Origin of the sequence: Candidatus Poriferisodalis sp. (genome assembly GCF_965204125.1) — a bacterium.
In the GTDB taxonomy this organism is placed as follows: Bacteria; Actinomycetota; Acidimicrobiia; order Acidimicrobiales; family Poriferisodalaceae; genus Poriferisodalis.
Genome location: NZ_OZ241968.1, coordinates 1,825,929 through 1,883,599, shown reverse-complemented (window position 1 = coordinate 1,883,599; position 57,671 = coordinate 1,825,929). Strand labels below are relative to the sequence as shown.

Here is a 57,671-nt window from a genome sequence, read left to right as displayed (position 1 = left end):
CGCTGTGCCGGCCCGTCGCCAAGACTGTTGGCGGGCCGGGTGAATCTTGCCCCATCGGGCGTCCATAGGCTGCGGCGTTGTGCGGCATCGGCCTGATCGGCTCTTTCTGCTGACGGGGGGCGTGCAGGGCTTGGCCTTCTCGTGGGGCCTGCCGGCGATGGTGTGGTGGGTGGTCGACTTGCGGCTGTCGCCGTTCCGGCTTGCGGTGCTGGGCACTGCGCTGGTGCTGTCGATTCTGGTCACCGAGACGCCGACCGGCGTGGTCGCCGACCTGTACAGCCGCAAGTACTCGGTGGTGGCCGCGTACGTCGTGATGGGCTTGGCGATGGCGTTGACCCCGGTGACAGAGCTGTTCGGCGTTCTCGTCATCTGGCAGGTGCTGTGGGGTGTCGGCTGGACGCTGCAGAGCGGCGCTGCCACGGCGTGGATGACCGACGAGATCGCCTACCACGCGTCGCATTCGCATCGCAGTGCCGCGGTGATGCCGGTCGAGCCTTCGACCGCGGGCGACGACTCCGGTGCTGAAGCCGGCGGCGCGGCCGGCAGCGATCCCAGCCGCCAGGTGGACGGGCTCATCGTGCGCCATGCCGTCTTCCGGTCGGTGGGTGTCATGGTGGGCCTGGTCGCCGCCACCGCAATGGGTGCGTGGTCGGTTCGGGGCTCAATGGCCGTGATGGGGCTGCTCGCCATCGCGGCGGCTGGATACCTCGCCGTCACGATGCCCGAAGCCGGCTTCGAGTCACCCCGCCGCCGGGCCGGCAGCGCACCCCGGCCGGCGCGCACGAGCGCGTGGAAGGACGCGATCACCCTCTGGAAGCGAGGCGCTCGGCTCGTCCGCCGCAATCCGTCGCTGCTGGCAGTGACCCTCTCGGCCGCCATTGCCGCCGGAGCGTGGGAAGCCAATGATCGACTCTCCGTATTGCGGCTGTTCGAACTCGGTCTCACCGAGCTGGACGGGCGGGAGGCCGTGCTCTTCTTCGGCGCAACGTGGTTCGTGATGTCCGCCCTGGCGATCCCGATGATGACGTGGCTGCGCCGTCACCTCGAGCGCTCCCAGGCTGACCAGCGAAGCGCTCGGCGAGATGCCTTCCTGCTGGCGCGATTCCTGACGGTCGCCGCAGCAGGCGCTCTGGCGTTGGCGCTGAGCCCCTGGTTCACGGTGGCGCTCATCGGCTGGGCGGTCCTCGACGTGGCGGGCGAGACGGCGTACTCGCTCACCGAAGCGATGGCGAATCGGCATGCCGACTCGTCAGTTCGCGCCACCGTGGTCTCGTTCGTCGGGCAATCCCAGGCAGTGGGAGAGGTGTCGATCGGTCTGGCGCTGGGAACGGTGGCGCAGATCGTCTCGGTGCCGTTCGCGCTCGCCATAGCGGCGGCGCTGTTCGCCGTCTCCGCGGCGCCCGCGGCAGTCGTCGGGTGGCGCACAGGCGGCGCCGTGCAGTGATCCGCGGCGCCGGACTCAGCCGAGAATCAGTATTCGCGGGGTTCTGTCAGCCGTCGGCCATCTCGGCCATGGCGGCTTCCGAGCGGCGCGCCATCTCCTCGGGATCGATGTCTTCGATGTGGGTGGTGAGGTTCCAGCGGTGGCCCCACAGGTCCTCGATCATGCCCGAGCGGTCGCCGTAGAACTGGTCCACGACGGGCCGCACCTCGGTGGCTCCCGCTGCGAGCGCCGCCGCAAACGTGGCGTCGACGTCCTCCACGTACACGCTCATCTGCACCGGTGACCCGCCGTAGTGCTTGGGCGAATGGAACTCCATCTCGGGGAACTCGTCGGCCACCATGATGAGCGAATCGCCGAGTTCCAGCTCGGAATGGCCGATCCTGCCGCCCATGTCGATGCGCATCCGCTCCGTCATCCCGAGAATCTCGGTGTAGAACGCGATGGCGTCTGCCGCGCCGTCGATGCTCATCGAGGCCGAGATGCGCGGGTAGTCGTCGGGAATGGGATTCACCATCGCGATGTGCTCCTGAGTTGAGAATGCGCGTAGTCCGAGCGTTCGTCGGTGCGATCCGCCGTTCCGCGGGCGCAGCCAGAAGCTAGTGCGCCACCAGCACCCTGACGGCCTGCTCTACCGCCGTTTCGGCTCGGGCTTCGAGCCCTGCTGCATCAGCGCTGGCGATGGGGTGCTCGATCACGGTGAACGGGTGCTCGGGCACGCCCTGGACACGGGCCATCAGCTCGGCGGCGTCGATGAACGCGCTGGTCATCACGCTGATCGCAGGCACGCCCACCCGTTCGGCGGCGACGGCGTCGTGCAGACTGCACGACGAGCAGCTGCCTCAGTCGCCGACGCCGGCCAGCACCGCATCCCAACCCATCGCTTCGGCCAACAACGCGTGCTGCGCGGGCGCGCTGTAGTTGGCCTTGATCCGCCGGATCACCTTGGCAACGCCATGACTGTCGCGCAGCAGGCGCTCGACGTGGTCGAAGAACGGCTTGGTGTTCTCCTTGCCGTTGGAGATCACGCCGATGGTGGCGCCCTTCAGGGTGGCGAGGCGCTTCGGGGCTGCGAACCCTGCGGGATCCTGCTCGTGTGTCGGGTCCAGCAGTTCCACGCTGACCTCCTAGCGGTTCTCGACAACTTGTCTCGGCGAGCGCCGGTCGGCTACATGCTGCCACGGGTCTGAGCCAGCGGCACAGCCCTTGATCTCTCAGCCGTTGATGTTGTCGAAGCCGGCGTACACGAACTCAAACACGGCGCTGGCGGGGTCTGCCGCGGCAATGATCTCCGCATACGGCAGCGACGCCCCGCCGAAGGCATCGTCGTTCCAGTACGGATCGCTGCGATCCACGTCGGCCCACGGCCCCACGTAGGCATACGGGAACGGGTGAGCAGTGTCGCCCGGCGACAGGCCGTAGGTGGCTCGAGTCCCGTCGTCGGCATCACCGATGGCCGTAGCAATGTCGAAGTGCCCTGGCCACAGCTGGATCTCATCGGGCTCCACCGCACCGGGCAGTTGGCGCAACTGTCCGAGTGCATGCTTGCCGAGTCGGAACCACGCCACCAGATGCGAACCCATCTCCGGGCTCACCCGCAGCCAGCGATCCACGTCGCCGAGTTCCGGACTGTCGTGTTCGCGCGCATCCGTTCCCGGCGAAACCCCGGCGAAGTCGGCGGCTGCAGACAGCGTCGTGATGTGGGCGCTGCGCTGACTGCCGCCTTCGGTGGCGAACAGCTCATCGCCGTCGACCCACACCTGGCACTCCATCTCGCCGGCGCGGCCCATCGTCACCTCAAACACCGGCGTGCCGAAACCTTCGTCCAGGCTGCGCAGGCCGAACCGCCCCGTCGCGACCCGGCGCGCCTCGCCCACCACGGCGTACGCAAGCCGGTGATAGTCCTCGACCGAGGCCAGGTAGTCATCGGGCAGCTCCGCCAGCAGGCCATTGTGCACAGTCTGCGGCTGGTGCGAACTGTGGTTCTTGTCCATATTCGGAGTCTTGCGCGACCAGGCGTGCGGTGGCGTTCACCCGCGGCTGAGCACAGCAGGCTCCAAGCACGACGCACACGCCGAGGGCGTCGAGCCTCGGCCTCGCCACCGACGGTTGATCGCGCTAGCTGATCTCGCAATCCACGCAGGCGCCCACGGCCACCGTGGCCGCGTGGCTGCGCGTGCCGAGCCACGGCGGGATGACGGCTGCGAAGCCGCCTGCCGGCCCGCCTGCAGCAACGATCAGCAGGTCCTCCGGTGATTCCAGCGCGGGATAGGTGCGTTCGGCCCGGTCCTTGACGACGGCTCCCTTGCCGACGGCGGCCCAGTCGCCCCGGCGCACCCGGGCCCGCTCGTACACGCAGGCGGCAATGTCGTCCTTGGTCCAACCGGCCGCATCGAAGTGGGTCCGCAGCTGCGGCGGCAGCACCACGGTGTAGTTGCCGGGCCAGATGGAGTAGTTGAGCTGGTTGGCACGAATCTCGGCGGCGAGCGTCTCGCACAGCTCGGTGGGGTCGGTCGTCCACTCATTCATGACCTGCCGGGGCGCCATCGAGGCCACCGCTGTCACCGATGACAGCTGGCCCCGCTCGGCGGGCGCGGTGCCGAGCCGCTGGTCGCCGAGCGAGACCCAGCCCGTGGCCTCCTCGTCCTCGGCGATGCAGTAGCCGAGCTTGCCGGGGTGACCGAGCGTGGAGCGGTCGATGCCGCCGGGCTTCACGTCGAGCACGTTGGCGAGCACCAACCGCACTGCCCGTGCGATGACCGCGCGCGACCGGTCGGCTCCCCCGAGCACGCTGAAGGTGGCGTCCATCGCCAGCTCGTGCCGGATGGGGCCATTCACGATCAGCAGCAGCGCACAACCACCGGTTGAAGCCGTGGGCCCGTGCAGTCCGAATTCGGGTTGAAGCAGGGCCGTGAGCGCGGTCACGACAACCGGGAAGTGCGGCGGCAGGCAGCCCGCCATGACGGCATTGACGGCTGCCTTCTCCGCAGTGATGGCCCGCGCCCGCACCGGCTCGATGCCGATGAGATGATCGGGCGGCAGCATCGCCCACTCCAGACACGCCGCTACGGCGTCGTCGGTGGGTGGCACCACCGGCAGGCCATCGGTCCAACCACGCGAGTGGAACGCTTCTTGGGCTTCCGCGAAATTCTCGACGTTGATGTGGCTCGATGTCAACTGCATGGTCACGTCCGCCAGTCTGGCCGGAGCGGACGCCGCTCGGCTAGGTCCGGGCGACGCGTCGTGCGACCGCGCCCTCGGTCGGTGCCGCGGCCGTCAGCTGCGCTCGAGCAGTCCCGAGAGCAGGCCGCGGGAGTCGTCGGACATGGGTCCGGCGGCGTTGGCCAGCACCCGCGACGACAGCCGCTCGAACGGCAACGACTGCAGCCACACCCAGCCGGTGCCCGACACGGTCGCCAGGAACAGTCCCTCCCCCCCGAAGAACATCGACTTGAGGTTGCCTGCGCGCTCGATCGAGTACTGCAGCGAGGGCTGCAGTGCCACGAGGCAGCCGGTGTCGAGCCTCACCGTCTGGTTATTCAACTGCACGGCCTTGATCGAGCCGCCGGCGTGCAGGAATGCCATCCCGTCTCCCGACAGGCGCTGAAGGATGAAGCCCTCCCCGCCGAAAAGGCCCGTGCCAATGCCGCGCTGCCAGGCGATGTCGAGCTTGGTGCCGAGCGCCGCGCACAGGAAGGCGTCTCGCTGGGCGATGATCTCGCCCCCCATCTGCGCCAGGTCGACCGGGATGATCTTGCCCGGATATCCCGCAGCGAATCCGACTTTCGCCTTGCCGCCAGCTTCGGTGTTGGTGAAGTGGGTGAGGAACAGCGACTCACCGGATATGACCCGCTTGCCGGCGCCCTTGAGCTTGCCCCACATGCCTGAGTCTGGTTGGGAGCCATCGCCCATGACCGATTCGAACGTGATGCCGTCTTCGATGAACATCATCGTGCCGGCCTCGCCGACAACGGTCTCGCCCGGATCCAGCTCGACCTCGACGAACTGCATGTCGTCGCCGAAGATCTCGTAGTCGACCTCGTGGCTCTGCATAGGTGGTGGCTCCTCGCTGGTACGCCGCTAGCGAGCGCTCGCGGCGCTCATGGCCCACGGTACCTGTCGGGTTCATGCGCTTATGCACAGGTTCGGCGGCGAGGCTGAACGCCCCGGTACCGGCTGAGAGCGAGGCTCAGCCGGCTGTGCGTCCGGGCCGAAGCACCCGCCCAGACGGTTGTCGACGAGGTGCTGGCCGCTTTGCCCTCAGGCTGCGCTGGCGGCCAGTCGATCGCCGCCGACAGGCAGCTTCGATAGGTCGATGTCGTACAGCTCGGCCGAGTTGTTGCAGAGGATGTCCTGCTGCTGCTCGGGCGTCAGATTCGCCGAGTGCTCGTCGAGCAGCTCCTGGCTCCAGGGCCAGGTGCTGTCGGAGTGCGGGAAGTCGTTCGCCCACAGCAGCCGCTTGTGATTGACGTCGTTCACCATCTTGAACGCCACCCAGTCGTCCTGGAACGTCGTGTAGATGTGCTCGCTGAAGTACTCGCTGGGCAGCTTGGACAGCTCCTGGCCCGGCGGCAGCCAGTACCGGTGACGCTTGTAGGCGTGGTCCATCCGGTACATGAAGTGCGGCACCCAGCCGGCGTCGGCTTCGACGCAGACCACCCGCAAGCCGGGGTTGCGCTCGAACACGCCGCCGAACACCAGCGTGCCCATGATGTCCTGGTTCGCCCGGATGATGGTCATGAAGGCGTTCGCCTTCGGCCCCCGGGGCCGGCCTTGGCCGCGGCTGGTGAGGATGTGCCACGACACGGGCAAGTTGAGGTCGACGGCGGCCTGCCAGAAGGGGTCCCATTGGGGGTCGTCGAAGTCGAATTCGGTATGAGGGTTGCCCGACATCATCACGCCGCGCATGCCCGCCTCGGCCATGGCCTCGATGTCGCTGATGGCCTCTTCCACCGAGCGGAGTGCCGTCTGCCCTACTGCCAGCAGCCGGTCGGTGTCCACCGAGCAGTAGTCGGCGATCCACCGGTTGTAGGCGTCCATGGTCGCCTTCTTGTAGTCGGGGTCGGAGTGGTTGCACAGCACCATGCCCACCGACGGGTAGATCACCTCAGCAGAAACGCCGTCTCGGTCCTGGTCGGCGGTCCGCGTGGCCGGGTCGTAGCTGCTGATCGGCAGTTCCTCGTACGCCGCGCTGCGCTTGAGCTCCTCAGGCTTCTGACCTGCGGCAGCGATGAGACCCATGTCGATCGTGCGCTTCATGCCGTCGATGACGTAGACATCGCCGCGCTCTTCGGTCCACTCGACCCGTGGCGCCACATCGCGCCACTTGGGGTCGATGTAGTCGACGTAGGTGTTGCGTGCCTCCGCAATGTGCGAGTCGGCCGAGATGATCGGATAGTCGACTTCCACGTTCCCCTCCCAGGTCGGTCCCCGCAGCGGATCGTACTGTCCAGCCTCCAAGCACCGCCCGGTTCACACGGTCGCCGCTACCTCAGCCGCAAGCACCGGGGCCTGGCTCACTGCGAGCGGCGTCGCATCCCCTCCTCGGCTTCGCGTACGCCTCCGAAGAAGTCGTCGTTGTCGGGCGTCAGGCCCACGGTGGAGTGCCTCGTCCGACGCTCGCTGTACGCCCGGCTCACCGACGCGAACGCCTCGCCGACGCCCTCGTCAGATGCCTCGTAGTTCTGCACGTTCCCCGGTTCGACGCCCAGCCGGGCGCCCTCGAAGTACGAGTCTTGGTTGGCACCCATGAACACGAAGGCCCATCCCTGCTCGCGCCGGCTGCTGACGAGCCGGTGGATATCGGCCCACGTGAAGTCGGTGCTGGCGTTTTCCAGGCCATCGGAAACGATCAGAACGGTCTGATCCTCGGGCTCCTTGCCAGCCTTGCGGCGCCGCTTCGCTCGCTCGTCGGCCCGCCCGATCAGCGAGCCGATCGCGTCCAGAAGAGGCGTCGCGGCACGCGGGCAGTACTGCTCGACTGACAGCGCGCTCGCCTTCTTGACGGGCACAGCGTCAGCGAGGACCTCGAACGGTTCCTCGGAGTCGAACTGGACGAGCGTGACCTTGCACTTGTCCGGCAGGGCCGCCTGTTCGGCCATGAACCCGTTGACGCCGTGTACGACTGCTACCTCAAGCCCCGACATCGAGCCAGACCGGTCGAGCAGCATCCACGCCTTCGACCGGTCAGATGTCGAGCCCTTGCCGCTCTTCTTGCCGCCCTTGGCCTTCTTGGAGCTCTTCGCTTGCTGTGCGTCGCTTGCCAATGCGTCGTCGTCACCGCGCTCCCACGGTGCCCTGCTGCTCCGCTTGAGCTGCCCGTTCCCAGTCCCATTTGTTGACGTTGCGCCCACTGTCTTTCCCTTTCTGCAGACCCCGACTCATCCGGCGTGACCGCCCGACGTGCCGGTTGCGGAGCCGCTGATCGGCCTCCGCCTCACTGATGTCCAACGTAGAGAGGGGGTGTGACAACTAGGGGTGGCGCGCACCTACGAATTGACGCGCGAGTGCCGGTCGAGAGCACTGCCGAGGCCGAGTCACACCTGTCTCGGCCGACAGCCCGTTGGCGCGGTCATGAAGGCAGACGAGCCCGAGTCAGTAGATCTTGGAGTCGGCTCCGGTGGCGGCTTCGGCTACGCCGGACTCGCGGGCGGTGCGGAGGTCGCGGGCCATGCCGCGGCCGAGCGCCATGGCGTCGCCTGCCACCGTTTGCATGCGGAAGCCTTTGCCGCGGCGGTCCGCCGAGAGTGATGCCGTGGAGTGGATGCCCGCCACCACGCCGTGTGCGGCGCACCGTTCGGCGATGTGCTCCAGCGCTGCCTTGTAGTCGGCGTGATCGTCGGTGTAGCCGGGGCCGTAGCCGTAGCTGATCGACAGGTCGGCCGGGCCGACGTAGATGGCATCGACGCCCTCGATCGCCAGGATCTCATCCAGCGCCTCGACCGCTTGGCGGGTCTCGATCATGGGAATGCATGCCGTGGTGTCGTTCGCCACCTCGAAGTAGTTCTCCCCCGCCGCCGCCCGAGCAGCCACCAGCACCGGGCCGAAGCTGCGGGCACCCAGCGGCGGGTACTTGCAGGCAGACACGGCGGCCTGCGCCTCGGCGACCGAGTTCACCATGGGCACAACGACGCCCCGCGCCCCCGCATCGAGCACCCGCCCGATGATGCCGGGCTCGTTCCACGGCACCCGCACGATGGGCGTACCGCCACCCATCTCGATGGCCTGCATCATCTCCACGGCAACCTGGTAATCGGCCACGCCGTGCTGCATGTCGACGCACACATAGTCGAAGCCGGCACGCCCAGCGATCTCGGCCGAATGGCTCGACGCCATCGACAGCCAGGTGCCCAGCGTCTCGTCGCCAGCGGCCCAAGTGTCCATCATCGTGTTCGGCATAGGTGTGCGCTCCAGCTCAGCTCTCGAAGATGTCGCGCAGCATCACGTTCTCCTGAATCTCCACCAAGGGCGCGATCTCCCTGACGAACTCCAGCCACTGCGGATCCTCGAACAGCGCCTTGCGCTTCTGGGCACGCTCCTCGAGCGTGTCGTAACGCCACAGGTGGTAGATCTCGTTGATGCCGCCGAACTCGGTGGTGTAGTAGCCCACCGGCTCGCCCAGGTACTTGCGCTGCGCTTCGTAGCCCTTCTCGAAGTACTCCTTCACCCAGCGTTCAGGGGCACCCACCTTCAGCCGGTAGTGCCGCATCTCCACAAAGCTCATGACTGTCTCCTTCGGCGGTGCCCAAGCCATGCCCCGGCCTGGCTCGACCGCCGCACCGTAGCGCGCCGCCCATGTGCTCAGCCTCGGAGGTCGCGGACGCGCTGCGCCTTTCCTTCTGAGCGCGGGATGCCCTCAGGTTCGACGGTGCGGACGTCGACAGCGATGCCGATGCGCTGGCGCACCGTGCTGGTGAAGTCTGCGGCGATCGCATCGTGGTCGCCGCCGTCGGGCTTGGGCTCCAGCACGGCGGTGATGCCCTCCATGCGGCCCCGCGAATGCACTTCGAGAAAGAAATGACCGGTCAGCCTCGGATCGGCCGACACCAGCTCCTCGAACTGGCTCGGGAACACGTTGACGCCACGGATGATGAGCATGTCGTCGCTGCGCGCCGCAACCCGTCCCATGCGACGCATCGAGCGAGCCGTGCCGGGCTGCAATGAGCAGATGTCGCGGGTGCGGTACCGGATCACCGGCATCGCCACCTTGGTCAGCGAGGTGAACACCAGCTCGCCCGTCTCGCCTTCGGGCAGCACCTCGCCCGAATCAGGGTCGATGACCTCCGGATAGAAGTGGTCCTCCCAGATCGTCGGCCCGTCCTTGGTTTCCACGCACTCGTTGGCGACACCCCCGCCGATGACCTCCGAGAGGCCGTAGATGTCGACGGCGTCGATGCCGAAGGCCTCCTCGAGTTCGGCCCGCATCGCCTCCGACCACGGTTCCGCCCCGAAGATCCCCACCCGCAGCGACGTCGACGCCGGGTCGATGCCCTGGTTGCGGAACTCGTCGGCGACGACCAGCGCGTACGACGGCGTGGCGCACAGCACATCGGCGTCGAAGTCCACCAGCAGCTGCACCTGCCGGGCGGTCTGGCCCACCGACGCCGGCACCACGGTGCAGCCGTACTGCTCGGCCCCGTAGTGCGCCCCCAGCCCGCCGGTGAACAGCCCGTAGCCGTAGGAGACGTGGACCACGTCGCCCGGTCGTACACCCGCCGCCATCAGCGAGCGCCCGAACACGTGCGCCCACATGTCCAAGTCGGACTGCGTGTAGCCGACCACGGTCGGCTTGCCCGTAGTCCCCGATGAGGCATGCACCCGCAGCACCTGCTCCCGCGGCACGGCGAACATGCCGAAGGGGTAGTTCTCGCGCAGCTCGGTCTTGGACGTGAACGGGAAGCGCGCCAAATCATCGAGGGTGTGCAGATCGGACGGGTGAACCCCCGCCTCGTCGAACAGCTGCTGGTACGCGGGCACATGTGCGTACGCGTGCGCCAGGCTCCACTTCAGCCGCTCCAGCTGGAGCGCTCGGATCTCGGGGATCGGGGCATTCTCGATGGGATGCAATCCCCGCCCGGCGGTGGGCTCGAACTTGGGCATCTGGCGGTTCCTCCCCGCTCGGATGACGCTGGGCTGGCCGGTTCAGGAGCCAGCCGGTTTCCTAGTGTTGCAGTCTGTGCGGCCGCTGCCGCAAGGTGCGGTGAGCCGAAAGGACCCCAGTCTCCATGACCGACTTCCGCTTCACGATCCTCGTCGTGCCGTACATGCGCCGTCGTGACGAGCAGATCGGCCTCGCCGGGTCGATGCCCGAGCGTTGGCAGACCCTCATGGATCACGTGCGGACACAGATGCAGTTCGCCGAGTCGGTGGGGTACGACGGGTTCGCCATGACCGAGCAGCACATGCAGGTGGAGGGCATCGAAACCACCACCAACCCGCTGTTCTGGGACTACTTCGTGGCCCAGCACACCGAGCGGATGCGGGTGGGCCAGCTCGGCATGAACCTCACCGCCGTGAACCCCATTCAGCTCGCCGAGAACATCGCCATCCTCGACCACTTCACCGGCGGCCGCACCTTCGTGGGCTTCACCCGCGGCAACACGCCGCGCTGGACCGGCACATTCGGCCAGCACCTGGGCATCACCTCCACCGAGTCCGACAAATCCGATGCCGACCAGCGCAGCCGCCGGGCCCTGTACGAGAACTGGCACCTGGTGAAGTCGCTGTGGACGCAGGACAAGGTGTCGATCCAAGGCGAGTTCTGGGAGGCCCCGCCCGAGATGGAATGGCACTTCCCGCCGACCGACGACTTCGACCCGACGGCGGTCGACGAGAACAAGACGCTGCGCGAGATCGGCATCGTGCCCCGGCCGCTGCAGCAGCCGCACCCGCCGGTGTACGCGCCGTTCAGCTACAGCATGGAGACCTCGAAGTTCTGGGCCCGCGAGGGCGGAAAGATGGTCAGCTTCGTGGCACCCGAGCGGCAGAGCTTCATCGGCACAGCGCTCGACATCTATCTCGAAGAAGCGCACAGCTCGGGGCGCGACACCACGGCGGCTGATGCACTGGCGATCGGCGGCCACCTCACGATGGGCCGCACGCCAGCCGAGGGCGCCGACCTGTACACCGGCTTCGAGGAGCTGTTCAACTGGGCCTACAACGCGCCGCCCTACGTGGTGCCGATGGGCCGTGTCTGGCGCGGCAGCCAGGAGGAGGAACTCGACCACGTCGCCTCGCTGCACGAGGAGTTCGGCGTTACCGAGTTCTTCCTGTGGCACCACGTCGGCTACTTCACGCAAGACCAAGAGCTGGCCATGCTCAACGAATTCGCCGAAGGCGTGATCGCTCCCCTGCGAGCAGGCTCCTGAGCACGGCCTGCGAACGGTGACGAAAGCAGCCGACGACAACCGACTGATCGGCGTCGCCGCACTGGATGCCCGCCCCCGGGCCGTCGCTATGGCGATGGCGTTCAAGGCGGCACTGGCGCTGTGCTTCGTGGTGGCCATCGCCGTGCCGCTCGATCACCTCGAAGGCAAGGGAATGGCGTTCCGGTTCCCGCTGTTCATGCTGTCGGCAGTCGTGGTGCCGCTCGCATGGCGCGGACGGTTCCGGCCCTACCCAGCAACTGCCGATGTGCTGATCGTGGCCCCGTTCCTGATCGACACGCTCGGCAACCTGGCGTACGTCTACGACACGTTCGACGCCACCGACGACGTGCTCCACACGCTCAACTGGATCCTGCTGGTCGGCGCATTCCACGCCTGGCGCTACCGCCGTGGTGGCGCTGCGAACCGTCTGTCCCGCGGCGATGCGTGGTTGCTCGGCGCCGGACTCGGCGCTCTCGCCATCGTGGGCTGGGAAGCGGCCGAGTGGATCGTTGCCGAGACGGGCGCAGGCGGCGGCCTCGACCTCACCTACGACGACACCGTCGCCGACCTCGTCCTGTCCACCACCGGCGGCATGATCGGCTCCGCCCTCGCCGTCACCCTCTTCGGCACGCACAGGCGAACTCGCAACAGCTCTCAACGGAGTTCACAGTAGAAAACCGGCCATACGCTGGGCTTTTACAAGTGACTCTCAACTACTCCAAAGGGACTGCCAGTAGCGATCGCCGCCCAAACCAAGCAACTCACAACCATCAAAATCACTTGAAAGTCAGCGTATAGTCCGCTACAGATTCGCATGTGGTTGCGTTTACCAAGACCCGCTGCCGGCCAGCAGAGCAGACTCTCACCAACCGGTAGGGTGACGTGGATCCCTTCATTCGTCCTACTGCGCGGAAGCACGGCATCAGCGACGAGGACATGCTCCACGCCTATCGAAACGCCTTCGACGCACATGAGATCGACAACATGACGATGATCATCGGCGGAGACCGCTCCGGCCGACCTCTTGAACTTGGAATTGAGTTTCGGGGACATATTCCCGAGATCCTCCATGCGATGCCGGCTCGGGCCCGATTTCTGCGGCGTCGATGGAACGGCAGGCGGTGATGGGACTGCCAATCGATGAACCCGTCGACGACGACGATTGGGACGAGATCGCTCGACGCTTCGAGAATTTCGATTTCGATCGAGCCGTCCGCCGCCCGATCTCCGACTGGTGGCTCCGCTGCGCCGCCATCGACCCCAAGAGTTCAGACGAACTGATTCACGCCAAGGTGACCGCAGCTCGCGTTGACGGCGTCTCGTGGCAGCGCATCGGCGAGCTGCTCGGCGTGCCTGAGACAGAAGCCCAACAGCGCTACGACACGCCCGCCGAACCGTCCTGACAGCCGGGCCGGCGGCCCCATGGCTACAGGGTGCGGAGGCGTTCTATGGCTTGGTCTAGGACGTCGTGCTGCTTGCAGAAGGCGAAGCGGACGAGATGGCGGCCCTCGTGGGCATTGTCGTACATGACCACGTTCGGCACCGCCGCCACGCCGATCCGGTCTGGCAGACCCCAGCAGAACTCGACACCGTCGTCATGCCCGATCGAGCGAATGTCGGCGGTGATGAAATAGGTGCCGGACGGCTCGAACACTTCGAGGCCAGTCGAGCGCAGGCCGTCGGTCAGCCGGTCCCGCTTGGCGCGCAGGTCCTCGGCCTGGGCCGTGAAGTAGTCGTCGCCGAGATCCAGCCCCGCGGCGATGGCGTGCTGGAACGGTCCGCCGCTGACGTAGGTCAGCCATTGCTTGGCCGTGCGCACTGCCGCCACCAGTTCCGGGCGGGCGCAGACCCAGCCGATCTTCCAGCCGGTGACGGCGAATGTCTTGCCGCCGCTGGAGATCGTGACCGTGCGGTCGGCCATGCCGGGCAGCGTCGCGATGGGGATGTGCTCGCCGTCGAACACCAGGTGCTCGTACACCTCGTCGGTGACCACGATGAGATCTCGCTCGATGGCCACGGCAGCAATGGCTTCAAGCTCGGCCCGGCTGAACACCTTGCCGGTCGGGTTGTGCGGGCTGTTGAGCACCAGCATTCGGGTGCGCGGCGTGACCGCCGCTGCCAACTCGTCGGGATCGAAGCCGTAGTCGGGCGGCCGCAAGGTGACCACCTTGCGCACAGCGCCTGACATGGAGATCACAGCGCCGTAGAGGTCGTACCACGGCTCGAACGTGAGCACGTCGTCGCCCACTTCGGTCAGCGCCAGGATGCTCGCGGCCAAAGCCTCGCTCGCACCAGCGGTGATGAGCACTTCGCTGTCGGGGTCGACCTCCATGCCCCAGAACCGCTTCTGGTGGCGGGCAACCGCATGGCGCAGCTCAGCGATGCCGATGCCCGGCGGGTACTGGTTTGCGGTGCCGCTGCGTATCGCTGCGACCGCTGCCTCGAGCACCTCCGCCGGCCCGTCGGTGTCGGGGAAGCCCTGGCCCAGGTTGATGGCACCAGTGCGAACCGCCAGCGCCGACATCTCGGCGAAGATCGTCGACTGGTAGCCCTGCAGGCGCGAACTCAAGTACGGCAGCCGTGCCATGTCGCGGAGGCTAGAGGCTGCGCCTCAGGCCTATTGGTACGAGACGAACAGCGGCGACGGTGTCTGAGCCAGCACCTGTTCTGCGGTGGGCGTGGGGAAGTCCTCGTCGTAGAAGTTCTTCCAGCCCCAGTAGAAGCGATGGGCGTCTGGCTCGCCGGTCAACGCATTCCATGTGCTGTATTTCGTGTTGATCGGACCCTGCCCGTCCATGTGGATCATCACTGCGAGTTCCGCTGGGGTCTCGATGAGCTCGCGGTTGGTGATCATCGAGAAGCGGAATTGGTGCAGGATCAACAGCTTCTGAGGCAGAGCCTCCTCACGCACGAGGCCAGCCAGCCACCCGACGACCTCGTTGATCTCGGCAGCATCGACCGTTCCGATCTGCTGCAGATGCACCTCGCCGGGCCGCAACCGCCATTCGGGGTCGAGCGCCAGCCCGACGTACGGAAGCCGCAGGAATTCCTCATAGTGCTTCGCCTGCGTGAGGAAGTCGGTTCGGCCCGACTGCAGGTCCAGCACCACGTACATGTCATTGGCAGCCGCCGCCTCGACCCATGGCCTGATGTCGTCGAGAGCGGTCTCGTTGGAGTAATCGCCGTCACGGCCGGCCCTGGCAGAGGCAACGGTGGCGATGATCTCGAAGGCGAGCACCACATCGGATCCGTCAGCGTCGTAGCCCTCCGCGATGGACGCGAGGCGGGCCACGCCCTCGGTTGGGTCCTGCTCGCCCAGCACACCGAGCTGCGATGTCGCCGGGTGGCCGTACATGGCCACGAGGCGGCGGGCGCGGCCCGGCTCGAACAGAAGCAGGCCGCCTCCGGGTACTTCGTGGCCGCCGCGGACCACCTCCAGCTGCCACGCTGCGTCGGGGCCGAGGTCCGAGCGCAACTCGACGTGCGCAGCGTCGCGCAGCATGGCGCGATCGGCCACAGGCAGAGCTCGCAAGTCGTCGCCCTCGCTCACCGTCAGCGCCGCTACGTCGATCTGGCTTCCGAGTGCCCCGAACACTGCAGCTTGTTCGGCATTGCCGACGATCCAGACCCGCTCGGGGGGAGCGTCTCGATGCGGCAGCGTTGCCGATGGATTGACGGGCACCCACTCGACATCGAAGCCGGGGAGCTGCTGGGAGAGTCGCTGCTCGTTGAAGCCTGCCGCCACGACGCGCTCTGGCGCGAGCCGCTGAATCTCGGTCATCGGCTCGGCTGCCGACCACGACTCGATCAGCAGCAGCGGTCCGCCAATCCCGCGTGCGGCCAGCGTGAGGATCGCCTCCGGATCATCGGCGAACGCCAAGCCGATCTCGTCGGCGCAGTCGTAGAGCGCACGCGACATCTGGACGCTCGCGAGCACAGCAGCAGCGATGTCGATTGGCAGGTCGTCGGCTGCGTCCCGCGGCGAGCAGTCGCGAACAGTCGTAGCGGGCGCAGGCAGTTCGGATGGCTCTGGCGCTCGGGAAGCCGTCGTCTCAGCGACCGCGCCAGCATCCTCTCCGACAGCGGCGGCAGGCTCGTGCGTCTCCACGCGACCCGGCAGGCATGCGGCGGCGAGCACGGCGAGGGCAGCCAGAGCCAGTTGGTTTCCAATCCGGCGCCCCGTCCCCATTCGAAACAGGCCCACAAACCGCTCGGGCCATGGCTTGGCCATGCGGTTTGGTCGCGGGCCGGCCGGCGGGGGTCTCATCACGCTCGGAGAAACTATTGAGTGAGACGGCAATACTGGCGGCATGCCGACACCAGAGCTGAACCCCCACGTGCCCGCCCGCTACGACACTGCCGCTGTCGACCTCGCGTCGGTCGACGGCGTGCTCTCGACCACCCGCTCGGTGCGGCTGCGCCTCGATCTGGAACGTGAGGTCCCCCACGAGGTCGTGCTCGACTGCATCGACGTCGCCGAGCAGGGACCCGGTGGCGGCAACCAAGCAAGCCGGCGATGGCTGCTGATCCGTGACCCACAGCAGCGTCAGGCCATCGGCGACATGTACAACTCGGTCGTCGGCGCGTTCATGAAGCGGGGACGCGACGCGACCGCGGGAACCGGGCACCCGATGGAACAGGTGATGAAGTCGGCGTTCCACCTCGCCGAACATCTCGCCGAGGTGCCGGTCATCGTCATTCCCTGCGTGTGGGGAGTCCACGACGACAGCGGCAAGCCGGGCCTGTTCGACTCGGTCCTGCAGTCGGCATGGAGCTTCTGCCTCGCGGCCCGTGCGCGCGGCCTCGCCACCGCGTGGACGACGGCAATCCTGAACAAGGAAGACGAACTGCGCGAAGCGCTCGGCATCCCTGAGGGAGTCACGCCGGTGGCACTGCTTCCGCTGGCCTATGCGAAGGGCACCGAGTTCGGTTCGGTGCCACGCCGGCGCGCCAATGAGATCGCGTACGTGGACGGCTGGGGTCGCACCTGGGAGGCACGCGGTGACGAGTCGGCAGCCCGCTCGCTGGGCGAGGGTCCCGGTGCCACGGTCGAAGTCGACATCGACGCGCCCGCCGAACGCGTCTGGGAGATCGTCAGCAACATCAACACCGGGGCCGATTTCTCCGAGGAGTTCGTGCGCGCCGAGTGGGCCCCGGGCTACGACGGGCCGGCCGCTGGTGCCAAGTTCATCGGCCACAATCAGCACCCCGCCATCGGCGAGTGGAATATCGATCTCACCATCACCGAGTACGAGCCCAACGTGCTGTTCGGCTGGGCGACCGGTGAGACCGAAGAGGTAGCCGGCGCCCGGTGGCGCTACGAGATAGACGTGTTGCACGGCCAGCGCTGCCGCCTGCGTCATACCGTGCGGATCGGTCCGGGCGAATCGGGCCTCTCGATGGCGATCACAGCGATGCCCGACAAGGAGCCTCGCATCCTGTCCCGCCGCCAAGACGAGCATCTGGCGAACATGGCGCGCTGCGTCGAGGGAATCAAGGCACTCGCCGAGGGCAGCGCTTGACGAGAGACCTGACTGTTGGTCGCTGGGCCCCGAGCCCCACCGGCGACCTGCACCTCGGCAACCTCCGCACAGCGCTGCTGGCATGGCTGTTCGCCCGCTCTGCCGGCGGACGATTCCTGTGGCGGTTCGAAGACCTCGACGGGGCCGTGCGGCCGCAGTACTACGACTCGCAGTTGCGCGACATGGCCGCGCTCGGGCTCGATTGGGATGCCGAGCCAGTCCGCCAGACCAAGCGCCTGGATCTCTACCGCGATGCGATCGCCGACCTCCACCGGCGCGACCTCACCTACGAGTGCTTCTGCACCCGGCGCGAGATAGCCGAAGCGGCCGCGGCCCCGCACGGACCGTCACCCGAAGGCGCCTACCCCGGAACCTGCCGACACCTGACAGCGGCTGAGCGAGAACAGCGTCGCAGCAGCGGCCGACCACCAGCCCTCAGGCTGCGCGTTGGCTCCGACGGTCCCGAGCCCGCCGAAGTGACCGTCGTCGACCGCCAGCTCGGCGCCTACACCAGCACAGTCGACGACTTCGTGATCCAGCGAGGCGACGGCACCCCCGCCTACAACCTCACGGTAGTCGTAGACGACGCCGCACAAGGCATCACCGAGATCGTGCGAGGCGACGACCTCTTGCCCTCCACCCCCCGCCAAGCCCACCTCGCCCGACTGCTCGGCATCGAACCGCCCTCATACGCCCACGTCCCACTCGTTCTGGGCCCCGAGGGTCGCCGTCTCGCCAAAAGAGACGGCGCCGTAACACTCCAAGACCGCCTGGCACTCGGCGAGACACCGCTCGACGTCGTGAACCTCCTGCTCACCAGCCTCGGGCTCGATCCCGTGACGAGCGTGGACGACCTGCACACGACAGCGAGCCGCCTAGATCCCGAGACACTGCCGAGACAACCGTGGATCTACGAGCCGTCTGGCGCACCAGGCTGACGTCGACAGCCAGTCTGACTGTCCTTACTCCATGACCCTCAATGTGCCCGGGATGAACATGTTCTTGAGCTTGCGGCGGGAGAACACCGGCACGATGGCGACGGCGACCAGTGCCACCACGAAATGGGCAACCATCTCCCCCCAGCGGACCGAGACGAGCAGGCCGACATCGGGAATGACGGACGGCATCAAGACCAACAGAATCCCCTGCAGCAACCCGTAGCCGAACACGCCACCGAGCACCGCGGCGATCACGCCCAAGAGCACACCCTCGATCGAGAGATTCGCAATCACACGGCGCACCGGAAGGCCGTAGGCGAAGATCGTCGCGTGATCCCGTCTCCGTTCGTCCACATTGAGGTTGGTGGTGTTGAAGGCGATCAGCATGATCAACAGAATGATGAAGATGCGACCGACATTGAAGAGCCCAGCCGATTGCTCCAGCGAATCCTCCACCGACTGGAATGACTCGCCCAGACCCTGCACCAGCACCACGCCTGCGCCAGTGCCGAAGAGCGACCGCTTTACATCGTTGAGGCTTCTTGCCTCCGCAGGGACTCCGGTCACGATGTTCGCAAGGCCACCGAAACCCCAATCCGCCGCAGACGAGACATCCATGTAGGCGTTGACTCGCAGCGGATGAGGATGAATCGCGACAACTTGCAGTGCGTGCGTGTTGAAGGCGAGCACCCCATCGACCAACTCCGGATGCGTGACGACCACGTCGTCGCCGACTCCCACGCCGAAGTCCCGCGCAGCCTTGTCTGCCAGCACGATGCCCGGCACTCCAGGTGACAGCGCACCATCGGTCGCCGTGGGGGTCCACACGTTGCTGCCGAAGTCGACAAAGCGGACGACGAGATCCAGCCGGGTTTGCTCGTCTACGCCGTTGTCAGGCGCAACGGCTGCGACACTCGTGCCCAGGCGCAGCGCGGTCTCGCCGGACTGCACAGTCGCATCATCGAGTACGCCGCGTACTTGCGATGAATCGACCGGATAGAACGAATCGAACTGCACCATGAAGCGATCAGGCTCGCCGCCGAGCAGCTCCTGGTTGCCGTCGCTGAAAGTGCCTTCGAACGAGCTGCTGAAGCCCACTTGGCTGAACAGGATTGCGAAGCCCATCGTGAAGGTCAGCAGTGTCAGGAACGTACGGCGAGGAGCTCTCATCAAGTTGCGGAACGGCATCCGCTCGAGGCTGCGGCCGGGCAGCGGCACGCGGCTGATGATCGGCGAGAGACCGCCGCCCCGAGATGCCAGATGTCCTGATCGGATCGCTTCGATCGGGCGAACCCGTACTGCGCGCACGACGGGCAGGAAGACCGCCACCATCGGCACGATGATTCCGACCGCTGCAGCCCTCGCGTACAGCACTGCGTTGAATGGTGTCTCGAACACCGGCAGCGCAGTGATCTGCTTCAAGGTTTCCACGGTCGGGTACGCAGACGCCAGACCCACGCCGATTCCTAAGACGGCGCCCAAGACGCCGATCTGCAATCCGATCAGCATCGGCCGAACGGCGATCGAGCGGGGAGGCTCCCCGATCGCCATCGACGCGCCGATCTCGCGCCGTTGTGTCTGCACCATCCGGGCCGAGAAGTTCACCGCCGCGATGGTCGCCCCGCCCAAGAGCAGCAACGTGATGATGTCGTAGATGTCCTGATCGATGTCGGGCACGTTGGTGAGGCCGATGTACGACGGAGTCTCGTCGCGGCTGAGCATCTCCAGCAGCACACCGTGCTGCGAACGCGCGGCGTCCACGAGCTGTTCGGCCACGGCGTCGGGGTCGGCATCCGCATGGAGCGTCAGCACGAGGTCGTTCACCACACCGGTCTGGCCGGTGATCTCTTGCGCGGCAGCTAGCGGCGTGAACAGCGCGGCAAAGTTGGACCTGCCGAGCGAGCCGTTCCCTTCGAGGACGAAGAAATACTCGGGCGACACCGCATGCCCTCGGTAATCGACGATGACATCGCCGCCGACAGTCAGCTGACCTGTCGCCGGGAGGTCATGGATCACAGCGAAGTTCCGCTCGAGCAGCACCGCCGGCGTGCCAACTGAAATCTGCTGCAGGTCATCGCCCTCGATGACCTCGACGCGATTGACGCTCGGCCCCCCGCCGGCCATGTCCACACCGACGATGCGACCGTGAACCAGCAGTTCCTCGCCGCCTGCAGTCGTCTCGACCTGTGTATCGACGACGAGGCGTTCGCCGTACTGGTCAATACCGTCGATCCCTTCGGCCATTTGCGCGAGCGAGCCCGAAGGCACATCCTCGCCCCCGCTGACCGTGGCCCGCAGGTCATACATCGCAGTGAGCTCGAAGCTGTCAACAATGGCCGTACGTCGCCAATCGGAAACGCTGCTGAGCGCGGCGTATGCGCCGACACCGATGGACACCGTGAAGGCGATGCCCAGAATCTGAACCCAATGCTTGCGTGCGTCCCGAAAGGACCAGCGCAGCTTCAAAAGCCACACGTCCGGGACCTACCAGCGCAGTTCGGACAGCGGGGTCTTGCCGCCCGGAGGGGGACCGTCGCTGACGATCTGCCCGCTGCTCATCTCGACGACCCGGTCAGCCATCCGCGAGATCTCGCGATTGTGCGTCACCACGAGCACGACCCGGTCGCTGTCCGCCTGTTCGGCCAGCAACTCGAGAATCTGGGACCCAGTCTTGAAGTCGAGTTCGCCGGTGGGCTCGTCTGCCAGCAGCACAGGATTGCCGGTGGCGAGCGCACGGGCGATCGCCACGCGCTGCTGCTCGCCGCCGGACAGCTCGTGCGGGAAATGCCCGAGACGGTGGCTGAGACCGACCGAGGTGAGGATCTCTTCGGGGTCAGCCGAGTCGCGCCGGCCCGAAACGTCCATCCCGAACTCGACGTTCTCGGTGGCGGTCAGACTCGGGAAGAGATTGAAGCTCTGGAAGATGAAGCTGACCGTCTCGCGCCTCAGGGCGAACAGCTCGCTCCGGCTGGAATTCGAGAGATCGCGGCCGCCGACGGTGATCTTCCCCGAAGATGCTGTGTCAAGGGCGCCGATGAGGTTGAGCGTGGTTGTCTTGCCGCTGCCTGAGGCGCCGAGAATGACGACGAACTCGCCAGCGCTGACATGAAGATCGATGCCGCCGAGCGCCGTTACCAGTACCGGGCCGACTTCGTAGTGCTTGGTGACGCCTTCGAGATCGATCACGGCTCGGAACTCCTCATCCACTCACAACACCGGCTGCGTTGACCCTACGCGTATCCAAAGGTGTCCTGAGCGTATTGTGCGCCGTCAGCAGCTTGGCCAGTAGCTGAGCGGTCGCTGCTCGGGCGGCGGCACCGGCCGATTGGCCAGCATCCGCAGGTCGGAGATGAGCACGCCGCGGGTGTCGGCGGGGTCGATCATCTCGTCGATGCGCATCGTGCCGGCTGCTTCGAAGGGGTTCGTCGCCTCAGCCACCTCGGCCACGAGCTTCAGCCGCTCGGCCTCTCGCTCGTCGGGATCAGCGATGCGCGAGAGCTTCGAGCCGAATGCCACGTTCACGCCGACTTCTGGATCCATGAAGCCGACCTCTGCACCGGGCCAGCAGTAGATGCCATGGCTTGGCATCCGGGAGCCGTTCATGGCCTGCCAAGCCATGCCGAATGCCTTGCGCAGGCACACGGTGAGCGTGGGCGTGGACGCGTTCTGCAGCGCATGCATCATGCGGATGCCCCAGTGGAGCATCAGGTCGTGCTCGACGCGCTTGCCGACCATGAAGCCCGGCACATCCACCAAGAAGATCATGGGAATGTTGTAAGAGTCGCATACGGTCGCGAGGCGAATCACCTTGTGGCACGCCTGCGGGTCGAGGGTTCCCGCCTGGAACATGGGGTTGTTCGCGATGACGCCGACCGCGAACCCGTCCAGCCGGGCGAGCGCGCACACCACGTTGCGGGCGTAGTTCGGCTGCATCTCGAAGACGGACCCGGGGTCGCAGATGCGGGCGACGACGCGTCGCATGTCGTAGCCGCGAGTGCGCCGGGCCGGCACCATCTTGGCGAGCTGGGGGTCGGGTCCGTCGTCTCCTTTCGGCTCGGCCCGTGGCGCCGGCTGCCAAGCATTCGACGGCATATACGACAGCCACCGCCGGATGGCCTCGTACCCCTCCTCGTCGGTGTCGACGCCGAGATCGATCTGCCCGGTGATACGAGCGTGCACGTCCACGCCGCCCACATCCTCGAATGAGATGACTTCGCCGGTGGCGATCTCGAACACTTTCGGCGAGGTGACTGCCAAGCACGAGCCGCGCACCATGACGACGTAGTCGCTCATGGCCGACACGAACGATGAGCCGCCGAACGACTGGCCGCAGATCATGGTGGCCATCGGCACCCGGTGACGCCGCTGGGCCATCTCGAACATGGCACCGGGCTCGGAGATGCCTTCCGAACCCATGAGATCGGGAATGCGGCCACCGCCGGTCTCGCCGAAATGCACAACTGGAATGCCCATGGTGAGCGCCCGGTCGTAGAGACGGGTCTCCTTGCGAGTACCCACGATGGAGCTTGAGCCGCGCAGCACCGTGATGTCGTCGCCGAACACCGCCACCGGCCGGCCGTCCACATTGCCGTGCCCGCCGATCTTGCCGTCACCGGGCGTGATGTCGCGCATTTCAGGGCGGAGCGACCGGCTGAACGTGCCGATCTCCCGGAAGGAGCCGTCGTCGAGGAACGCATCGATGTGCTGGCGGATCGTCCGGTCGCCTTCGGCCTCCATGGCGCGGACCTTCGACGCGCCGCCCATGTCCCGCCGGATCACCTCGGCTCGGGCCTGCATCTCGGCAACCCGTTGCTCGTGACTGATCGCGTCCCCATCTCCGTACTGCGGCATGGCCTCGGTCCTTCGTGTCGGCTGCTGATGGGAAGCTCACCGTTTTCTGCGCCGGCGAGGTGCGGGAGGGCTATATCTACTCCAGAATGACGCAGGGTATGGTGGTCGTACCGGATTTGGGACGGTGCCACGGCATCCCAGTCTGGAAGCCGTAACGTTCGTCTCGCCTCGTCCCCATCCTGGAGCATCGCATGACGCAGACTCAGGACACCTTCCAATCACAGCCGCGTATCAGGCTCGGCGTGTCCGGCGAGTTCCTTCTGATGCTCCTGAACGAGGAGACAGGACATTTCCGCCAAGTCTCCGAGCGACGTATGGCCTTGGCCATGACCGGGGCCGTTCTTGCCGACTTGTCGCTGCTGTCCCGCATCGATACTGATTTGGAATCACTCCGCTTGCTCGATGCAACGCCGACCGGCGTGGAGGCCTTGGACACCGCACTGGAGCAGATCGCGAGCGAATCGTCGGCGCAAACAGCTGAGTACTGGATTGAACGGCTGACACCTATGGCGGAGCCTGCCATTGATGCGACGCTGAAGCGGATGGTTGAAGCGCACGTTCTGCAACACTACTCAGGCGATTTTTGGGTATTGGCGCCAGATGCGTGGCGATCGATTGCGATCATCGATCCGTCTGATGAGTCAGTCATTCAGTTTGTTCGAACCCGTGTCAGTGCAGTGATATTTGACGAACAGCTGCCTAGTCCGGAAGATATTATCGTCATCTGCTTGCTCAATGTGTGCGATGTCTTGCAGCATATGTTCGAACTCGACGACCAGTCGATTCGCCGCATTGAACTCGTCTGCAGGCTCGACTTGATCGGTCGCACGCTGTCCGAGGCCGTTGCCAAGAATATAGCCAAGCAGGCACCGCTGCAAACAGCCGATGTACGGCCCATACCGAAGGTGCCAATCCACAAATTCATAACCAATCGGCACGCCCGCGAGGGCAGCATTCCGGCGCTGTTTGCATCATTGGCAGCCGAGTTCGGACCGGTATTTCAAGCCAAGATACCCTTCAAGGAGCCGATGGTCTTTCTTTCCAGCGGCGAAACCAACCGTTGGGCCAACCGGCGCGGCAGGATGCATCTGCGGACACGCGATTACTTCCAAGACTTCGAACAAGTTTACGGAGCAGTGGGGACTATTCCCTCGCTCGACGGTGCCGACCACTTCCAGTGGCGCAAGGCTATGCGCCCAGGCGGCTCACGCCAGAGGTACGAGGATCGATTGGGCCTCACCATTCCGCATGCCTATAAGGAAATGTCGACTTGGCAGGTCGGCGACACTCGACGCGCTGTTCCCATGTGCCGGCAGCTCATCAATGCTCAGTTCTCACAGCTCCATCTCAGCATCGAAACGCAAGACTTGATCGACGATCTGATCGCCTACAAGGAACGAGCAGCTGGCACTCACTTAGTAAAGGCGCTGCCCCGCTTCATGTTGAAGACTCCTCGTATGAGGCGTTGTGGCAGGGCAATCGCAGAGCTGATGAGGCGCATTAAGGAGAGCCACACGCCCGACATGCGCTCCGGATGCCCGGTGGACCAGATTGACGAATTGCTGGAGTTCCGAGATTCCAATCCGCGTCTATTTCCTGAGACAAACATCGAATTTGCACTGGCAGCAACGCTGCTCACTACTTGGTATACCGGGGATCAGCTCAGCTTTGCCATCTATTGCATGGTGACACAGCCGCATCTCCATGAGCAAATTCAGCGCGAAGCAGAAACAATATTCGCCAATGGCGTTCCTGATCCCGAACAATTGGACGATGCAACCATCGACATCACACGTCGATTCATCTCTGAAGTTCTGCGAATGTACCCGATCGCGGGCGTCTCCTTCCGGACCGTGAGCAACTCCTGTGTGGTCGAAAATCATGAACTGAAGGCAGGCCAGCTGCTGTATATCGTCTATGCAGCCTCTCATTATGACGAGAACCTGTTTCCTGATCCCTTCCGTTTCGACATAGATCGTTACCTGCCCGAGCGCAAAGAGCATGTATCGCCCGGCTATGCACCGTTCGGCGTCGGTGCCCACATGTGCCTCGGCTACCAGCTCGTGGAGATAATGCTGGCCGTCAATCTGATGATGGTGGCTCACCACTTCACCATCGAACTGGCACCGAAGAACTACAAGCTTCGGTTGAGTCCATTTCCTGCGATGAAGCCATCGCGACGGCTGAAGTTTGCCATCAAGGAACAGCGGCACCCGATTCCGTCGATCGAACCCCAAACGAGCTGAAACCACGGGAGCTGGAGACGCGCACGTCCAAGCCCCGGCATTCTGGCGATGCTGCCATTGCGGGACCGGGCGGCGCGCCTATGCCCGCTGATCATGCATCCGCGTAATCAGCGAGGATCTGCCCGTATGTCTCGCCGAGCTGGGGCGGCCTGCGCCCCGGCACCATCACTTGGCTGACGCCGAGCTCGACCAGCTGATCGAGGTGGGCGCGGTCGGTCCCGCCGGTAGTCCACATCTCGATCTCACTTGGGTCGCGTCCCGCGGCCTCGGCATAGCGGCGCGTCGATTCGAAGAGCCCCGCGAGCACCTCAGCAGGCCGTTCGGCCGGGAAGAACACGTCGCCGAGCTCACCGGCGCGCCGGGCGGCGCGGTCGCTGTGGCCGCCTACCAGGATCGGCACCGGCTGCTGGATGGGCTTGGGCTGCGAGTAGACCGGGTCGAAGTCCACGAACTCGCCGTGGAACTCGGCTTCCTCCTCGGTCCACAGCACGCGCAGTGCCGCGATGTACTCGTCGGTGCGCGCACCCCGACGATCAAAGGGCACGCCGAGTGCGTCGAACTCTTCGCGCAGCCATCCCACGCCGATGCCGAAGTCGAAACGGCCGCCGCACAGGCGGTCCAGCGAAGCAATCTCCTTCGCCAGGATCAGGGGGTTGCGCTGGGGCAGGATGAGAATGCCGGTCGCCAGCCGGATGCGGGTGGTCACTGCGGCGGCGTACGCCAGCCAGATGAGCGGGTCTGAGTGATCGAGCTGGCTGGCACCCTTGAACAGGCGCCCCCCGTCGTCGTAGGGATAGGTGGAGCTGTACGACTTCGGCACCACCACGTGCTCGATCGCCCACAGCGAATCGAAGCCGACTTCCTCAGCGGTCTGCGCGGTCTCCTGCGCCGCAGCGCCATCGACGTTGCCCATCAAGTTCGCTGAGATCAGGCCGAATCTCATCTGGAAGCCCCCGTCCGCCGCGCTCGGGCGGCGCGGCGGCGAACATCATGGCCGATCAGCGCCGCGGATTCCCGCGGTGCCTGCTACGCCGCTGCGGCGGCGGTCTCGGTAGCGGCGAGGCCCACGGGCGGGGCGTCCCACTCCTTGATCACGGGCAGCACCTCGGTGGCGAACAGATCGCGGTTGCGGCGGGCCTCGGTCCAGGTCATGCCGGCGTAGGCCAGATTGGGGAAGAACGCGGCCATGCCGATCTTGTCCTTGATGACCTGCAGCTTCTCGAGCACCTGGTCGGGCGTGCCGTAGGGCATGAGACGGGTGAAATCTTCGGCGGCGCCGCGGGCGCCGTGGCGGTCGATGTACTTCGAGATGCCCTCGTAGAACTCGTAGCCCTTGACGCCCTCGTGCGGACGCTTGGGTCCGAACTCGTAGTGCTTCATCACGGTGCCGTAGTAGTTGCCGATGTGCTCCATCGCCTTCTCCTCGGCCCGGTCGGCGTTGGTGTCCACCCAGCAGAACCCGCCTGACAGCGGCGGGGGCGGCGGCGCGGTGTGATGCTTGGCCCACTCGCCGTGGTACGCCGCGAAGTCTGACTCGACGATCTCCCAGGGCTTCTGGGGGATCACCAGCAGGCCGATGCCGAGCTGCGCCATGAGCGGCATGCCCTCAGGCGACACTGCAGCGGCATACGTGCGGCCTTTGAACGAACGCTCCGGGGCGGGGCGGATGTCTCGCCGGGGCTGCTGCACAAACTCGCCGTCGTGCTCCACGTAGCCCTGCTCAAGCCCTTCGATGAGCATCTTGGCGTACTCCAGGAAGCGCTCCCTGCTGGAGTTCATGTCCACCCGGAAGCCCTCGTATTCGATGCGGGCGAGACCGCGACCGATGCCGAGGATCATGCGCCCGCCTGAGAGGTTGTCGAGCATGGTCACCTGCTCGGCCACCCGCATCGGGTCGTGCCACGGAAGCACAATGACGGCGGTGCCGAGCTGCAGGTTCGTGCGGCCGGCGACCCATGTCAGGAACTGCACAGGATCGGGGCACATCGTGTAGTCGGTGAAGTGGTGCTCCACGGTCCAGATCGAGTCGAAGCCGAGGTCCTCGGCTTCCTCGACCATGCGGATCTCCTGCTCCCAGACCTCACGGTCTGAAAGTGCGTTCTCGGGATTCTGGAAGACGGCCGAGTAACCGACGTGCATGACGTGCCCCCTGGGTCTGGCCGCTGATATTGCGGCCAAAATCTAATGTTAGGCAGATTCTCGGACCGCCGCGGCCGTGTGGTCGTGCCTGCTGCGGGGGCGTCCAATGCATGATCAGGGGCCGCGCGGTTAGCGTCACCGTCGAGTCGAACCAGGAGGGCTCGGTAATGGAGACAACGGCGGTAGCGCGCAGCATGCGCGGCTCTGTGGGAATGCTGGCGATGGACTGGCTGATGGACCCGGCCACGCTGGAGAAGGCGGCGCAACGCGGCATGGCTGAGGGGCTGGGGGCATACGCAACCGGCCGGCTGGGCGTGCTCGGCGAATGCCCGGTCGACAACGTGATCGGGGCGGCGTTCTTCTGGAATCCCGACACCATGCGTTCGGCCGTCGAAGCGGGCCGCGCGGTCATGAACCCGTCGCAGGGGGCGCTGATCTGGGCCGACATCTGCACCGAGTACGGCGAGAAGCGGCTCGCCGGGATGGAGGGCGCGGAGCGCTTGGGCGAGCTGCTCGAGCGGGTCGTCGACACGGCGGTCCCCCAGGGTGCGCCGACCTTTGTCGGCTGGCGAGACGTGCCCCGGCCCGGCGAACCCGGCCCGGCCCATGCCTTCTTCATGGCCCAGATCATGCGCGAGCTGCGCTTCGGCCGGCATGCCGTTGCCGTGCAGGCACTGGGCATGGGACCGCTCGAAGCGATCCTGTCGGGTCCAGCTGGCGAATGGAATGCCGAGTTCTTCGGGTGGCCCAAGCCCTACCCCGACGTCAGCGATCTCGGCGATGCCCGCGAGGAGATCGAGTCGCTCACCGACAAGCTGCATGCGCCCGACTTCGAGTGCCTGACGCCCGATGAGCGGGCCGAAGTGCGCGAGCTGGCGAAGGCGGCGCGCTTCCACAATCCCGACGAGTAGCCCCCACCGCGCCTGGCGGCGGCCCCAGTTCAGAAAGATCAGTCGGCGAGCAGATCCTGGTGCTCGCCGAGACGTGGCGCCCGTGTGGCGCGCCACGGCGTGGCTGAGAACCTGTAAGGCGCGCCTGGGTAGGTGACCGGGGTGCCGTCGTGATCGATCTCGACGGGAAAGCCTCGGGCCACGAAGTGCTCGTCGGCCAGCATCTCCTCGGGCGAATAGACGATGCCGCAGGCGAGGCCGATCGACTGCAAGCCCACGAACAGTTCGTGAGCGCCGAGGCGCTCGGCAAGGAAGTTGATGGTGTCGCGGCCAGCTCCGAACACTTCCGCGCTGAGCGGATCGGCGTCGAGGTGGAGGATGTCGATCTGCTCATAGCTCTCACCCAGCTTCAGCAGCTCGGTATAGGGGCACTCGCTGGCTAGGCCCAATTCGGCCAGCCACCCTGAGAGGGCTGCGAACTCGGGTCCGCGCCGGGGCGGCACCCCGGTGTTGAGCCAGCGATCGTCCGCACAACGCACCTGGGTGGGCTCGGAGATCTGCGGAAGGGCGTGGCGGCCGGTCTGGCGCTGCACATCGACCTGCTGGTTCAGCCAGAAGTAGGTCGCGAACTCACAGGTCAGATTGGCGGCAGCGAGCATGGAGACGTCGATGAGCTGCCCGCGGCCTGAATCCTCCCGCCACATCAGCGCTGCCATCAGCGTGGCGACGGCGTAGTGGCAGGCCATCTGCAGGCCCTGGTTGCCGCCGCCCCGGACCGGAGGAATGGTGTGATCGTCGTAGCCGCACGACCACACGGGACCGCCTTCAGCCAGCACGGTGAGATCGGTGGCCGGAGGGTCGGGGCGTTCTCGCCCGTTGTGCGTTATCGACACCCAGATGAGCCGTTCGTTGCGCCCGCTGGCATCGGGCGAGGGCTGGGCTGCGCCGGTCGCCGCGTGCGAAGCCGCGCCGAGCTGGCGCCAGTCGAGCCCGAGGGTTGCCAGGCGGCCGAGCGGCTCGGCTTCGATCACCACGTCGGCGGTGCTCACCAGGCGGCGGAAGTCATCAGCGCCGCCGGTCTCGTCGAGATCGAGCACGACCGAGCGCTTGGAAGTGTTGTAGTGCCACCACCACAGCGCTTGTTCCCGATCATGCTCATCGCCGGCGAACGGCTCGTAGGCGCGCATCGGCGACCCGCCGGGCGGCTCGACCACGATGACATCGGCGCCCATGTCAGCGAGCAGCTTGCCTGCGAGCGCGCATCGTTCTGAGGTCAGCTCGATGACCCGGATACCGTCGAGGGGGCGAGGGCTTGCTGGGGGCGAAGCATCGAACGCAGACATCAGATGACCCCGTCGGCTTCGAGCTCGGCAATCTCGTCGGCGCTGCGGCCGAGCACCTCGCCGAACACGTACCGGTTGTCCTCGCCCAAGCACGCAGCGCCGCGGCCGATCGCCCAGTCGGTCTCCGACAGGCGCACGGGCAGACCCTCGACCCGGGTGTCACCCACGGCGCTGTGCGGAACGGTGACCCACAGACCCCAGTCCTGGGTTCGAGGATCGCCGTCGATGCGCTCGCTCGGGCGCAGCACCGGCGCAGCTGGCACACCCGCCGCGACGAGCGATCCCGCAACCTCGTGCTTGGGGCGGCCGGCCGTCCAGCTGCCGACTAGGCGCTCGATCTCGTCCTCGTGCGCCAGGCGCCCGGCGAGGCGCTCCCATCGCTCGTCGCCCGTCCACGGTTCGCCGACCACGTCTGCGAAACACTGCCAGTCATCGTCGTGGCGCACTGCAATCGCGACCCACTCGTCGTCGCCCTCGCAGGCGAATACGCCGTGTGGTGCCATCGCGGGCGATTGGGATCGGTTGCTGTTGGGCATCCCGCTTCGCCGGGCCGGGCGGCCGTTCACAGTGAAGTCCAGCGTTGCGGCGCCATGGAGCGTTCCTGCTGCCTCGATGCAGGCCAGGTCCACCCATTGGCCCTGACCGGTGCGCCGCCGGTGGAACAGCGCCATCAGGATCGCCGTGGCCATGTAGTAGGCGCCGGTGTGGTCCATGAACGAGTAGCCCCAGCCGGCGGGCGGCAAGTCGGGCAGCCCCGACTGGAACGTGAGACCTGACACGGCCTGCACGATCGGCCCCCACGACCGGAAGCTGCCATAGGGCCCATCGGCACCGAAGCCGCAGTTCGACACATAGACGATGTCGGGCTTGATCCGCCGCAGCGCTTCGTAGCCGAAGCCGAGCCGCTCGAGCACGCCGGCCGCGAAGTTCTCGGTAACGGCGTCGCTGACCGCCACCAGGTCGCGGAGAAGTTCTTTGGCCCGGTCGTCACGCAGGTTGAGCGTGATACCGAGCTTGCCGGCGTTGTGGTTGTTGAACGAGCCTCCGGCTTCGATGCCGCGGTGCTCGCCCACGAATGGCTGGGTGCCTCGCAGGATGTCCCACTTCCCCTGCCGTACCGGGTCTTCGATACGGATCACCTCGGCGCCGAGAGCCGCCAGGATCTTGGTGGCGCCGGCGCCTGCGAGCTGCCCGGTGAAGTCGCAGATGCGGATGCCGGCCAACGCTGCGGGTTCAGCCGTGGGCCACACCGGCGAACGGTGATCCGGCCCGATCACGGTACGAGGTCGCGCATGGGCGTGCGGGCGCGGCCGGGCTCGTTTGCCAACGCTCGCGCGCGCTGCTGGCAGCCTTCGAGGGCATCTCGCAGCGTCGCCGTCCACGCCGTCATGTCCGGCCGCCTGGCACGGCCGCCGTCGGGTCCGGTCGGCGGAGCGAGCGGCTCCCCCACCACGATCGCGACCTGTGTCCGCTTCGGGAACTTTGCGCCGCTGGGCATCGCCTCGCGTGTGCCTGCGATGCCCACCGGCAACACCGGTGCCCCCGACTTCGCAGCCAGCCATGCGGTGCCATCGAAGACGGGGCCGATGTCATCGGAGGGCTGGCGTGTTCCTTCAGGGAAAACCAGCATCGCCTCGCCACCTTTCAGCAGGCCGAGCGCTGCGCGCATCGCATCCAGGTCGGCCTCGCCGCGCCGCACCGGAAACGTGCCGATCGAGCGCATGAACCAGCCGAGCGGCTTGGGCTGGAACAGCTCCTCCTTGCCGAGGTAGCGGACCCGGTGATGGGTGAGGCCGCCGATGAACGGGCCGTCGAGGTGGCTGCGGTGGACCGGCGCGTAGATCAACGGGCCGTCCGCCCGCAAGCGTTCGAACCCGGTGGCGCGCAGCCGGAAGATGCGAAAGAGCAGGATGCGTATGAGCCCCCGTGCCGCTCGCCATGCCAGCAGCCCAGCGAGACCGTCATCGGCCAGCAGTCCGCCCGGCCTGGTCACGTGCCGCAGTCGCTTGCCGATGTCCACACCGTGATTCTGGCGTTTCTCGGCGGTCGCGCGACGACCCGGCTCGCTGAAGTTGCGGCGATATCCGGACATGTCCCCAGGCTGGGCGCCCGCCAGACGGACAGCGCTGACTACTCTCCGCGTGAGAGCGAGGGGAAGCACGATGCCGGTTCCTTCAGACATGGTTGGCGAGGTGATCGGGCCGATCACCCATGACGTGGACGAGCGCTGGACGATGGCCTATGCGGCATCGCTCGGCGACACCCACGATTGCTATTTCGACACGCTGGGCGACGACGGCGTGGTGGCGCACCCGATGTTCGCCGTATGCCCGGAGTGGCCGGTCATCGTGGCAGGCCGCGATATCTCGGACCGCTGGGGCATCACACCCGACGAGGTCCGGCGCTCAGTCCACGCCACGCATGATCTGACGGTGCACCGGCTGGTGCGCCCCGGCGACCATCTCACCACCAGCGTCACGTACACCGGTGTCGAGCAGCGCAAGCCCGGCACCTACCAGACCATGCGCATCGACACTGCCGATGCCGACGGGAACCCGGTTGCCACGACGTACCAAGGCGGGGTGTTCCTCAACGTCGAGACCGCCGGTGGCAACAGGCCCGATCCCGACGCCCCTGCCGAGCCGGACTTCGGCGACCTGCCCGCCGAGCCGCTCGCCGAGATCGGGGTGCCAGTGGCGCACGGGGCAGCGCACGCCTATACCGAGTGCGCCCGCATCTGGAACCCGATCCACACCGACGCTGCGGTCGCCCGCAAGGCCGGGCTGCCGGGCATCATCCTGCACGGCACCGCCACGCTGGCGCTCGGCGTCTCGGCCGTCGTGGACGCCGTCGCCGACGGCAATCCGCACCGCGTCCGCCGGATCGTTTGCCGCTTCCGTGCCATGGTGCTCATGCCCTCGACCATCACCGTCCGCATCTGGGACGTGGTGCCCGTCAGCGACGCAACCGAGGCCGTCCGCTTCGACGTGCTCAACGCCGAAGGCGGCCCCGCGATCGACCGCGGCGTCATCTTCCTGAGCAACTGACCTCAGGCGCCGAGCGACGTCGGCGCCTCGACGTCGCAGAGCCAGTCATCAAGCAGGTCAGTTGGTGCGGCCCCCCGAACGGTTCAGCTCAGGTGTTGAGCGAAATGATCCAGCGTGCGCTGCTTGGCCAGCGCCGCGGCGTCGGGATGAAAGCTGGCTCGGGCGTCGCAGTTGAAGCCGTGATCGGCGCCGTCGTAGATGTGCACGGTGATGTGATCCCAGCGCTCGTCGATGGCATGCACGTTCTCGAGCGGGATGCCGTGGTCCTCGGTGCCGAAGTGCAACAGCAGCGGAGCCGTGGGCCGCTCGTCGAGGTGCGGCATGATCTGCCCGCCGTAGTAGCCCGATGCGGCAGCGATCTTGTCGGCCAGGCGGGCTGAGGCCACGTAGCACATCGAACCGCCCCAGCAGTAGCCGACGATGCCGACCTTGCCGCCGTCGGCAGCACAATCGGCCGCCGCCGAGATGTCGTCCATGACCTGATCCACAGTGAGATCTTCGAAGGCGATCTTGCGGCCGACGTCGATGCCCTCGGCGTTGTAGCCCAGCTCGACGCCGCCTCGCACACGGTCGAAGAGTGCTGGCGCTACCGCCAAGTAGCCGTCGGCTGCGTAGCCGTCGGCCACGCTGCGGATGTGGTCGTTCACCCCGAAGATCTCCTGCACGACCACCACACCGCCTTTCGGCGGCCCCGCCGGCTCGGCTCGGTAGGCGCTGAAGGTCACGCCGTCTGAAGCTGTCAAGGAAATCGTCTGTCCCATGGCGCCAATGTCTAGCGGGCCGGGCCCTGCCGATGGTCTGGCAACTGCCACTTTGGCCGCCATCCCCGCGTTTCCTAAGGTGCTCGGTCATGGACGGTCTCGGTGAGTCACGCCACGAGCACGACCTCGCAGCCGAGCGAAACCGGTGCGAGCGCTGGTTCGTTCGCCAAGGACTGCCGCAGCTGATCCACGACTATTCCGCAACCACCGACGTGCTCACCCGCGCCGCGCCCTTCTTGGCGTTCGTGGTGTTCATCGAGTTCTTCTTGGTATTCGGCGACCGGTGGGCGGGCTGGGCCCAAGCGGGCATCTTCGTGGTGGGCCTGGCGGCAATGGCGGGGGCTATGGCGCTCGTGAACCGCATTCGCGGCCGGCGCCTGTGGCAGCTGCCCGAGCGGTTCGGTCCGTGGGAGGTGCTGGCCTATCTCGGGCTCGGTGCCGTGTTTGCCGGCCTGGGATCGTCCAACGCGGTCATCGTCGATGCGGCCGTCACCTTGGGCCTGAATGTGGTGCTTCTCGGCGGCGCGTATGTGGTGACCAGCTGGGGCCTGGTGCCGATGGTGCGTTGGTCGGTGGGTCAGTTGTGGCGTCAGGTGGGTCAAATGACGACGCTGCTGGCCAAGTCGCTCCCGATCTTGCTGGTGTTCTCCGCGTTCATCTTCCTCAATGCCGAGATGTGGCAGGTGGCCCACGACTTCACACTTCCGTTCTTCGCCATGGTGGCCGGGCTGCTCGTCGCCGTCGGGGCGCTGTTCTTGGGCATCTCTGTGCGGCGCCTTGCCGTGGACCTTGCTCGCTTCTCCTCCTGGGTCGACGTGCGCTCTCGCTGCGCAGACACGCCGGTGACCCACTTGGTGCCTGGCGACGATGCGCCCCCGCCCGACGCGCCGCCGCTGGGACGCCGGGCCCGGTCCAATGTCAGCCTGCTGCTGTTCGTGGCTCAGAGCATCCAGACCGTGCTCGTGGCGGGGATCGTCACCGCCTTCTACGTGCTGTTCGGCATGTTCACCGTGCGCGAGAGCACGTTGATGCAGTGGACCACGTTGAGCCAGCTCACCTGGGCAGAGTCGTGGGCGCTGCGTGTGCCGCTGTGGGGCGAGGAACTGCTGTTCAGCCGCCAGCTGGTGCTGGTGGCGGCCTTCATCGGGCTGTTCTCCGGCCTGCAGTTCGCCGTGTCGGTCGTCCTCGACTCCAGTTATCGCTCAGAGTTCGCCGACGACATGACCGAGGAGCTGCGCGAGGCGCTCGCCGTGCGAGCCGTCTACCACCGAACCTTGGTCAGCGAAACACCCTGAGGCGCTTGCAGCCCGGAGCTAACTCAGCCCATGCTGTGTCTGCCCACCTCAGCCTGACCGCTTGATCAACGACCCGATCTCCTCGGCAGCTCGGTAGCGGGACGCGAAGCTCGGCAGCACCATCAGCTGATCGAGACCGGCAGCCTCAAGCTCGGAAATCTTCTCCACCAACTGATCGGCCTGGCCCACGATGCAGGCTGCTTCAATGAGCTCCGGAGTCGCGAACTGGACCTCGTCGGGGTGCAGATACGTGCCGTGGCCAGCATGGATGCGATAGTGGCGTTCGGCTTCTGGACTCTGCTCCACCAACGCGACGTAGTCGTCCCACACGCTGCGGAGGTGGGGCGGCGGATCGACCCCGAACTGGCGGAAACGCTCATAGGCATAGTGAAGGCCCATCACCGCCATCGGTCCACATTGCTCGACGACACGATCCGAGGTGAGGTCCTCACCCGGCTCGAGCACCGCCATCGCCGTCAACGTCGTCAGCTGGAAGCCGTCCTCGTCGAACTCGCGACCGGCACCGGCGGCGCCGCCTGCAGCATTTGCCAGGCAACGCTCAACTGCACTGCGCTGGGGCGGCACCGCTGCGATCAGGCCGTCACCGTACGCACCGGCGAGGGCCTGCCCCTTCGGCCCGAACGCCGAAACGTGGATCGGCACCGGATCGTTCACGTTGACGAACCCCAGCTCGGCCATCTGGAACGCGACGTCAGTGGTCTTCCCCCCGTGGGTGAACGGTGCTTCTTCGCCCCTGAGCAGTCGACGTGTGGTGTCGAGGAACGCCTCGAACTCGACCAGGCGCGCTGGCTTCCGTGCCATCAGCCGCCACGCCGTGAAGCCGTTACCCACGCCCAGGAACGTTCGACCGGGAGCCAACACGTTGATGGTGGCGATGCTGTGCGCTGTGACCGGCGCGACCCGAGTATCGACGACCGATACACCAGTACCCAGCTTGATGCGCGTGGTGCGGTCGGCTGCCAGTGCCATGCACGAGTAGCAGTCAGACCACAGCATCTGTGAGTCGGCGAACCAGGCCGCATCGAAGCCCAGGTTCTCGGCCCGGACCACCAAGTCGATGTCGTCGATCTTCGAATGCAGACAGATCCCGAACTCCATTGCCCCCCCTTCTTGATGCTGGGTGTGAGAGGCGCTGGCGGTTTGGGGCTACGAGAGCCCCATGCTGTGCCTGATGTTCATGGGGCTACGAGAGCCCCATGAAGCGGCGGGCGTTGGTGTAGACGACCTCGTCGCGCAGGCTGCTCACCTCGTCGTCGAAGCCCTCGAAGGTTTCGTTCAGCTCGGCGAGCGCGCCGGGGAAGGTGCAGTCGTAGTGGGGGTAGTCCGATCCCCACACCACGGTGTGCGCCAGGCCCATCGCAGCGACTTGCTCGAAGGCTTCGCCCTCGCCGGCTTCCATGGTCACGAAGCACTGCTCGGAGAAGATCTCCGTGGGGTCGCGCTTGAGCCGTGGCACGAGGTGGCCCATGGCCTCCTTGTGCTCGTCGAGGCGGTCGAGCCAGTACGGCAGCCAGCCCAAGCCCGACTCGAAGAAGCCCACCCGCAGCATCGGATGGTCGTCGAGCACGCCCGAGGACACCATCTCCATCACCGAGGCCATCTGCTCGAACGGGTGGCAGACCATGTGGACGTAGAACTGGTTCTCGTAGCGGGTCTTGGCGAAGCTCGGCATGCCCGAGCCGAAGCTGCCGTGGATGCCCACGGTCAGGTCGTGGTGCTCGGCGGCCGACCACACCCGGTTCATCTCGTCGGAGAACAGCTCAAGCCCGCGATAGCGCTCGGGGCGGAATGTGATGCCGGTCAGTCCAGCGTTGGCGACCTCTTCGATCACGGCCACAGAGCCGTCGACTGACTGCAGCGGGCACACGCCCATGCCGAACAGCCGGTTCGGATCCTCCGAGCAGAAGTCGGTCATCCAGCGGTTGTAGGCACGGGCATTCTCGACGGCGACGTCTGGGTCGTTGATGTCACCCGAGATCAGCATGAGCGACGGGAACATCAGCGCCGCGTCGAGGCCCTCGTCGTCCATCACCGACAAGCGAGCGGCCGGGTCGTAGCTGCCGGGCACGATGTCGTCCCAGGTGACGTCGGTGCCATAGGCGTGCGGGATGCAGGCCGGCGCGATGCCGTTGCGCAACCTCTTGCCCTCGACGAACATGGCATCGCTGCCGTCACCCATGATCCGGCACTGCGCGATCAGATCCCGATACTTGGGATCGGCGTAGTACTCCCACACCGACGTCGGCTCGGCGATGTGCGCGTCCGCGTCGTACACCGGCACTTTGCCGTTGGCCGGCTTGGGTCCCCGGCTGCGGTCCTGGGTTGCGGATGTGGTCTCGGTCACCGTCATGTCACGGCCTCCCCATTGCCCCTGTGCGCCCATTCTGCCCCACTCCCGAGGCCCGGCGCTCAACGATCAGGCGGGCGCGGGAGCCTCCTCGCTGACTCCGGTCATCAGCAGGCCCACACGGTCGGTGGTGGCTTCCGCGCGCGGCAGATTGCACATGGCCTGGCCCTCGAAGATCACCACGACCCGGTCCGAGAGCTGCAAGGCCTCGTCGAGGTCCTCGGTGATGAGCAGGATCGCTGCGCCGGCTGCGCGCTTCTCCAGCAGGCGTTCGTGCACATACTCGGCTGCGCCGATGTCAATGCCACGGGTCGGCTGTGCCACGACGAGCACGTCGGCGTCGGCCGAGAACTCCCGGGCGATGACGACCTTCTGGATGTTGCCGCCCGACAGGTGCGAGGTCTCGGTGCTCAGCGCCGGGGTCTTCACCGTGAAGCGACGCACCAACTCCCAGCAGCGCTCGGCGATGGTGCCGAACTGGAGCAACCCGCCGCGAACGAAGGGCCGCTTGTTGTAGTCGACGAGCATGAGATTCTCCGACACGCTCATCTCGCCGACGGCGCCGTGGCGCATGCGTTCCTCCGGCACGAACGCCACGCCGCGCCGACGCACCTGTTTCGGCGACGGCGCAGCGATGGTCTCGCCACGAACCTGCACGGTGCCCGATTCGATAGGTCGCAGGCCGAAGATCGCTTCGGCTAGCTCGCGTTGCCCGTTGCCTGACACACCGGCAATGCCGACGATCTCCCCGCTCCCCACCTGCACGGAGAAGTCGTCGAGTGAGATGTTCCCCCGGTCGCCGCGGACGTGAAGGCGGTCCACGACCAGACGCTGGTCGCCGGCGTCCTGATCGGGCACCTCACGGCCCAGCCGCACCTCTCGCCCTACCATCATCGAGGCAAGCCCCTCACGCGTGGTCTCCGCCGGTGTGGTGCGCCCCACGACCTGACCGTCTCGCAGCACGGTGATCTGGTCGGAGATCACCATGACTTCGGCCAGCTTGTGGGAGATGAAGATGAGCCCGCGGCCCTCGTCGGTCAACGACCGCAGCGTGGCAAACAGGTCGTCGACTTCGGGGGGCGTCAGCACCGCCGTCGGCTCGTCGAGGACCAGAAGCCGTGCATCCCGGTAGAGCGCCTTGAGAATCTCCGCCCGCTGTCGCTCGCCGACAGCGAGCTGCCAGATGTACGCATCGGGGTCGATGACGAGCCCGTGGCGTTCGGACACCTCCATCAGCCGCTCACGCACGGGACCCATGTCTGCTAGGCCCCGGCGTCCGTGCAAGCCCAACGCCACGTTCTCGGCCACCGTCAGCGTGGGGACCAGCATGAAGTGCTGGTGGATCATGCCGACGCCGTGTTCGATCGCGGCGGCCGGCGAAGGAATGTCGACCCGCTCCCCACCGATCTTGATCTCACCCTCGTCAGGCCGGTACAGGCCGTAGAGGATCTTCACCAGCGTGCTCTTGCCGGCCCCGTTCTCCCCCAGCAAGGTATGCACCTCGCCGGGCTGGACGACCAAGTCGACGTTCTCATTCGCGACGACGCCCGGGAAGCGCTTGGTGATGCCGGTCATCTCCAGCATCGGCGAGGCCGGGGCCTGGCCCCGCAACTCAGCCGCAGCTGAGTGCGGTTCCGTGGCCCCGGCCGCCGTGTTGTCTGTTGGTTCGACCATCCCCGAAGTGCTGCCGATCAGGCCGGCGGAATCTGCCCGGCGTGTCCGGCTGGTCGGTGCTGGTCGTTCAATGTCGTCCTGCCTGCTATTGGCCGGTCGAAATCGAGCCGTCCACGATGCCCGCGATGGTTGCCTCGGCGGCCTCTTGGACCGCGGCATCGAGGCCATAGCCGTCGTTGAACTCGATGACGATGCCGCCGTTGGCAAGCGTGGCCGTCATCACCTCGCCGCCGAGCGTGCCGCTCTCGATCTTGTCGATCATCTCGTTGAGCAGCACCTCCCAGTGGTACACCTGCGAAGCCACCACAATGCTCTCGCCGAGCGCCGTCTGATTGGCCTGAGTGCCGAACCACGCCACGCCGTGCTCGTTGGCGACGCCGGTCGCACCCACGACCATCTGCGCCGAGCCGGTCAGCACGTCGGCATCGTTGGAGATGTGGGCCTCGGCCGCTTCGGCCGCGAGCGCCACATCGCTGAATGAGTCGGTGTACACGATGTTGGTCGTCACCGACGAGTCCTGTGCCGCTACACCGGCCGCGAAGCCGTCGACGTACAGCTTGGCGTCGCCGACCTCGATCGGGCCGATCACGCCAACCACTCCCGTGCCGGTGATCTGGGCCGCAACGGTGCCCGATACGTACCCGCCCTGATCCGAACGGACCGTGTAGGCGAATACGTTGTCGAGGCCCTTGAAGTCGACCGCGGTGCCCCATGCGAAGGAGGTGTCCGGGAAGTCAGGTGCGATCTCCTCGAGCGGACCGCCGTACTGGCTGCCGTGCGCGATCACTAGGTCAAAGCCGTCCTCGGCATAACCACGGATCGCCGCAGCGGCTTCCTCCACGATGAATGTGCCGTCGGTGACTGCGACTTCGATCTCGCGCGTCCCGCCGACTGCGTTCACTGCATCGACCATGCTCTGCGTGAATGCCAAGTCGTTGCTGGCGCTCGGCGCGACGATGGCGATCCGGATCGGACCCGCTTCTTCCTCGTCGGCGCCGGTGCAGCCCGCAGCGAGCAGCAGTACGACTGCGGCGACCGCTACGAGCTTGGCTACGAGCGATCTGCGTGTGGTGTTTCGGAACATGTGACCCCTCCCGGATCGACCCTGTCGCAGGCTCTCGCCGGATCTGTGCGCTGCAGTACGGCGCGGCTCGGCGGAGCCCCGGGCCTGCAGGCGATGCTAGGCGACCCCGAATGGGCGCGATGCTCCCGTGCCGGCAACGCCCTGCGCGGCCCCATTTGAGGGAACCTTTGAGGGATCCGGTGCGGCTGCCGTCAGTTGTCTCGTTCGAACGGAACCGTCAGAGCAGACGGCGCCCCGATGCGACGGCTGACGAGCACGAGCACCACGATGGTCAGGATTGCAGGCGCCATTGCGGCAATGGTCGAGTTGGCGCCGACGATGATGCCGAGCGTCTTGAGCTGCAGCACGGTGGACGACACGACACCGAACAACAGCGCTCCCGCCATGACACCGCTCGAGCGCCACGCCCCGAAGTACACGAGCGCCACGGCGATGAACCCCTGCCCCGAGGTGAGGTTCTGCTGGAAGATGCCGACGTCAAGAGCCAAGGTGCCGCCCGCGAGGCCCGCCATGACGTTGCCGATGATGATCGCCTGCGTGCGCACCACGTTGACTCGCACGCCAAGGGTGTCGGCAGCCTCGGGCGTCTCGCCCACGGCTCGCACGTTGAGTCCGAAGGTCGTGCGGTTCATGGCGAACCACACGACCGGCACCAGGGCGAACGCTACGTAGGTGAGCACGCTGTGCTGGAAGAACAGCTCTCCTACCACCGGCAAGTCCGAGAGCCCGCCCATGTCGAGGCCCCGGAGGCCGTCGATCGGCACCGGCGTGCCCACTTGCTGACGGAAGAGCAGATCGGTGAAGCCGAGACCGAACAGGAAGATGCCGATGCCGCTGATGCCCTGGGTGGCATGCATGACCACCGTGATGAAGGCGTACACGACGCCCATCGCTGCCCCGGCAGCCATGGCCGCAATCACGCCAGCGACGACACTGCCGGTCCGCAGCGCCGTGATGTAGGCGGCATACGCGCCGATGAGCATCACGCCTTCGACGCCCAGATTCAGCACGCCGGCTCGTTGACCGATGGTCTCGCCCAGTGCCGACAGCAAGAATGGCGTCGCAAGCCGGATGCCGGACGCCAAGGTGGCGACGAGCACGCTGACGGTGAAGAAATCGCTCACGCCCGGCCTCCGTAGCTCGAGACCTCGCCCGCCCACGTCCTGAGCCGGTCACGCAGTCGCAGGCTCCCCACCACGAAGACCACCACGACGCCGTTCAGCGCCACCACCAGAGCGGCGGGCACTTGGACTGCCCGTTGCATGTCGCTGCCGCCGGTGAGCATTCCCCCGAACAAGAACGACGCAGGCACCGTGAAGATCGGATGGAGCGCACCGAACAGAGCCGCCACGATGCCGTTGAAGCCGGCGTTCTGTGTGAACGCCGCCGCGCCGCCCTCACCGATCAGCCGGTGCGATTCGCTGCCGAACACCAGCACTGCCCCGGCGATGCCGCAGCAGGCCCCGCTGAACGCCAGCGCCTGGGTGACGCTCTTGCGGACGGCCATGCCGGCGTATTGAGATGCATCGGGGTTGTGGCCGACGGCCCGCAATCGCATGCCGAGCGCGCTGCGGAACAGCAGGAGGTAGCCCAACACTGCGACCAGGATCGCGATGAGCACGCCGATGTGCAGCCGGGTTCCTCCTGGGAGCAGCGGCAAGTCGGCGTTGGGGCTGAGCCGGCGCGTCTGCTGGATCTTGATGGCGCCCGGCTCGATCAGGAGATCCTGAAGCAGGAAGCTCAGGAAGTGGAACGCAACGAGGTTCATCATGATGGTGGACAAGATCTCGTTGACACCCGCATAGGCCTTGAGCGCCCCGGGAATCGCACCCCAGAAGCCGCCGCCGATCGCTCCCGCCACGATCACCATGGGCACCAGCAACACCCGCGGCACGTCGTCGAAGGCCATAGAAGTGACCGTGGCAGCGATCGCGCCCAGAATGATCTGACCCTCGCCGCCGATGTTGATCACGTCGGTACGGAATGCGATGCAGATGCCGACACCGACGAGAGCCAAAGGCATCGCCCGCACCGCAGTGTCGGCGAGGTTGTCGGCGCTGCCGAAGGCACCCGTGACCAGTTCGCCGTATGCCACCAGGGGGTTTGCACCGAAGGCGAGCAGCATGATGGCGCCCACCAGCAGGGCAGCGACCGCAGCGAATGCGGGCACGGCGACGCCCACGAAGGGACGCATAATGCGCGCCAACCGGCTGACGGCCATATCGCCAGACGCGTCTATGTCATCGGCTTCTGGTGCTGTGCGCGCCATCCCCCCGTCGCCTTCTGCGTTCCCGCTCGCGATCACGCGAACTTAGAGCGTGCGCAGGGGGTCAGTCGGCGTAGAGCACCCGGAGCCCCCGGCTGACGGCCGGGCCGACCACCGTGTTGTGGTTCTCGCCGGGAAAGACATGCCAGGTCAGATCAATGTTGCGGTAGCCGCGGGCAGAGAATTGATCGTGGAATCTGGCCTGGGGCGAGTACTCGTCGGTCTCGTTCTCGCCCATCGACATGAAGATCTTCACGTCAGGATCGCCGCCCGCCTCGGCGTGCTCGGCCTCGAGTCGGAACATGACCTCGTAGTCCCACCACACCGACGGGCTGGCCAGCAGGTAACGGGCGAACATGTCGGGTGCGTTGAACAGCACGTGCAGGCCGAAGAGCGCCGTGAACGAATGGCCGACGTAGGTGGGTTCACCGACGTGGTACCGGTCGTACAGCAGCGGCATCACGTCGCTGGCGAGCCACTGGCGGAAGGGCTCGGCCTGGCCGGTTTCGGCGGCTGGTGCGCGAATGCCGGTCATCGGCGGGGCCTCCGCCGGTGTCACCGTGTAGTCGATCGCGCGCAGGTCGAGCATCTCGCGCATGTCTGCCGTGTCGTGCGCGATGCCGGCGACAACACAGCGCGGCGTCTCCCGCGACATCGACAGGATGCGGGTGGTGTCGACCGCCGTGCCGAAGGTCCACGGCGCGTCGCAACAGACAACCAGCGGGTACGGGTTCGTCGCGTCGGGTCGGTAACCCATCGGGAGCGCCACCCAGAGCTGGTAGCTCCGACCGGCATCGCTCCGGTGCAGGATGTGCGTCTCGATGGGCCAAGCGACCTGATCGTTCACGGCCGGGATGCTATTGCGGGGGGCTATTGCTTGGGGCTGATCATCGTCAGGCCGTCGCCGATCGGCAGCAGCACAGAGCGCGTGCGCTCATCAGCGGCAACGTGTTCGTTGAACGCACGCATCGCCTCGGTGGCTTCGTCGTCGCTGGCGGCGTCAGCAACCGTGCCGCCCCGCAGCACGTTGTCGACCAAGATCACGCCGCCGGGCGAGAGCCGGCAGACGATCTCGTCGTAGTAGGCGGGATAGCTGGACTTGTCCGCGTCGATGAACGCCAAGTCGATGAGCCGTTCCGGCGGCAGCGCACGCAGCGTGTCGAGTGCCGGCCCGATTCGGAGATCGATGCGATCCGCCACGCCGGCGCGCTCCCAATACCGGCGGGCAATCGACGTCCATTCCTGGGACACGTCGCAGCAGATGAGCTGTGCTCCCGGTTCGAGGGCACTGGCGACGCACAAGGCTGAGTACCCGGTGAAGGTGCCCACCTCCACCGCGAGCCGGGGGCGAAGCGCCGTCGCCAGCACGGTCATGAACGCACCTTGCAGCGGGCCGATCTGCATGCCAGCGACCCGGCCGAGCGACGCCGTCTCGGCGATCAGCTCACGCTGCACCTCGGTGGGCTGCAGCGAATGCGCCGCCGCATAGAGCGCAGCTTGTTCTTCCACGAACGCCGAGTCCCGCGACACCCGGGCGAGGTTATGTTGCACAGATGGACCGTCGGCATGTTCAGCCGCATGTACCTCGAAGGGTGCAAGGAACTCCAGATTGACCCCGTCGCCCCAGCACCAGGTCCAGCGTCAAGTCGTCAGTCGACGTAGGGAACGAACTGGCTTCGGTTGACGGCCGAGCCGATAGCCGTGCCTTGTGCGCTAGGTCGGCGCGTCGAGGCGCACACCGCATCGTGGTCTGAATTGAGCCGTTGACAAAGCAACAAAGAAATTCACCTTGTACACTCGGGTCATGGCGAACACGGGAACGTTGAAGGTGTCGTCCCGGGGGCAGATGAGCCTTCCTGCGACAGCCCGCCACCACTGGGGCCTGAGCGAGGGCGGCGAGGTCGGCTACCTCGATCTTGGCAGCCTGCTGCTTTTGGTACCAGGAGGAGTCGAAGAACTGCGCTCCCAGCTGCTCGGTGCCATCACCGACGAGGTATGGGCAGAGGCGGCTGCCGGCTTCGGCGACCCCGAGCTGTCCAGCGAGTGACCCAGCTCGTCGACGACAAGGTTCTCGCCAACCTGCTGCAAGGGCGGACCACGCCGCATCTGCATCCGGATCGAGCCGTCTACACCACTGGTTGCTGGTATGTGCGCCTCTGTCAGGCTGCACTCAGTCCGGCGGTCAGCGGGGTGCTCTCGGGCGCGTTCGCCGAACTGCCTCCAAGCCTGCGCAGCCGTGCATTGGAATCACTGTCGGAACTCCCCGCCGAGATCGGATTGGTGAGCATGAGAACCATCGCGCCGCTGATCGGCCGACTGCGCAGCCGCCACCGAAAGCTCAACCTGTTGTCGATCGAGGCATTGGCGGCGGCCCTGCATCTCGGTGCCGAGGTTTGCTTGGGCACGCCCTCGCCTCCACTGCAGGCAGCTCTCATCGCTGAGGGACGTCAAGTCGTCATCGTGAACTAACGCGTAGGTAGGCAAAGGCGGGCTGGGTCATGCAGAATTCGGCAGTTCGCGTCTGAGGTCCCTGATGGCCGGGGCACAGGCCCGAGCGCTGCGAGCCTGCGGGAGTCACATGCCGGTACTGCGATCCCACATCGACACCTCCGCTGAGTGGTTCACGAAGAACTGCGACGACATGCGCGAGCAGCTCGCAGAGCTCGACGAGCTGCAGCAGCAGGCTGCGGCCGGCGGCGGGCCTCGGGCTATGGCACGCATGCGCAGCCGCGACAAGATGCCGGTGCGCGAACGCATCGCCATGGTGCTCGACCGCGACTCGCCGTTCTTCGAGATCAGCTCGCTGGCCGGCTACTGCTCGAACTACGCCGTCGGCGGCGGGCTGGTGATGGGCATCGGCGTCGTGAACGGCGTCGAGTGCATGATCGAGGGCAACGACCCCACCGTGCTGGGCGGGGCCATCACGGTGTTTGCGGGCCGCAAGATCATGCGGGCCATCGAGATCTGCCGCGACAACCGCATGCCCTACATCCAGTTCGTGGAGTCGGCGGGCGGCGACCTGCGCGGCGACGACGACCCTGAGCGCCAGATGCTCGAGCAGGAGAGCCACTTCGCCGAATCCGGCCGGCTGTTCTATGACGTCACCGAGCTGTCGAAGATGAAGATCCCCTCGATCTCGGTGGTGTTCGGCAGCTCCACCGCCGGGGGCGCCTACCAGCCCGGCATGAGCGACTACAACATCTTCATCCGCAACCAGTCCAAGGTCTTCCTGGGCGGACCCCCGCTGGTGAAGATGGCCACCGGCGAGGACTCCGACGACGAGACGCTCGGCGGGGCGCAGATGCACGCCGAGATCTCGGGCCTCGCCGACTACCTGGCGGAGGACGAGGCCGATGCGCTGCGCATCTGCCGCGAGGTCGTGGCGCACCTGAACTGGCGCAAGCTGGGCCCGGGCCCGACCATGCCGGCCGATCCCCCGGTCCACGATCCCGAAGAACTGCTCGGCCTGATGCCGCGGGATCTGCAGGCCATGATCGACTGCCGCGAGGTCATCGCCCGCATCGCCGACGGCTCCCGCTTCGAGGAGTTCAAGGCCCGCTACGGCACCACGCTCATCTGCGGCTGGGCCTCCGTGCACGGCTTCCCCGTGGGGATCCTGGGCAACAACGGCCCGCTGTTCAGCGACAGCTCCGAGAAGGCCACGCAATTCATCCAGCTCTGCAACCAGCAGGACATTCCGCTGGTGTTCCTGCAGAACATCACTGGCTACATGGTCGGCAAGGACTTCGAGCAGGGCGGGATCGTCAAGAACGGCTCCAAGATGATCAACGCCGTGTCCAACTCGATGGTGCCGCACATCACCGTCATCCTGGGCAACAGCTATGGCGCGGGGAACTACGGCATGTCGGGTCGGGCGTTCAACACCCGATTCACCTACCTGTGGCCGACCGCCAAGATCGCCATCATGGGGCCCAAGCAGATCGCAGGCGTCATGTCGATCGTGCGGCGGGGCCAGGCGATGCGCCGCGGCATCGAGTTCGACGAGGAAGCCGACCGCAAGATCACTGAGCAGGTGGAGCACTATCACGAGCTGAAGTCGCTGGCCCCCTACGCCAGCGGGCGCGTCACCGATGACGGTGTCATCGACCCCCGTGATACCCGTGACGTGATCGCGATGTCGCTGTCTGCCTGCCACAACAACGTGGTGAAAGGCGCCGATGGGTTCGGCGTCTTCCGGATGTAAGGGCGGCTGGGCATGACTGATTCTGAGCTTCGACCGATCCGGCGACTGCTCGTGGCCAACCGTGGCGAGATCGCCCGCCGAGTCTTCCGTACCGCACAAGCGATGGGCATCTCCACGGTCGCGGTCTATGCCGACGGCGACGCTGAGGCGCCCTTCGTGACCGACGCCGACCTGTCCGTGCCGCTCGGCGGCCGGACGGCGACCGACTCATACCTGTCCATCGACAAGGTGATCGCCGCGGCCGAGAACAGTGCCGCCGATGCCGTGCACCCGGGCTACGGCTTCCTGTCCGAGAACGCCGACTTCGCCCAGGCGGTCATCGACGCCGGCCTGATCTGGGTGGGGCCTGCGCCGGAGGCGATTGCGGCCATGGGCGACAAGCTGGCCGCCAAGGAATCGATGATCGCTGCCGGTGTGCCGACGCTGCCGTCGGTGCCGGTGGCTGACTCGACGTCGGGCGATGACCTGGCTGCTGCCGGCACCGAAGTGGGCTACCCCCTGCTGGTCAAGGCATCGGCGGGCGGCGGCGGCAAAGGCATGCGCATCGTCGATGCCGCCGACACCCTCGCTGACGCTGTCGCCGCTGCCCGGCGCGAGGCTGCTGGCGCATTCGGCGACGACACGGTGTTCTTGGAGCGTTACCTGCCCGCGCCGCGCCACGTGGAGATCCAGGTGCTCGGCGACACTCACGGCAACCTCGTGCATTGTTTCGAGCGGGAATGCTCCATCCAGCGGCGCCATCAGAAGGTCATCGAGGAGGCACCGTCGCCCGCCGTGACGCCGGCGCTGCGCGACCGCATGGGCGCCGCAGCCGTCGCGGCCGTTCGCTCGATCGGCTACCACTCGGCCGGCACCGTCGAGTTCCTGCTCGAGGGCAGCGGCGACGACGCCGAGTTCTGGTTCCTCGAGGTCAACACCCGCCTGCAGGTCGAGCATCCAGTCACCGAGGAGATCACGGGCCTCGACTTGGTCCGGGAGCAGATCCGCATCGCGGCCGGCGAACCGCTGGGCTATGGCCAGGAAGACTTGACCATCCGCGGGCATGCCACCGAAGCCCGCCTGTACGCGGAGGATCCCGCCAGCGGTTTCCTGCCCGCCACCGGAACGGTCGAACTGTGGACCCCTGCACGCGAGCCGCAGGCACGTTTCGATTCCGGCATCGAGATGGGGTCGGTGGTCGGCACCGAGTTCGACCCGATGCTGGCCAAGGTGATCGTGGCGGCGCCCACGCGCTCAGAGGCCGCACTCGGACTGGCGTCGGCACTCGACCGCACACGATTGGGCGGCGTGGTCACCAATCGTGACTTCCTGTCTGCCGTGCTGCGCAGCGATGAGTTCCTGGCCGGCGACACCACGACGGATTTCATCGAGCGAACCGGGCTCGCGGGCGAATCGCCGCACCAGGGCCAGTTCCTTCACGCGGCGGCATCGGCGGTGGCGCTGGTGTCACAAGCCCGCAATCGGTCTCAGGCGACCGCACTGAACTTCATGAGCTCCGGCTACCGCAACAGCGTGATGCCCGACGAGGTGCTGCCGCTGACAGCGCTCGATCCGTCCGCAGGCGATAACGATGCGAGCGTGACCTACCGGCGGCAGCGAGATGGCAGCTACCGGCTGCGAGTCGCCCCGCTGCGGGCGGACGCGCCGTACGCCCCTCCCGACGACAGTGATGCGCCGTCGGGCGAAGATGCCAACCGCGACAGCCACGACGGCAATCTGCCGGAGGCCAGCGAGTTCGTCGTTCGGCCCCACTCAATCCAGATCCACGCCATCAAAGACGATCACATCCGGATCGACGCAGGCGGCGGGGCAGCCGACGCACCGCCCGCTGAGGAATTCGACGCGGAGCTCGATGTCGAGACCGGCAGCATGCGGGGCACCTGGCAGGTCAGCAGGCGCCGCCACAACTGGTATGTGACCGGACCGCTCACGGGTTCGGTGACCCTGCGGGAACGGTCCCGATTCCCCGATCCCGATGCCGAAGCAGTCGAAGGCGGCTTGGTCGCCCCGATGCCCGGCAAAGTGCTGATGGTCGACGTGCAGCCCGGCGACCGGGTGGCCGCCGGCCAGGTGCTCGTGGTGATGGAAGCCATGAAGATGGAGCACCAGATCACCGCACCAGCAGACGGCGAGGTGAGCGAGGTACGGGCTGCGGTCGGCGACCAGGTTGACAACGGCGAGCTGCTGGTCGTGATCGCGGCTGACAGCTAGCAATCTGACGAAGGTGCCGATGACAACGGTGCAATAGCGTCGGCCTTCCGATCCTCGAACGAGAGATTCCGGCTACTCAGGCATGAGTTACGACCTGCACACACTCCGTGGGGACGTCTCGGGCGGTGTCACCGCCGCGGTCATCTCGATTACTCCTGCTGTGACGTACGGCGTCGCGTCGGGGCTCGGAGCTACGAGCGGCATCTACGGCGCTCTCGCTGTGGGCTTCTTTGTGGGCGTCTTCGAGCGATCACGGCCGCAGATGGGATCGGTGAGCGCCGTCTTGGCCATTGCCATGGCCGCGGTCGTCGCGACGCACGCCGAGACCGCTGCCGAGGCGTTCACGATCGCGATGCTCGCCGGGGTCATCCAGCTCGTCCTGAGCGTGCTGCGCATCGGCAGCTACGTCACCTATACGCCGTATTCGGTGATCGCGGGGTTCACGTCGGGGATCGGCGTGATGACGGTCATCTCGATGTCCAACGCGTTCCTGGGCGATCCGGTCAAGATCACCAAGCCAGTGAACGCAATTCGGAATTGGCCTGAAGCGTTTGACACGCTCAATACCAGTGCCCTGGCCGTCGGGTTGGCGGCATTGGGTGTCTCGGTGCTGTGGCCGAAGCGGCTGCGCAGGTTCCTGCCCGCCATGATCGCAGCATTGCTGGCCGCAACCCTCCTCCACGTCCTGTGGTTGAGTGACATGCCGACGCTTGAGGGCATACCGCGCTCGCTGCCAGACCTGCAGCGTCCGGAACTCTCGCTGACCTTCCTGGCAGGTGCGGTGGTGCCGGCACTGACCATTGCGCTGCTCAGCACGGTGCGAGGTCTGCTGGGCGCGTTGGCGGTGGATGCGCAGACTCGCACTCAGCTCGACCCGAACAAGGGCTTGCTCGGCACCGGCATTGGCAACGTCGCAGCCGGCCTGATCGGCGGCCTGCCGGGGAGCCCGACCTTCCTCTCGTCGATTGTGGCTTGGCGGATGGGATCTCGTACTGCGATCTCACCCATCATTCGCTCGCTGACGCTTCTGGCATTGGTGCTGGGATTGGCACCGCTGTTCACCTATGTGCCGCACGCCGCGTTGGCAGGAATGCTCGCCGTCATCGGCTGGCAGCTCATCGACTGGCGATTCCTGGCACGGCTTCGGCGCATTCAGCGCGAGCACCTTCTGATCATGCTCACGACGCTTGGCATCACGGTGTTCGTCGACTTGGTGACGGCCGTGGCGGTGGGGCTGATCGTCGCGGGCATGATCGGCGCCCGCCAGTTCGAGCGGCTCCAGCTCGACAGCGTGGTCTCGGTGCCTCTGCTCGACCAGATCTTCCTGTACGAGCACAGCGCGGACTCCTACGGCATCAGCCCGTATTCCGCACGCACCGGCATCGTCAAGCTGCGCGGCAGCTTCACCGTGGCCTCGTCCAGCAAGCTCATCCGCACCATCGGCGACGACATTGTCGGCCACGAGGTCGTCATCTTGGATTTCTCCGAGACCGAATACATCGACGACAGTGCCGCGCTGGTCATCGAGCAGCTCATCGACACCGCCGCCGCCGGCGATGCCACGTGCATCATCCTCAGTCTCGACGGTGCGCCCGCCGCCACCCTCGAGTCGCTCAACGCTCTGCGCCGCATCCCGCCCGAGCACATGGTCGGCTCACTCGACGAAGCTCAGGACATTGCCCGGGGTCTGCTCGTCGACGAATCCGAAGCCAGTCCCCCTCCCCCCCGTCGCTTGACCGGTCCTGACTCACCAGACCTCTAGACGCGTCGACGCACCAGTCGACCTGCCATGCACGACGCAACCGGGGCGGCACTGGGCGGGGCTACTGTCGGCGCCACACCCGGGGACGTCGCGTCCGGGCAGACAGGGGAACCCTCATGAGCACTGCAGCAGTACATCGTCCCGGACGGCTGGGCGATCCGGACATGACTATTGCCGACGATCCACGGGCAGACCCGCGCATGATCGCGGTGCTGGACATGGTCGGCATGGGCGGCCACGGCGAGCCGTCGCCCGCAACTGCCGACACGTCGATGGAGGATCTGTACGCCTGGGTCAACGAGGCTGAGCCCGGCTTCGAGATGCTCTTCGACGCCCTCTTCGGAAGCTTGCCGCCTGTCGTGGGCGTGGAGTCGCGCACCGAGGTGATCAGCGGCGTCGACGGCAACGACATCAACCTCTACATCCACCAGCAATCCGACGCTGCGGGCCCGCAGCCGTGCGTGTACCACATCCATGGCGGCGGCATGGTGCTGCTGAAGGCATCCGGGCTGTCCTATGTGCGCTGGCGCGACGAGCTGGCGGCGCTCGGGCTGGTCGCCATCGGCGTCGAGTTCCGCAACGGCGGCGGCGAGCTGGGCAACCATCCGTTCCCCGCCGGACTCAATGACTGCGCGTCGGGCCTGCAGTGGGTTGCGGCCAACAAGGACGCCCTGGGCGTGTCGACCATCACCGTCTCGGGTGAGTCGGGCGGCGGGAACCTGACGCTTGCCACTGCACTGAAGGCCAAGCGCGACGGCTATCTCGACATGATCGACGGCGTGTTCGCGCAGTGCCCGTACATCTCAGGCATGTACGCGGACCCGCCCGCCGACCTGCCGTCGTTGCATGAGAACAACCAGTACTTCCTCGACTGCGAGAACATGGGCGGCATCGCCAAGGTGTACGACCTGGGCGGGCCCGACCGCACCAACCCGCTGGCATGGCCGCTGCATGCCAGCGTGGATGACTTGACCGGCCTGCCCCCGCACGTCATCTCGGTGAACGAGCTCGACCCGCTGCGAGACGAGGGGCTCGCCTACTACCGCAAGCTGGCGGCGGCGGGCAACAGCGTGCAGGCCCGCACAGTCAACGGCACCTGCCATGCCGGCGACGTGATCTTCCGGGGCGCCATGCCCGAGGTGTACGCGGCCACGGCCGCAGCCCTGCGCGATTTCGCCTATTCGGTGTAGCAGTCGACTCGATCTCCGTGGCCGCAGTAGCGCCGGGCGAGGGCATCACCTACGAACCGGACGAGAAGTGCTCCATAGCGCTGTCGCTGGGAATGGGCATCCAGGGCGTCGTGATCGCGCTGGCGCCGACCGTGCTGACGATGTCGCTGTTCGTGCAGTCGGCCAATCTGAGCGAACGCCAAGCGGCATGGTCGGTGACGGCGGCGATCCTGGTTTGCGGCATAGCGACCGTGGCTTCAGCAGCCCGTCTCGGACCGTTCGGCAGCGGGCACAACATCCTGATGGCCATCTCGCCGAGCTACCTGGCCGTTGCGATTCTGGCGGTGAACAGTGCCGGGCCGCAGACACTGGCGACCCTGATTGTCGTGACCGCCTTGTTCCAGTTCGCGCTCGCCAAGTGGCTGCATCGCCTGAGCTGGCTCATCACGCCGACGGTCTCGGGAGTCGTCGTCATGCTGATCGCGCTCGGTGTCATGCAGGTCGTCGTCAAGCGCCTCGGAACGACATCCGGGGACACTCCGGCCATCGCGGGGCCAGTTGTCGCTCTCATCGCAGTGCTGGTTGCGGCGATGCTGGCAATGCGCGCCAAGGGGCTTCTCCGGTTGTGGTCGCCAATCATCGCGATTGTCGCTGCAACGCTCGCTGCCGGCCTCTACGGGCTGTATGACCCTGCAGATGTCGGAAACGCTGCCTGGCTTGAGGTTCCGCAACCAGAGTTTCCCGGTCTCGACCTGACCCCAGGTGCCGAGTTCTGGGCGCTGCTGCCGCTATTCCTCGTCGTCTCGCTAGCCGTCACCATCAAGGCGATGACGACGAGCGTCGTGATCCAGCGGGTATCGCGACGGAGCCCTGCAGCGGCCGACTACCGCCATGTGCAGGGCACGGCCAACACCATCGGCATCGGTTCGCTCTTCGGCGGACTGGCAGGAACGCTGTCTGTCGGAACCATGGATGCAACGTCGATTTCCTTCGCGCAGTTCACTGGCGTGGCCTCCCGCAGAGTGGGGTACTGCATCGGCGCCTTGCTCATCGCGCTGGCGCTGACACCGAAACTGACCGCCGTCCTGCTCACGGTTCCCAGCGCGGTCGCTTCGGGCTACCTGCTCATCATCATGGGACTGCTGTTCGTGGAGGGACTCCGCTCCGTGCTGCAGGACGGCCTTCGACCCGAGAAGGCCATAGTGGTCGGTGTCGCTATTGCAGTCGGCGTGGGGCTGCAGGGCTCCGACGTGATCGGCACCATCATCGGCGGCGCTTGGGGGACGTTGCTCAGCAACGGCATGATGGTCGGCACGCTCATCGCGATCTTGCTGACGGCCTACGTCGAGTCAAGCGGTCGGAAGCGCCGCCGTCTTGAGACAGCATTGAATGCGGCGGCGCTGCCGCAGGTCGACGAATTCTTGGCGGAGGTCGCAGCGAGCTCAGGCTGGGAGGCCGCTGCGGCGAACCGGCTCAGGCTCGTGGGAGAGGAATCGCTGCTGAGCCTGATGGAGTCCGACGAGGACCAGTCCCCCTCACGTTTGGTCGTCATCGCGCGGCCCTCGGCGTCCAGCATCGAACTGCAGTTGCGCACGTCAGCGGATGCCCACAATCTCGAAGACCGGCTCACCTTTGTGAGCGAACGCGCCCCCGCATCCGAAGGGCACACGATCTCGCTTCGCCTGCTGCGTCACTTCGCCTCGACGGTTCGGCACCGGAAGTACACGGGTATCGACATCGTGACGGTTGTGGTCGAGAGAACTCGGTCGCGCCTGGGGTAGCAGATCGCGAAGAGCGGGGCTTGCGCTGCGAACAAGACCAGCGGCAGCGCCCACACCCAGCGGGGAATTGGTGCAGGTGGTGTAAATTGCACCACATGCGGCGCCTGAGCGTGACCATTCCCGATGAGCTGGATGCGGAGATCGAGCGATACCGGAGCCAGCAACCGGTGCCGCCTTCCACTGCTGCGTTGGTTCAGCACGCGCTCGGAGAATTCCTGAGCCGCCACTCGCGACCGGCCCAATCGACGCTGGAACGCGTCCTGCGGCACCGGCACGACATCAAGCGGCTGGCGACCGAGCATCATGCTGCCGACGTGCGGCTGTTCGGCTCTACCGCACGAGGCACCGCCGGCGCCGGCAGCGACATAGACCTGCTGGTCACGGTTTCGGACACAGCGACACTGTTCGACCTCGCGCGGCTCAGCAGTGCGCTCGAAGCGCTGCTCGACGCGCCTGTCGATGTCGTCAGCGACAGCGGTATGACCGAGGCCGAAAGCGAAGCGGTCGGCCGCTACGCCATTGCACTGTGAACGCCGAAGACGTCTCTCGTCTCAGCTACCTGCTCGATGCTGCCGAGCGAGCAATTCGATATGCCGGCCTGCGAGCAGACATCGCCGACGACACTATGGCCGAGGACGCGCTGCTGAGGTGCTTGACCGTGATTGGTGAATGCGCCTCGCGATTGACCGACGAGGCGGCAACGTTGCTGCCGACTCTGCCGGTCGCCATGGCCCGTGGCTTGCGCAATCGCATCGTCCACGCCTACTGGACCATCGACGCAGCAACGGCATGGCGAACCGCCGAAGACGACCTCCCACCGCTTGTCGCTGAAGTGCGCACCGCTCTCGAACGAGCGCCGTGATGGCTAACGATGGCCCTGAGACTCGCGGCGCGATCAGAGGCCGAGCACTCGGGCGGCGTTGTCGCGCAGGTACTTGCGCTCGATGTGCGGCGGCAGTTGCCAGCCTGCAACGATGCGGCGCAGGTCGGTGAGCGGACCGCAGTTGGGATAAACGCTGCCGAACAGGATCTGGTCGGGAAGCTGGCGGGCCAGCGCGGTCACGTAGTCCTCTGAGCCGGGGAACCCGTAGTGGACGTATTGGCCGGGCACGATCACCACGTTGGGCTGCTTGTAGGCCACGCCCAGCGCCTCGCGCACATACGGCCAGCCGCCGTGCTGGATCGACACGGTCAAGCCGGGGAAGTCGGTAGCGACGTGATCGGCGTACTCGGGGCGGCAGTCGTCTTGGTACGGCCCGAGCAGGCAGCTCATGGTGGTGGACACGATCAGCCCGAGGCGCTGCGCCTCCTCATATATCGGGTAGAGCTCGCGGTCGTCGAACCGGCGGTTGATCTGGGCGGTGGACGGATCGACGGTGACGCCGCGCATGCCCTGGCGTGCCAGCTCGCCGACGGCCGACACTGCGGCCTCGACATCGCTGGGCTCGACCGAGCCGAACCCCACGAACCGATCCGGATGCTCCGAGACGATCTGGCGGATCTCGGCGGAACCGGTCGGGTCCAGCCCTCGGATGCCCGTCGGCCCGGGCACGCCGATGACGCCCAGCGCTATGCCGGCTGCGTCCATCTCGGCGAACATCAGGTCAACCGACTGCGCCTCGAAGCTGGGGCACGGCTCGAGGCCCATTCGCTCGAGGTAGTGGTAGGTGGTCTCGGGCGTCCAGCTGCGAGCGCCGATCGGCCGGAACCGGAAGTCGATGACGCCTACGTCATCGCTGTCGCCTCCGTCGGCCGGGGGACTCCCGTCGTCGGGCACGGCAGCGATGCTCAGGCCGGCGCGTCGGCGGTGATGACGATCTTGCCGAAGAAGCGACGCTCCTCCATGGCCCGGTGCGCTTCCACGCCGTCAGGCAGCGGCACCAGCGAATCGATGACCGGCACCAGCTCGCGGGACTGCACCATCCGCAGCAACTCGTCGAGGTCGCTGCGCTGCCAGCCGTTGGAGCCCCGGATGTCCATCTCGGCCGTCCAGATGAACCGCAGATCGGTCTGCGGGTCGTAACCGGCCGTGGCACCGCAGGTGAGCACGCGCCCGCCCTGGCGCACGCATCGCAGCGAGCGGGCCCAAGTGTCGCCGCCAGTGAAGTTCACCACCACGTCGTAGCCGCCCCCGCCGAACAGGCCGCCTGTCTGCTCGCGGCAGTACCGGGCGATGTCGACCTCGGAGTAGTTGATGGTTTCGTCGGCACCGAGGTCGGCGAGGCGTTGGCACTTCTCGTCGGTTCCTGCGGCAGCGATCACCTTGGCGCCGCGCATCTTCGAGATCAGCAGCGCGCTGGTGCCCACGCCCCCACTGGCGCCCAAGATCAGCACCGTGTCATCGGGGCCGACCTCGCCGCGGGTGATCATCATCCGGTGTGCCGTGCCGTAGGCCACCGGCAGGCACGAAGCGTCCTCGTAGGAGACGTCGTCGGGCAGCGGGATCAGCTGGCTCGCTGCCACCACCACGTACTCGGCGTACGCACCCCACAGCGTGTCGCCGATCATGGAGAACTTGCCGGTGCCGCGATCCCACCGCACCGGGTCCACGAGCACCCGGTCGCCCACCGACCACCCCTCGACGTCGGGTCCGAGCTCGGCGACCTGCCCGGCAGCGTCGCAGCCGGGAATGCCGGGCAGCGGCACCTTGATGCCCGGCATGCCCCGGCGGGTGAAGACGTCGTGATAGTTGAGCGAGCAGGCCCGCACCGCTACCCGGACTTCGCCGGGTTGCAGCTCGGGCGTGTCGATGTCGCGGTACGCCAGCACGTCGATATCGCCGTGCTCGTCGAAGACGATTGCCTTCATCACTGAGCCCCCATGTTGCTGGCTGTCATGTCTGTTTCAAGCCGCCGCAGCCCGATCCCGCTCAACCGAAGCGTCCATGGCCGCGAGGACGTCACCGCGCAGCGCGCGCACCGTGCCGGCGTAGGCGCCGGCATCGAGCGTCTCCGACAGCTCCGCGGCGACCTCCAGCGCTCGATCCACCACGGCATCTGGGCTGACGGCTTCGTCCAGGTAGCCGGCCTCGACCGCTCCATTGCCGTCGAGCAGGCGTGCGTTGGCCACGCAGCGCTGCAGGTGACGGCGCGACAGCCGTTCCTTGGAGATGGTCATGGCCCAGTCGGGCAGCGTCAGCGCGATCGCCACTTCGTTCAAGCCGATCTTGACCGGCGCATCGGGTCCGACACGGTGGTCGCAGCCGAGCAGCAGCAGGGCGCCGGCGGCGACCGCGTGGCCGGTGCAGGCCGCCACCACCGGCACCGATGCGCCATAGGCCCGCCGCACCATCGCGCCGCCCGCCGAGACCAACTCGCCGATCGCAGCACGGTCGCCGCCGCGGATCACGTTGAGATCGAAGCCCGCGAAGAACGCCCGGTCATTGCCGGCGATGACCACCGCCCCGATCTCATCGTCTGCCTCGGCAATGTCGATCTGGGCATCGAGCGCCGCAAGCATCGGCACCGAGAAGGCATTGGCCTTGCCGTCATCCACCCGCACCAGCAGGACGTCGCCGTGCCGCTCTGCCGCAACCGTCCCGCTCCCGTTGTCTGTTGTCTCGCTCATCGGGCGAATGGTACGGCCGCCAAACGGCGCCGTGCTCGGCTTCGTGCCCACCCCACGGCCTCGGCAGCGACCGCCGGCGTCGGCCTCGACCCGATCTCGTGGGGCTTCTGTTCGGCGCCGCAGGCGGGCTGGTTAGGGTGCGGCCATGGCCACACTTGTTGCCGATGTCGACATGCCTGAGGTCGGCCTCGGAGGCGATGAAGGCGAGGACGAGAGGCGAGAGGCACTGATCGGGCTCGCTGAGCGCAACTGGATCGCCCGCACCCCGCTGGGCTACGTCATCACCCGTCACGCCGACGTGACCGCCATGCTGCGCGACAAGCGCTGGTTCAGCGCCATCGGCCTCATCGCCCAGATGCAAGGCGTCGACGACGCCGAGTGGAACCGCCGCAGCGGGCAGAACATCCTGGGCATGGAGGGCGACGAGCACCAGCGACTGCGCCGGCTCGTCGGCCCGGCGTTCACTCCCAAGGCCGCCGAACGGCTGCGCCCGTTCATGGCCGAGGTCATCGACGAGCTGCTCGACCCGCTGTGTGCTCGCGGGCACGGCGATTTCGTCACCGAGGTCTGCGAGCCGTACCCCATCCCGATCATCTGCGAGCTGCTGGGCGCACCCCGCGACGACTGGGAGCTGTTCAGCCGTCTCGCCACCGACATCTTCCGGGTGTTCAACGGCAACCTGGCACGCGACCTGCACACGATCATGTCCGCGCAGGACGAGATGGGTGCCTACATGTCCAAGCTC

The 57,671-nt window shown here is 66.4% G+C and carries 53 protein-coding genes (1 of these 53 only partly in view); 21 read left to right on the top strand and 32 right to left on the bottom strand.

The features are described 5' to 3' along the window. The first annotated feature begins 79 nt into the window (after positions 1-79). Positions 80-1,444: a hypothetical protein gene (locus ACOGXD_RS08920; protein ID WP_419914294.1), complete on the top strand. Its 1,365-nt coding sequence runs from the start codon at positions 80-82 to the stop codon at positions 1,442-1,444. 46 nt (positions 1,445-1,490) lie between these two features. Here ACOGXD_RS08920 and ACOGXD_RS08915 read toward each other — a convergent pair whose 3' ends face one another. The 10 genes from ACOGXD_RS08915 to ACOGXD_RS08870 form a co-directional block, all read right to left on the bottom strand. Beyond that, entirely contained in the window at positions 1,491-1,958 is a 468-nt protein-coding gene (locus tag ACOGXD_RS08915; protein WP_419914292.1) for a VOC family protein, read from the bottom strand. 82 nt (positions 1,959-2,040) lie between these two features. Then, positions 2,041-2,559, bottom strand: coding sequence for a UGSC family (seleno)protein (locus ACOGXD_RS08910; RefSeq protein ID WP_419914290.1), 519 nt, complete (start codon positions 2,557-2,559; stop codon positions 2,041-2,043). Between the two features lie 96 nt (positions 2,560-2,655). Beyond that, positions 2,656-3,435 carry a hypothetical protein gene (locus ACOGXD_RS08905; RefSeq protein WP_419914288.1) on the bottom strand — a complete coding sequence of 260 codons (780 nt, stop codon included), beginning with the start codon at positions 3,433-3,435 and terminating at the stop codon, positions 2,656-2,658. A 124-nt stretch (positions 3,436-3,559) separates the two neighbouring features. Then, the gene (locus ACOGXD_RS08900) at positions 3,560-4,624 is read right to left on the bottom strand and encodes a hypothetical protein (protein WP_419917381.1); all 1,065 of its coding nucleotides are present in this window, start codon (positions 4,622-4,624) and stop codon (positions 3,560-3,562) included. 93 nt (positions 4,625-4,717) lie between these two features. After that, positions 4,718-5,494 carry a TIGR00266 family protein gene (locus ACOGXD_RS08895; RefSeq protein WP_419914286.1) on the bottom strand — a complete coding sequence of 259 codons (777 nt, stop codon included), beginning with the start codon at positions 5,492-5,494 and terminating at the stop codon, positions 4,718-4,720. Between the two features lie 207 nt (positions 5,495-5,701). After that, complete coding sequence (locus ACOGXD_RS08890; RefSeq protein WP_419914284.1) at positions 5,702-6,850, bottom strand: amidohydrolase family protein; 1,149 nt, start codon at positions 6,848-6,850, stop codon at positions 5,702-5,704. Positions 6,851-6,957: 107 nt separating this feature from the next. After that, positions 6,958-7,707, bottom strand: a complete 750-nt coding sequence (locus ACOGXD_RS08885) for a hypothetical protein (RefSeq protein ID WP_419914282.1) — start codon at positions 7,705-7,707, stop codon at positions 6,958-6,960. A 328-nt stretch (positions 7,708-8,035) separates the two neighbouring features. Beyond that, complete coding sequence (locus tag ACOGXD_RS08880; protein WP_419914280.1) at positions 8,036-8,839, bottom strand: HpcH/HpaI aldolase family protein; 804 nt, start codon at positions 8,837-8,839, stop codon at positions 8,036-8,038. Positions 8,840-8,855: 16 nt separating this feature from the next. Continuing rightward, positions 8,856-9,164 (bottom strand): NIPSNAP family protein, encoded by a 309-nt coding sequence (locus tag ACOGXD_RS08875; protein WP_419914278.1) that lies wholly within the window; start codon positions 9,162-9,164, stop codon positions 8,856-8,858. 77 nt (positions 9,165-9,241) lie between these two features. Beyond that, on the bottom strand, positions 9,242-10,540 hold the full coding sequence (locus ACOGXD_RS08870) for an AMP-binding protein (RefSeq protein ID WP_419914276.1): 1,299 nt from the start codon (positions 10,538-10,540) through the stop codon (positions 9,242-9,244). A 125-nt stretch (positions 10,541-10,665) separates the two neighbouring features. On the opposite strand from ACOGXD_RS08870, the gene ACOGXD_RS08865 reads away from it, so the two are divergent. The 4 genes from ACOGXD_RS08865 (at position 10,666) to ACOGXD_RS08850 (ending at position 13,211) form a co-directional block, all read left to right on the top strand. Continuing rightward, complete coding sequence (locus ACOGXD_RS08865) at positions 10,666-11,808, top strand: LLM class flavin-dependent oxidoreductase (protein WP_419914274.1); 1,143 nt, start codon at positions 10,666-10,668, stop codon at positions 11,806-11,808. A 16-nt stretch (positions 11,809-11,824) separates the two neighbouring features. Next, a complete protein-coding gene (locus ACOGXD_RS08860) occupies positions 11,825-12,481 on the top strand; it encodes a hypothetical protein (protein ID WP_419914272.1) in 657 nt (218 codons plus the stop codon). A 209-nt stretch (positions 12,482-12,690) separates the two neighbouring features. Then, positions 12,691-12,933 (top strand): hypothetical protein, encoded by a 243-nt coding sequence (locus ACOGXD_RS08855; protein ID WP_419914270.1) that lies wholly within the window; start codon positions 12,691-12,693, stop codon positions 12,931-12,933. After that, positions 12,933-13,211, top strand: coding sequence for a hypothetical protein (locus ACOGXD_RS08850; RefSeq protein WP_419914268.1), 279 nt, complete (start codon positions 12,933-12,935; stop codon positions 13,209-13,211). The genes ACOGXD_RS08855 and ACOGXD_RS08850 overlap by 1 nt, the downstream gene beginning before the upstream one ends. Before the next feature lie 23 nt (positions 13,212-13,234). Here the strand turns inward: ACOGXD_RS08850 and ACOGXD_RS08845 are convergent, their stop codons facing one another. Further along, positions 13,235-14,395 carry a pyridoxal phosphate-dependent aminotransferase gene (locus ACOGXD_RS08845; RefSeq protein WP_419914266.1) on the bottom strand — a complete coding sequence of 387 codons (1,161 nt, stop codon included), beginning with the start codon at positions 14,393-14,395 and terminating at the stop codon, positions 13,235-13,237. 30 nt (positions 14,396-14,425) lie between these two features. After that, positions 14,426-15,916, bottom strand: coding sequence for a hypothetical protein (locus ACOGXD_RS08840; protein WP_419914264.1), 1,491 nt, complete (start codon positions 15,914-15,916; stop codon positions 14,426-14,428). A gap of 202 nt (positions 15,917-16,118) precedes the next feature. Between ACOGXD_RS08840 and ACOGXD_RS08835 the strand changes: the two genes are divergently transcribed. Both ACOGXD_RS08835 and gluQRS read left to right on the top strand, forming a co-directional pair. After that, on the top strand, positions 16,119-17,330 hold the full coding sequence (locus ACOGXD_RS08835) for a nitroreductase family protein (protein ID WP_419914262.1): 1,212 nt from the start codon (positions 16,119-16,121) through the stop codon (positions 17,328-17,330). Then, entirely contained in the window at positions 17,327-18,268 is a 942-nt protein-coding gene (gene gluQRS, locus ACOGXD_RS08830) for a tRNA glutamyl-Q(34) synthetase GluQRS (protein WP_419914260.1), read from the top strand. The genes ACOGXD_RS08835 and gluQRS overlap by 4 nt, the downstream gene beginning before the upstream one ends. Positions 18,269-18,292: 24 nt before the next feature. On the opposite strand, the gene ACOGXD_RS08825 is transcribed toward gluQRS, so the two are convergent. The 3 genes from ACOGXD_RS08825 to ACOGXD_RS08815 form a co-directional block, all read right to left on the bottom strand. Beyond that, positions 18,293-20,743, bottom strand: coding sequence for an FtsX-like permease family protein (locus tag ACOGXD_RS08825; RefSeq protein ID WP_419914258.1), 2,451 nt, complete (start codon positions 20,741-20,743; stop codon positions 18,293-18,295). A gap of 9 nt (positions 20,744-20,752) precedes the next feature. Next, positions 20,753-21,475, bottom strand: a complete 723-nt coding sequence (locus ACOGXD_RS08820) for an ABC transporter ATP-binding protein (RefSeq protein WP_419914256.1) — start codon at positions 21,473-21,475, stop codon at positions 20,753-20,755. Positions 21,476-21,538: 63 nt separating this feature from the next. Next, positions 21,539-23,119, bottom strand: a complete 1,581-nt coding sequence (locus tag ACOGXD_RS08815) for an acyl-CoA carboxylase subunit beta (RefSeq protein ID WP_419914254.1) — start codon at positions 23,117-23,119, stop codon at positions 21,539-21,541. A gap of 191 nt (positions 23,120-23,310) precedes the next feature. Here ACOGXD_RS08815 and ACOGXD_RS08810 point away from each other — a divergent pair, with 191 nt between their 5' ends. Further along, a complete protein-coding gene (locus tag ACOGXD_RS08810) occupies positions 23,311-25,365 on the top strand; it encodes a cytochrome P450 (RefSeq protein ID WP_419914252.1) in 2,055 nt (684 codons plus the stop codon). 91 nt (positions 25,366-25,456) lie between these two features. On the opposite strand, the gene ACOGXD_RS08805 is transcribed toward ACOGXD_RS08810, so the two are convergent. Together ACOGXD_RS08805 and ACOGXD_RS08800 are read right to left on the bottom strand one after the other, a co-directional pair. Beyond that, entirely contained in the window at positions 25,457-26,308 is an 852-nt protein-coding gene (locus tag ACOGXD_RS08805) for an LLM class F420-dependent oxidoreductase (protein ID WP_419914250.1), read from the bottom strand. Positions 26,309-26,391: 83 nt separating this feature from the next. Continuing rightward, a complete protein-coding gene (locus ACOGXD_RS08800; RefSeq protein WP_419914248.1) occupies positions 26,392-27,504 on the bottom strand; it encodes an LLM class flavin-dependent oxidoreductase in 1,113 nt (370 codons plus the stop codon). Between the two features lie 194 nt (positions 27,505-27,698). Here ACOGXD_RS08800 and ACOGXD_RS08795 point away from each other — a divergent pair, with 194 nt between their 5' ends. After that, positions 27,699-28,415 carry a helix-turn-helix domain-containing protein gene (locus ACOGXD_RS08795; protein ID WP_419914246.1) on the top strand — a complete coding sequence of 239 codons (717 nt, stop codon included), beginning with the start codon at positions 27,699-27,701 and terminating at the stop codon, positions 28,413-28,415. Between the two features lie 38 nt (positions 28,416-28,453). Here ACOGXD_RS08795 and ACOGXD_RS08790 read toward each other — a convergent pair whose 3' ends face one another. Genes ACOGXD_RS08790 through ACOGXD_RS08780 form a run of 3 tightly spaced genes read right to left on the bottom strand, consistent with a single transcriptional unit; the run spans position 28,454 to position 31,829 of the window. Then, positions 28,454-29,737: a CaiB/BaiF CoA transferase family protein gene (locus tag ACOGXD_RS08790; protein WP_419914244.1), complete on the bottom strand. Its 1,284-nt coding sequence runs from the start codon at positions 29,735-29,737 to the stop codon at positions 28,454-28,456. Next, positions 29,737-30,987 carry a CaiB/BaiF CoA transferase family protein gene (locus ACOGXD_RS08785; protein WP_419914243.1) on the bottom strand — a complete coding sequence of 417 codons (1,251 nt, stop codon included), beginning with the start codon at positions 30,985-30,987 and terminating at the stop codon, positions 29,737-29,739. The genes ACOGXD_RS08790 and ACOGXD_RS08785 overlap by 1 nt, the downstream gene beginning before the upstream one ends. A 23-nt stretch (positions 30,988-31,010) precedes the next feature. Then, complete coding sequence (locus ACOGXD_RS08780) at positions 31,011-31,829, bottom strand: lysophospholipid acyltransferase family protein (RefSeq protein ID WP_419914241.1); 819 nt, start codon at positions 31,827-31,829, stop codon at positions 31,011-31,013. A 70-nt stretch (positions 31,830-31,899) separates the two neighbouring features. On the opposite strand from ACOGXD_RS08780, the gene ACOGXD_RS08775 reads away from it, so the two are divergent. Then, a complete protein-coding gene (locus tag ACOGXD_RS08775) occupies positions 31,900-32,784 on the top strand; it encodes a MaoC/PaaZ C-terminal domain-containing protein (protein ID WP_419914239.1) in 885 nt (294 codons plus the stop codon). A gap of 83 nt (positions 32,785-32,867) precedes the next feature. On the opposite strand, the gene ACOGXD_RS08770 is transcribed toward ACOGXD_RS08775, so the two are convergent. After that, positions 32,868-33,545, bottom strand: a complete 678-nt coding sequence (locus tag ACOGXD_RS08770) for a dienelactone hydrolase family protein (RefSeq protein WP_419914237.1) — start codon at positions 33,543-33,545, stop codon at positions 32,868-32,870. An 89-nt stretch (positions 33,546-33,634) separates the two neighbouring features. Between ACOGXD_RS08770 and ACOGXD_RS08765 the strand changes: the two genes are divergently transcribed. Beyond that, positions 33,635-34,840 carry a hypothetical protein gene (locus tag ACOGXD_RS08765; RefSeq protein WP_419914235.1) on the top strand — a complete coding sequence of 402 codons (1,206 nt, stop codon included), beginning with the start codon at positions 33,635-33,637 and terminating at the stop codon, positions 34,838-34,840. A gap of 48 nt (positions 34,841-34,888) precedes the next feature. Here ACOGXD_RS08765 and ACOGXD_RS08760 read toward each other — a convergent pair whose 3' ends face one another. The 8 genes from ACOGXD_RS08760 to ACOGXD_RS08725 form a co-directional block, all read right to left on the bottom strand. Further along, the gene (locus tag ACOGXD_RS08760; RefSeq protein WP_419914233.1) at positions 34,889-35,959 is read right to left on the bottom strand and encodes an LLM class flavin-dependent oxidoreductase; all 1,071 of its coding nucleotides are present in this window, start codon (positions 35,957-35,959) and stop codon (positions 34,889-34,891) included. 85 nt (positions 35,960-36,044) lie between these two features. After that, on the bottom strand, positions 36,045-37,211 hold the full coding sequence (locus ACOGXD_RS08755; protein ID WP_419914231.1) for an amidohydrolase family protein: 1,167 nt from the start codon (positions 37,209-37,211) through the stop codon (positions 36,045-36,047). Positions 37,212-37,277: 66 nt separating this feature from the next. After that, entirely contained in the window at positions 37,278-38,882 is a 1,605-nt protein-coding gene (locus ACOGXD_RS08750) for an ABC transporter ATP-binding protein (protein WP_419914229.1), read from the bottom strand. Positions 38,883-38,967: 85 nt separating this feature from the next. Further along, entirely contained in the window at positions 38,968-39,966 is a 999-nt protein-coding gene (locus ACOGXD_RS08745) for a BMP family protein (protein ID WP_419914227.1), read from the bottom strand. Between the two features lie 191 nt (positions 39,967-40,157). Further along, positions 40,158-41,090 carry an ABC transporter permease gene (locus tag ACOGXD_RS08740; protein WP_419914225.1) on the bottom strand — a complete coding sequence of 311 codons (933 nt, stop codon included), beginning with the start codon at positions 41,088-41,090 and terminating at the stop codon, positions 40,158-40,160. Then, on the bottom strand, positions 41,087-42,235 hold the full coding sequence (locus ACOGXD_RS08735) for an ABC transporter permease (protein WP_419914223.1): 1,149 nt from the start codon (positions 42,233-42,235) through the stop codon (positions 41,087-41,089). Before ACOGXD_RS08735 ends, ACOGXD_RS08740 begins: the two co-directional genes overlap by 4 nt. A gap of 61 nt (positions 42,236-42,296) precedes the next feature. After that, on the bottom strand, positions 42,297-43,079 hold the full coding sequence (locus tag ACOGXD_RS08730; protein WP_419914221.1) for an alpha/beta hydrolase: 783 nt from the start codon (positions 43,077-43,079) through the stop codon (positions 42,297-42,299). A gap of 23 nt (positions 43,080-43,102) precedes the next feature. Further along, on the bottom strand, positions 43,103-43,762 hold the full coding sequence (locus ACOGXD_RS08725) for an O-methyltransferase (RefSeq protein WP_419914219.1): 660 nt from the start codon (positions 43,760-43,762) through the stop codon (positions 43,103-43,105). A gap of 274 nt (positions 43,763-44,036) precedes the next feature. Here ACOGXD_RS08725 and ACOGXD_RS08720 point away from each other — a divergent pair, with 274 nt between their 5' ends. The 9 genes from ACOGXD_RS08720 (at position 44,037) to ACOGXD_RS08680 (ending at position 54,221) form a co-directional block, all read left to right on the top strand. Further along, entirely contained in the window at positions 44,037-44,279 is a 243-nt protein-coding gene (locus tag ACOGXD_RS08720) for a hypothetical protein (RefSeq protein WP_419914217.1), read from the top strand. Next, a complete protein-coding gene (locus ACOGXD_RS08715) occupies positions 44,276-44,701 on the top strand; it encodes a hypothetical protein (protein WP_419914215.1) in 426 nt (141 codons plus the stop codon). Before ACOGXD_RS08720 ends, ACOGXD_RS08715 begins: the two co-directional genes overlap by 4 nt. Before the next feature lie 64 nt (positions 44,702-44,765). Next, on the top strand, positions 44,766-46,436 hold the full coding sequence (locus tag ACOGXD_RS08710; protein WP_419914213.1) for an acyl-CoA carboxylase subunit beta: 1,671 nt from the start codon (positions 44,766-44,768) through the stop codon (positions 46,434-46,436). A 12-nt stretch (positions 46,437-46,448) separates the two neighbouring features. Next, positions 46,449-48,647: an acetyl/propionyl/methylcrotonyl-CoA carboxylase subunit alpha gene (locus ACOGXD_RS08705; RefSeq protein WP_419914211.1), complete on the top strand. Its 2,199-nt coding sequence runs from the start codon at positions 46,449-46,451 to the stop codon at positions 48,645-48,647. Between the two features lie 82 nt (positions 48,648-48,729). Next, entirely contained in the window at positions 48,730-50,409 is a 1,680-nt protein-coding gene (locus ACOGXD_RS08700; RefSeq protein WP_419914209.1) for a SulP family inorganic anion transporter, read from the top strand. A gap of 116 nt (positions 50,410-50,525) precedes the next feature. Continuing rightward, positions 50,526-51,599, top strand: coding sequence for an alpha/beta hydrolase fold domain-containing protein (locus ACOGXD_RS08695; RefSeq protein WP_419914207.1), 1,074 nt, complete (start codon positions 50,526-50,528; stop codon positions 51,597-51,599). A 17-nt stretch (positions 51,600-51,616) separates the two neighbouring features. Next, positions 51,617-53,359, top strand: a complete 1,743-nt coding sequence (locus ACOGXD_RS08690) for a solute carrier family 23 protein (protein ID WP_419914205.1) — start codon at positions 51,617-51,619, stop codon at positions 53,357-53,359. A 95-nt stretch (positions 53,360-53,454) separates the two neighbouring features. Then, positions 53,455-53,889, top strand: coding sequence for a nucleotidyltransferase family protein (locus ACOGXD_RS08685; protein WP_419914203.1), 435 nt, complete (start codon positions 53,455-53,457; stop codon positions 53,887-53,889). Further along, on the top strand, positions 53,886-54,221 hold the full coding sequence (locus tag ACOGXD_RS08680; RefSeq protein WP_419914201.1) for a DUF86 domain-containing protein: 336 nt from the start codon (positions 53,886-53,888) through the stop codon (positions 54,219-54,221). Before ACOGXD_RS08685 ends, ACOGXD_RS08680 begins: the two co-directional genes overlap by 4 nt. A 33-nt stretch (positions 54,222-54,254) precedes the next feature. Here ACOGXD_RS08680 and ACOGXD_RS08675 read toward each other — a convergent pair whose 3' ends face one another. From ACOGXD_RS08675 to ACOGXD_RS08665, 3 genes are read right to left on the bottom strand one after another with little or no spacing between them, the layout of a single operon-like run. Then, entirely contained in the window at positions 54,255-55,136 is an 882-nt protein-coding gene (locus ACOGXD_RS08675; protein WP_419914199.1) for an amidohydrolase family protein, read from the bottom strand. Positions 55,137-55,147: 11 nt separating this feature from the next. Beyond that, positions 55,148-56,167 carry a zinc-binding dehydrogenase gene (locus tag ACOGXD_RS08670; protein ID WP_419914197.1) on the bottom strand — a complete coding sequence of 340 codons (1,020 nt, stop codon included), beginning with the start codon at positions 56,165-56,167 and terminating at the stop codon, positions 55,148-55,150. A gap of 36 nt (positions 56,168-56,203) precedes the next feature. Further along, the gene (locus ACOGXD_RS08665; RefSeq protein ID WP_419914195.1) at positions 56,204-56,926 is read right to left on the bottom strand and encodes a crotonase/enoyl-CoA hydratase family protein; all 723 of its coding nucleotides are present in this window, start codon (positions 56,924-56,926) and stop codon (positions 56,204-56,206) included. Between the two features lie 145 nt (positions 56,927-57,071). On the opposite strand from ACOGXD_RS08665, the gene ACOGXD_RS08660 reads away from it, so the two are divergent. Then, positions 57,072-57,671 carry the 5' end (the start) of a cytochrome P450 gene (locus tag ACOGXD_RS08660; protein WP_419914193.1) on the top strand. The gene runs 618 nt beyond the window's last position, so the window shows 600 of its 1,218 coding nt (coding positions 1-600); it begins with the start codon at positions 57,072-57,074; its stop codon lies beyond the right edge, outside the window.

Bases quoted from the DNA above. Each gene is read 5' to 3' on its own strand.
- ACOGXD_RS08880 (WP_419914280.1), bottom strand. From the start codon at position 8,839: ATGCCGAACACGATGATGGACACTTGGGCCGCTGGCGACGAGACGCTG.
- ACOGXD_RS08775 (WP_419914239.1), top strand. From the start codon at position 31,900: ATGCCGGTTCCTTCAGACATGGTTGGCGAGGTGATCGGGCCGATCACC.
- ACOGXD_RS08805 (WP_419914250.1), bottom strand. From the start codon at position 26,308: ATGAGATTCGGCCTGATCTCAGCGAACTTGATGGGCAACGTCGATGGC.
- ACOGXD_RS08800 (WP_419914248.1), bottom strand. From the start codon at position 27,504: ATGCACGTCGGTTACTCGGCCGTCTTCCAGAATCCCGAGAACGCACTT.
- ACOGXD_RS08720 (WP_419914217.1), top strand. From the start codon at position 44,037: ATGGCGAACACGGGAACGTTGAAGGTGTCGTCCCGGGGGCAGATGAGC.
- ACOGXD_RS08770 (WP_419914237.1), bottom strand. From the start codon at position 33,545: ATGGGACAGACGATTTCCTTGACAGCTTCAGACGGCGTGACCTTCAGC.
- ACOGXD_RS08750 (WP_419914229.1), bottom strand. From the start codon at position 38,882: ATGGTCGAACCAACAGACAACACGGCGGCCGGGGCCACGGAACCGCAC.
- ACOGXD_RS08900 (WP_419917381.1), bottom strand. From the start codon at position 4,624: ATGCAGTTGACATCGAGCCACATCAACGTCGAGAATTTCGCGGAAGCC.
- ACOGXD_RS08865 (WP_419914274.1), top strand. From the start codon at position 10,666: ATGACCGACTTCCGCTTCACGATCCTCGTCGTGCCGTACATGCGCCGT.
- ACOGXD_RS08755 (WP_419914231.1), bottom strand. From the start codon at position 37,211: ATGACGGTGACCGAGACCACATCCGCAACCCAGGACCGCAGCCGGGGA.
- ACOGXD_RS08700 (WP_419914209.1), top strand. From the start codon at position 48,730: ATGAGTTACGACCTGCACACACTCCGTGGGGACGTCTCGGGCGGTGTC.
- ACOGXD_RS08670 (WP_419914197.1), bottom strand. From the start codon at position 56,167: ATGAAGGCAATCGTCTTCGACGAGCACGGCGATATCGACGTGCTGGCG.
- ACOGXD_RS08905 (WP_419914288.1), bottom strand. From the start codon at position 3,435: ATGGACAAGAACCACAGTTCGCACCAGCCGCAGACTGTGCACAATGGC.
- ACOGXD_RS08765 (WP_419914235.1), top strand. From the start codon at position 33,635: ATGGACGGTCTCGGTGAGTCACGCCACGAGCACGACCTCGCAGCCGAG.
- ACOGXD_RS08815 (WP_419914254.1), bottom strand. From the start codon at position 23,119: ATGCCGCAGTACGGAGATGGGGACGCGATCAGTCACGAGCAACGGGTT.
- ACOGXD_RS08870 (WP_419914276.1), bottom strand. From the start codon at position 10,540: ATGCCCAAGTTCGAGCCCACCGCCGGGCGGGGATTGCATCCCATCGAG.
- ACOGXD_RS08795 (WP_419914246.1), top strand. From the start codon at position 27,699: ATGCGCGGCTCTGTGGGAATGCTGGCGATGGACTGGCTGATGGACCCG.
- ACOGXD_RS08685 (WP_419914203.1), top strand. From the start codon at position 53,455: ATGCGGCGCCTGAGCGTGACCATTCCCGATGAGCTGGATGCGGAGATC.
- ACOGXD_RS08760 (WP_419914233.1), bottom strand. From the start codon at position 35,959: ATGGAGTTCGGGATCTGTCTGCATTCGAAGATCGACGACATCGACTTG.
- ACOGXD_RS08735 (WP_419914223.1), bottom strand. From the start codon at position 42,235: ATGGCGCGCACAGCACCAGAAGCCGATGACATAGACGCGTCTGGCGAT.
- ACOGXD_RS08845 (WP_419914266.1), bottom strand. From the start codon at position 14,395: ATGGCACGGCTGCCGTACTTGAGTTCGCGCCTGCAGGGCTACCAGTCG.
- ACOGXD_RS08810 (WP_419914252.1), top strand. From the start codon at position 23,311: ATGACGCAGACTCAGGACACCTTCCAATCACAGCCGCGTATCAGGCTC.
- ACOGXD_RS08780 (WP_419914241.1), bottom strand. From the start codon at position 31,829: ATGTCCGGATATCGCCGCAACTTCAGCGAGCCGGGTCGTCGCGCGACC.
- ACOGXD_RS08665 (WP_419914195.1), bottom strand. From the start codon at position 56,926: ATGAGCGAGACAACAGACAACGGGAGCGGGACGGTTGCGGCAGAGCGG.
- ACOGXD_RS08895 (WP_419914286.1), bottom strand. From the start codon at position 5,494: ATGCAGAGCCACGAGGTCGACTACGAGATCTTCGGCGACGACATGCAG.
- ACOGXD_RS08915 (WP_419914292.1), bottom strand. From the start codon at position 1,958: ATGGTGAATCCCATTCCCGACGACTACCCGCGCATCTCGGCCTCGATG.
- ACOGXD_RS08850 (WP_419914268.1), top strand. From the start codon at position 12,933: ATGGGACTGCCAATCGATGAACCCGTCGACGACGACGATTGGGACGAG.
- ACOGXD_RS08745 (WP_419914227.1), bottom strand. From the start codon at position 39,966: ATGTTCCGAAACACCACACGCAGATCGCTCGTAGCCAAGCTCGTAGCG.
- ACOGXD_RS08710 (WP_419914213.1), top strand. From the start codon at position 44,766: ATGGCCGGGGCACAGGCCCGAGCGCTGCGAGCCTGCGGGAGTCACATG.
- ACOGXD_RS08695 (WP_419914207.1), top strand. From the start codon at position 50,526: ATGAGCACTGCAGCAGTACATCGTCCCGGACGGCTGGGCGATCCGGAC.
- ACOGXD_RS08835 (WP_419914262.1), top strand. From the start codon at position 16,119: ATGCCGACACCAGAGCTGAACCCCCACGTGCCCGCCCGCTACGACACT.
- ACOGXD_RS08875 (WP_419914278.1), bottom strand. From the start codon at position 9,164: ATGAGCTTTGTGGAGATGCGGCACTACCGGCTGAAGGTGGGTGCCCCT.
- ACOGXD_RS08705 (WP_419914211.1), top strand. From the start codon at position 46,449: ATGACTGATTCTGAGCTTCGACCGATCCGGCGACTGCTCGTGGCCAAC.
- ACOGXD_RS08790 (WP_419914244.1), bottom strand. From the start codon at position 29,737: ATGTCTGCGTTCGATGCTTCGCCCCCAGCAAGCCCTCGCCCCCTCGAC.